Source organism: Pseudoalteromonas sp. P1-26 (assembly GCF_001401795.1).
GTDB lineage: Bacteria > Pseudomonadota > Gammaproteobacteria > Enterobacterales > Alteromonadaceae > Pseudoalteromonas.
On record NZ_LKDX01000035.1, the window covers coordinates 1 to 48,579 of the forward strand.

Here is a 48,579-nt window from a genome sequence, read left to right on the forward strand (position 1 = left end):
GCGAGTTGCGAGTTGCGAGTTGCGAGTTGCGAGTTGCGAGTTGCGAGTTGCGAGTTGCGAGTTGCGAGTTGCGAGTTGCGAGTTGCGAGATATTGAAGTGTTTGAAAGAGTAAAGCGAAAGCTTTACTCTTTTTTAGTTTCAATAACTATATAATTCACATTTTGAGTTAATTAAATTTATCAAAAAAACCTAAATTAATCTGAACATACGAGATTTTATACTCGATGTTAAATGCATTCTAGTGATGTTGTTGGCCATATAGGCTGATCGTTATCGCTATACAATACACCAAAATTAATGTTTGTGAGGTTATTAAAATGAAATTGAAGTTCTAGCCATTCTTTTTCAAACGTTACAGATATAAACGAGCCATAATCATCAACAGAAGGTTCAGAGCCTAGTTCAGTCTTAATAATTGATATAACTTCGGCCATTGGCTTACCTATAAGTTGATAACCAAACAAAGCTGCACTTTTATTGTAAACTTCGATCCAGCCAAGACGATTATCATTGTCAATTTCAAAAGTCAGCTCTATTAAAAGCTGGTTAAACTGCAATCGCTTATTTTCTGAATCGGTGAAAAATATTTTATCAGGTACACCTAACGCAGAAACAGCTTGCGTCTCTGTAAGACCAAATTGAATTGTGTCGATTCCATGCCCTAGTATGATTTCCATTAATTGAATCCTTTTAAGCGAAAACAGGGTTTTATATGCAATTAGATATTCGGCTCAACATATCTAAGCCTTGGTTTTGGTTCAAAAGAAACCAAGAAGTTATTATCGTCGTTCGCTAAATAGACTCTTAAAACCAACTCACCGCCCCACGCTTGAAAGGCAATTCTTGTAATTTCTTCTTTATAAATATGAAATACTAACTCCGTTCCGTAAAATAACTTTACACTCACTGAGTTATTCATAAATGGTGAATGAGTAAATATTAATTTTTCGTTGTTCTCATAGGTCTTAATGAATGAGAATAGCCCTTCATCATGATCATATTCGCAAGAATAGCCAAATCCTTTTTCAAAAAACTCTACTTCATCAGGAAACTCGTATGTCAATTTTACACCTTGCTACAACTGTAATTAATGTACAGTAAAGAGTTTTTGATTACGGGTAATTCTCTAGCTTTCATTAGCAAACAACCTAGCGTCTTCAAGTTGCCCTTCTGTACAAACCCACCGCCAATGAATGTCTTCAATCTTATTGCCTAGTATTGATAACTCTTTTTTTAAGCGGCTTCTATCTCTAGTAAGCCAAAACCAACCACTTAAATTATATCTCACAAAAATAGTTACTTTCGTTTCTTTAAAACTCTCATGATTTAACGAGTCGTTATATAAATCAACTATGTCTTTCTGAATATTTTTGTCCATAAGGAAGTCATTTGCTTCATCAATTTTATTCTCAAACAAATCTAAATACTTCCAATATTCGATGTAAGCTTTAACTAAAATAAGCTTAAGATCACTACCTGTCGGGGCATTCCTAGAAGCTTTTCTTGCAAACTCAAGCATTTCTTCGTTATCACCGCCCCACTTTTCAGATAAAGCAATGATCATGTGCATGTGTGCAGCCCAGTTATAAGGATCTCTAGCTATTGCTTCCTCATAATATTTAAATTTAAGTTCATCGCTATCTGAGTACCATGTAGCTACCATAATCAAGTATGCCCATGGTGTAGGATCCTCTGGTGTTTTATCTGCACATTCTAATAATACTTGCCTAGTTTTATCCAATCGTCTGAAAAACTCTTTCCATTGAGCTTCTGATATTTCAGCTCCACGACCATAGCCCCTTGCAGACCAAGACCATTGTAGTAAACGAGCACCATAACAAAGTAGAGCATCCCCGGAGTCTGGATGAGAATTTGTCCACTTTTCTAAAGCTTGAGGAAACATTATTCGAGACATACTTACAGAATAAAAATAACGCTCCTCATGGCTATCTAATGTTTCAAATAACTCTTTAAGGTCACTGTATTGGTCAGGTTTATCTAAAACGTTGTAAGCTTTTATACATCCGTAAGCACATTGTCTACGTTTATTATTCTTATGTTTTCTATGGAAATACATCAACATAGATAAAATAGATAAAGCACACAAAATCAAAAAAATCATTCAAAATCCAAATTTAATAAATAAAGTTTAATGTAGTTTGTAAGTATTCAATGCCTACCAACAAACGCTAAAATCCAATCATGTTCTTCATCAGTTGATGTTTCTTTATTAACGAACTCTGATATTTCAGCTTTCATTGCTTCAAATTCACTAATACCCTCTTTTATGTTTGATAAATGAGTTGTATGAAAGAAACATCCGTAAATCCCACTTGTTAGGGTGTATGGTGCAATATCACCACCTTTTTCTATAGTTAAGCGAGCACCTTTTGAGTGCTCCTCGTCTTTAATTATTTCACCACTTTCAGAACCTATCGTTCCTATAGTTTCTCCGTTATCAATTTCACTCCACATATCATACCTTGTAGTTTAGAAAATCAGCTTCGGGTAATAGCAATATCGCATTTATACCCACCCATTTCGCTTTCTAAATTATCACTATTATAAAAAGTGTATTTACCGGGAACTGTGAAAAGAATCTCATTAAAACCATTAGCTTCCCAGCGAAAACCCATGGTTTCGGGGGTTAAGCTGACTAAACTTGTAGCTTTAAGCTGAGAAGTAGACATTAAACTTTTCATTTCTTTTGGAGCACTATCAACAACCAAAAATAACCATGTGCTATCGGCTTCACGATAAATAGCTAACTCTTTAAATGAGTTCTCTCCAAACATAATAGAGACGCTACCGTTTACGCTAATTTCATTAGGGCTACAGTCAAAATGCTTTGGTGAATAAGCCCAAACAGTGTCAGGCGATTCATTTCCTTGTATAGCTAAACAAGTAAATGAAACTAATAAAAAATAGATATTTACTCAAAATAATCATTAGCAACAGATAATTAGCTTGGCCAGAAATAAAATAGAAAGCTCAAGGTAAAGCTGATGCTCTTCATCAATTACAACTTATTGTTCATAATCACTTAAAGGTACATAGCTTTTTATACCAAAAGAGTCATTAATAACAAACACATAATAATAAGTAATATCTCAATCAAACAAAGAGTTAATTCAAGTCCACCGCTAATCATTAGCTTCTTATACATATTGGAATTGATGGGCAACATACAAAATAACAGCTCCGGTTAGCCAGCACAATAAAGCCAGTCCTAGGTTTTTAAAAGCCTCTTTTTTATGTGAAATCGCAATTGAATTGAAGAAGTTATTAGTTAGAAATAAAAACGGGAAACAACTAACGAGCAATGGATGAGAACAATTTTCTAATGATTTTCTAAATTCAGAGACTGAATTGACAGAAAAAATTACAAACCCAATAAGCAGTGGGATTACTAAAATTGCGAGTACAAATTTTTCCATGTCCTAATATTTTCCTTACGAATAACCCTGAAGCAATTTTATAATTGAAGAAAACTTTACAGCTATAGACTAAAAATAATGTGGCACGAGACATAGCATACCGCATTCGTCCTTCTAATATTAACTTGCTAACTTGCTTTTAAATACCTCTAAAAAATACAGATTGTAAGAAGCTTAGAAGATCAGTTTGATTAGAATAATATTCAACAATCTCACCCCAAACTTCGAAGTTACTTAAATTGAACCCGTCTTCTATATCATTATAATAAAGACATCGCTTACCAATTATTGCGACAACCCAAAAGCCATTGCCCTCTTCACCAAATGGGTACTGAGTCCATTTTTCAAGCTTGTTTAATTTAATTTGGTTCCACAGGTTTCTTTCTACAAAAGACATGTTGAACTCAGCAATTTCTATAATGCCTTCTAAATGAGGTTTTGTGATAGGTTTCCAGTTACTCATAATGCTTCTATTTTTAGCGATTTAATTCATCTATGATAAATCACATAACCTTCTGATATTTAGTATTAACGAACTCAAGAAAGAGACCCTCAATATGTGTTTGCCGAAAATATTTTAACGGCTAACAGATATATCAAAGATAAACAGGTTTTTAAAATAACAAAATAAAAATTAGCTACTTTAAGCAGCAAAAAAAGAATCGTTATGCTTACTTGATCCAAGCATGTTGATATGTGTTAGGTGTCGATTATTACGAAACCTTCAGCCCAATTATCTTTACCAAGTGAGTAACACGATATATAGAAACCACTTTCGTCACAAGCAGTAGGATTAATATTTGGAAAATCTCTAAACCCAGGTTGCTCTTTTAGCCTTCCAACAGCAGCAATTGCCTCTTGCTCAGAAGCATAAATCCCGATTGTCTTTACACATTCATTGTTTTCAGAAATTATGTGCAAATGCTCTAGCAGGTATACTTTATCCATAGAAACCTAACATTTAAATGGTGCGTTCATCGCGCATACTTTGCAGACTTAACGCCAATTATCTGATTTCTACATTTTTAACAAATTCCCTAAATGATTACTACCACATAGTTTTTTAAGACATTAAAGTCAAATTAAAATGAGTAATCTGATCGCAACGTTCATTGCTGAAAAGAGCAGTTTAGCAATTGATTAAACATGATATTTAGCCAATCTTAATAAACACTTTTTGATCGCTAGAGTTCTAGGGAATTCACCTGATTAAGTATTGTGAGCTTGCCACAAAAACAAAAAGAGCATTGTATATAGCACGATATAAATCACGCTTACAATGCTCTTTAGAAACTATTTTAAAATAACGAGGTTATTTTAGTGAGTCGTTAATTTCTTTTAGTGTTGCAACTGGATCTGCCGATTGGGTGATTGGGCGGCCTACAACTAAAAAATCGCTGCCATCTTCAACGGCTTGTTTTGGTGTCATGATGCGCTTTTGGTCGCCTGCATCGCTGCCTGCAGGGCGAATACCTGGAGTAACCAGTTTAAAGTCTGCGCCAAGTTCTGCTTTAAGCTTTTTCGCTTCTTGTGCTGAGCACACTACCCCATCAAGGCCTGATTCTTTGGCAAGGTTTGCTAAGTAAATTACTTGCTCTTCTGGTGTTTTATCTACACCTAAACGAGTAAGCTCTGCGGCATCCATACTGGTTAGTACGGTTACCGCAATCAGTAATGGTGCGTCATCACCAAACTGCTCTAAAGCTTGTTTTGCTTTAGTCATCATTTCAACGCCACCAGAGGCATGTACGTTAACCATCCACACACCCATTTTTGCAGCCGCTGTTACAGCTTTAGCCACTGTATTTGGAATATCGTGAAATTTTAGGTCTAAGAATACATCAAAACCTAAGTCGATTAGTTCCTTAACAAAGCTAGGACCAAAATACGTGAACATTTCTTTGCCTACTTTAAGGCGACACGTATCAGGCGATAATTGCTTTACAAACGCAAGAGCTGTTTGTTGATCATCATAATCAAGGGCAATTAATACTTTTTTTGAATCTTCGACAGACATAACTTTCCTAAAAACTAATGGACTAATATGAATTAAAAACCGTCTATGCCACGGCTTGGAACAATTGTTTCCCAGTGCTTACAAGATGGACATACCCAATAAATGGTATGACTGGTAAAGCCACAGTGTTGGCACTGAAAATCAGGTTTGGTTGCGATATAAGACGTAACTAGCTTATCAATTTGATCGAGTACATCTTTAATATCGTTGTTTTGTTTAGCTAGTAGCTGTAATAAAAAGCTAAAGCCACGAATAGTTGGGTGACGCTTTAAACTATCCGTTAAAAATTTAATTGCTTGCTCTATGTGACCTTGCTCAAGTAACGCTTGGCAGTGTTTTATTTTTATTAATACGCCACCTTTATCGAGCAGTTCATTGAGTAATTCGTAAAACTGATGCGTTAAATTGAGCTTTTGATAACTGAGCGCTAATTCTTCAATAAATACCGGCGCAAAAAACGTGAATTGGCTAATCAGCTCGCGCCAGTAGTAAATTGCTTTCACATAATCTTCTTTGGTGAAAGCACTATGGCCAAGCTCATAGAGTGGGCGAATGGCTTTGTGGTTTAAGCTAATGGCTTTACGCATAATTTGCGTATCGTTATCTTGTAAGGCTGCTTCACAGTAAAAATTGGCAATCGCTTTTACATGCTGAGGTTTAGTGAACAACTCACTGTGGGCCTCGTACATGTTAATGCCCTTTTCCCATTCACGGGTTTGTGAATAAAGATTAATAATAGGCTCTAAGGCTTCTTTATAGCCTGCCTTAACAAGCCATACTAAATGCTCTTCTGCACCATCTAACAAGCCTGCCATAATGTAATCTTCAGCAAGTTCTAAGCGGCTGGTTGCAGCTTGTTGGTCATCAAGACTTGGATGTTTTAATAGCAGCTCATGAATTTTAATGGCGCGGTCAAGTTCGCCACGGCGGCGGAACATTGTTGCAAGCGTTGAATAGTGTTCAACTGAATCAGCGGCAACTTCGAGTAGGTTGATAAGGTGCTCTAAGCCTTGGTCTTCTTCTCTGTCTAAGAGAAATTTAAGGCCTTTAGAATATTCAGAGGTAATTTGGCGATTAAGCTGATGAGCTTGGTTTTTAGCGCTGTTTTTACCCATTATCCAACCGTAACCGGCTGCAACGGGTAAAAGTAAAAACAGAAGCTCAATCATGATTAGGTGTCTTTATTAGCAACAAGCTTTTTATTGTTTTTTTCAGGCGCTAATTTTTTCTTTAAGCGATAATTTTGCCACTTTAACTGAGAAAACAGTGTAAAGCTTATAAAACAACCAATTGCGACACCTAAAATAAAGCAGATACTTATTACAACAGCTAAGGGCAAAGTATTACTGGCGATTAAATAATTGATTTGCACCAATTGTGGATTCTGTGAACCAAGTACAAACGCAATAAATAAACACAGCGCAATTAATACAATTTTTAATACCCTAAACAAGTAACTACTCCTGTATAAAACTAGGCAATACTCGCATTTACGCGGTCACGTAATTCTTTACCTGGTTTAAAATGTGGTACGTGCTTACCGTCTAACTCAACTGTTTCGCCAGTCTTTGGATTACGACCTGTGCGAGGAGAACGATAATGCAATGAGAAACTTCCAAAGCCACGGATCTCGATGCGATCTGAGCTAGATAATGAGCCGGCCATTTGTTCAAGAATTTCTTTAACGGCATTTTCAACATCTTTCACAGGGATGTGTGCGTGTTGCTCGGCAAGTTGTTCTATCAATTCTGACTTAGTCATAGCGTTTCCTTAAAGAGTGGTAAAGGAAGGGCAAAACTGCCCTTCCAATTTTAAAAGACTAGATATTAGTCTTTTTGAGCATTTTTGAATGCTGCAGCCATAGCGTTTTCGAACGCTGGCTCTTCTTTCTTAAGCTTCTCTAGTACTTCTTTCTCTTCTGCTTCGAAAAGAGCTTTAACAGATAAGCTTAAAGTGCGGTTCTTACGATCAACACCAACGTATTTCGCTTCGATTTCGTCGCCTGCAGAAACTACAGTAGTAGCATCTTCAACACGCTCTTGAGCGATATCAGCTACACGGATGTAACCTTCAACGCCTTCGATTAGCTCAACAGTTGCGCCTTTCGCATCAACTTCAGTCACTTTACCTTTAACAATAGCACCTTTTTTGTTTGCGTCCAGGTAGTTATTGAATGGGTCAGCTTCGATTTGTTTAACGCCTAGAGAGATACGCTCACGCTCTGGGTCAACTTGTAATACGATAGCAGTGATTTCGTCGCCTTTCTTGAATTCACGAACAGCTTCTTCGCCTGGCGTGTTCCAAGAAATGTCTGAAAGGTGAACAAGACCGTCAATACCGCCTTCAAGACCGATGAAGATACCGAAGTCAGTGATTGATTTGATCTTACCAGTAACTTGGTCGCCTTTGTTTTGTAGACGAGCAAATTCTTGCCATGGGTTAGCAATACATTGCTTAAGACCAAGAGAAATACGACGACGCTCTTCGTCGATTTCAAGAACCATAACTTCAACAGTGTCACCTAGTGAAACAACTTTTGAAGGGTGGATGTTCTTGTTAGTCCAATCCATTTCAGAAACGTGTACTAGACCTTCTACGCCTTCTTCGATTTCAACGAAACAACCGTAGTCAGTAAGGTTAGTTACACGACCAGAAAGCTTAGAACCTTCTGGGTAACGACCAGCGATAGCTGCCCATGGATCTTCGCCAAGCTGTTTAAGGCCTAGAGATACACGAGTCTTTTCTTTGTCGAATTTAAGAACTTTAACTGCGATTTCGTCGCCAACATTAACGATTTCTGAAGGGTGCTTAACACGCTTCCACGCCATGTCTGTGATGTGTAGTAGACCGTCAACACCACCAAGGTCAACGAACGCACCGTAGTCTGTAAGGTTCTTAACGATACCTTTAACTTCTTGACCTTCAACAAGGTTAGCAAGAAGTTCTTCACGCTCTTGTGAGTTCTCTGATTCGATAACTGCACGGCGAGAAACAACAACGTTGTTACGTTTTTGGTCAAGCTTGATTACTTTGAACTCAAGCTCTTTACCTTCAAGGTGAGTTGTGTCACGTACTGGACGAACATCAACAAGTGAACCAGGTAGGAAGGCACGGATTGAATCAACTTCAACAGTGAAACCGCCTTTAACTTTACCGTTGATAACACCAGTAACAGTCTCTTGCTCTTCACATGCTTTTTCTAAGCGGATCCACGCTTCGTGACGCTTCGCTTTCTCACGAGAAAGGATAGTTTCACCGAAACCGTCTTCGATTGCGTCTAAAGCAACATCTACTTCGTCGCCAACAGCAACTTCTAGTTCACCAGCAGCATTTTTGAATTGCTCAGCAGGGATTGCACTTTCAGATTTAAGACCAGCATCAACAAGTACGATGTTGTTCTCGATTGAGATAACAGTACCTTTAACGATAGAGCCTTGCTCTGCTTCAAAACCCTTAAGGCTTTCTTCAAATAACTGCGCAAAATTTTCTGACATTATACGTCTCTAAATAATTAAATAACCAATTAGCAACCATGCTGCATGGGGTTGTTAAAATAGCACTAGCTTCCTGCCGGCACCTTAATAAATTACTTTTAAGCTTTTGGAAGCTTTCCTGCAAGTACTGCTTCGTCGAGTAAAGTTACAACTTTATCAAACACTTGCATTGCATTAAGCTCGCTAGTATCGAGCTCAATGGCGTCTTCTGCAGGAACAAGCGGCGCAACTTCACGCGTCATATCACGGTGATCGCGAGCTTTTATGTCCTCAAGTAGACCACCTAGTGTAACATCAAGACCGCGTTCGTTCAACTCAGCAAAGCGACGACGAGCGCGCTCTTCAGCTGATGCGGTTAAATAAATCTTCAATGGTGCATCAGGGAACACAACTGTGCCCATGTCACGACCATCGGCAATTAAGCCGCTCTCAGTACGAAACGCACGTTGACGACGTAATAATGCTTCTCTCACCCGTGGTAATGCAGCAATCTTTGATGCCGCAGCACCCACTTCTTCGTTACGAATTGTGGTTGTGACGTCTTCGCCTTCCAATACAATTTTAGAAGTATGCGTTTGGCTATCGACCAAAAACTGCACATCTAAGTTTGCAGCTAGCGGTACTAGCGCATCTTCATTATCTAGTTCAATTTGATGATGAAGCGCTGCAAGTGACAGCACACGGTAAATCGCTCCACTGTCTAATACATCCCAACCTAATTTCTCGGCTAACAAGCGACAAACAGTTCCTTTACCTGAACCACTTGGGCCATCGATGGTGATTACGGGCATTGATAACGCCTGCATTTATAACCTCCTGCAATGCACACCAAAATAAAACCGCGATATTATACGCCAGTTCTAGAAATAGATCCGCATTTAGAATGTAACTTTTTATATTTTCTTCTGTTTTATTGACTTGAGACAGACTCTAGTACTTTGAAAAACGTTGGAAAAGTTTTGTATGTACACTTAGGATCGTTAATGGTTATCGGCTTTCCGCCAACGGCAACCATTGCAAAACACATGGCAATACGGTGATCGTTATAGGTATCAATCGCTACATCGTTAAATGTTTCTGGTGGTGTAATTTCGATGAAATCTTCACCTTCAACCACTTCTGCACCAACTTTACGAAGCTCAGTCGCCATGGCATATAGGCGATCTGTTTCTTTTACACGCCAGTTATAGATATTACGAATAGCTGTTTTACCTTTAGCAAAAAGCGCAACAGTGGCTAGTGTCATTGCCGCATCTGGAATTGCATTGGCATCAATATCGACAGCGTTTAGCTCGCCTTTACGAACCACCAGCTTTTCATCATACCAATCGATTTTGGCGCCTACTTGCTCCATAACTTTGGCAAAACCAATATCACCTTGAACAGATGCCGCACCTACCCCGTTAATTTCAATTTCGCCACCTGCTATTGCAGCCGCCGCAACAAAATAAGAGGCGCTTGATGCATCACCTTCAACCATAATGCGCTCAAGTGCTTGATACTGCTGACAGCCTTTAACGTAAAATGTTTCGTAATTGTCATGGCTTACTGTAACGCCAAAACGCTTCATTACATCTAGGGTAATGTCAATGTAAGGCTTTGATACCAGTGTACCTTTAATGGTAATTTCTGTATCGCCATTAAATAATGGTGCTGCCATTAGTAACGCTGTTAAGAACTGGCTAGAAATGCTGCCATCAATTGCAACTTTGCCACCGTTGATTTTGCCGCCTTTAATGGCCAGTGGTGGATAATCTTTATGCTTAAGGTATTCAACATCACCACCCAGTGCTTGCAGTGCATCTACCAAATGGCCAATTGGGCGCTCTTCCATGCGAGGCTCGCCCACCAGCTGGTACTCGCCTTCTACAGCTGCTAAAACGGCTGTAAGTGGACGATAAGCAGTACCGGCATTACCTAAAAATAAAGGCTCGCTCGGAGTTTTAAATTTACCTGCAACACCCTCTACGGTGGCCACTGTTTTATCTTCATTAAGCGAAACATTTACGCCTAAAAGATTTAATGCACCTAGCATGTGACGAATATCATCACTATCTAATAGGTTTTCAACAACCGTTGTGCCCTCTGCAAGAGCAGCAAGCAGTAAGATACGGTTTGATAAGCTTTTTGAGCCTGGTAGTGTCACACTACCATTTACCTTTGTAATCGGTTCAAGACGAAGCTGTTCCATAATTAGCTGTTCTCCTTGGCGAATTTTTCCATAAAATTAACCAAGGCTTGAACACCTTCAAGTGGCATCGCATTATAAATGCTTGCGCGCATACCACCGACAATACGGTGACCTTCAAGGGCTAATAAGCCTGCTTCTTTTGACTCACTAATGAATTTATCATTCAGTGATTCGTCGTTTAACCAAAACGGTACGTTCATACGCGAACGGCAATGCTTAGCAACTTTGTTGCTATAAAAATCTGAGCTATCAATGTAGCTGTAAAGAAGTTCTGCTTTTGCGATGTTTTGTTCTTCCATCGCTTTAACGCCGCCGTTTGCTTCAAGCCACTCAAATACTTCAGCAGCTAAATACCACGCAAATGTAGGTGGTGTGTTATACATGCTGCCTTGTTTTGCTTCTAAGGCGTAATCAAGAATACCTGGCTTTGCAAGCCCTTCACGCTCTAATAGCGTTTTACGTACAATAACAATCGATAAACCAGATGGGCCAATATTCTTTTGTGCGCCAGCGTAAATAAGATCAAACTGATTTACGTCAAACTCACGCGATAAAATAGTCGATGACATATCAGCCACAATCGGTGCTGATGGGTGTGATGGTACGTCAAAAATTTCTATGCCATCTACGGTTTCATTCGGACAATAGTGAATGTATGACGCATCAGCTGGTAATTCCCAGCTGCTTGCTGGTTTTATAGAGAACTGGCCATTTTGCTGCTCATCATCACGTACATTGATGCTTTCAACTGCAGTGAATTTTGCCGCTTCTGAAGTAGCCCCTTTAGACCACACACCGTTTTCACAGTACACGGCTGGCTTATCATCAAGGTGAAGATTCAATGGTACAGCACTGAATTGACCACGGCCACCGCCGTGCATAAATAACACTTCAAACTCATCGCTAATATTCATTAAACGACGCAGGCTTGCTTCACATTTAGTGGTAAGCGCTAAAAAGTCGCTGCTGCGATGGCTAATTTCCATCACAGAGACACCTAAACCTTGCCAATCTATAAATTCTTTTTGTGCTTTTTGCATAACTGCCGGCGGTAGCATTGCCGGTCCTGCACAAAAATTATACTTAGTCATTACTTTGCCTCATTCCAGTAATTATAGTGCGGATAAAAAAAGCGGCCGAAGCCGCTTTTTAAATCAATGTTATTCTGAAGGTGGGTTATCACCCGTTTCTTCAGTATTGGTATCGACTACTTCAACGGCCTCGCCTTCGATGGCTTCAAGCTCATCAACTTCGATTTCTTCGATACGTTGTAAACCAACTACTTGCTCTTCGTCAATAGTTCGTATCAAAATAACGCCTTGAGTATTACGACCAACCGTAGAAACCTCGTTTACACGGGTACGTACTAAGGTACCGCGATTAGAGATAATCATGATTTCGTCGTTATCGTCAACTTGTACTGCACCAACCACAGCGCCATTACGCTCGCTTACTTTGATTGATACAACACCTTGTGTTGCACGGCTCTTCGATGGGTAATCTTCAAGTGCTGTACGCTTACCGTAACCGTTTTCTGTCACAGTTAGGATTGCACCATCTGACTTAGGTACGATTAACGACACAACGCGTTGGTCGTCAGCCATCTTAATACCACGAACACCTGTTGCTGTACGACCCATTGGACGTACACCTTTGAAGCGGATTTCTGGGTTACCGTTTTCGTCTAGAACTGGGTTACCGTTTTCATCAACAACTTCTGACTCTTCTGCTTCTTTAAAGCGAACAACTTTACCAGCATCAGTGAATAGCATGATTTCATTCGTGCCATCAGTGATATCAACACCAATTAGGCTATCGCCTTCATTTAGGTTAACAGCGATGATACCGCTCGCACGTTGACGGCTGTATGCTGTAAGTGGTGTTTTCTTAACTGTACCAAACGCAGTTGCCATGAAGATGAATTTATCTTCTTCGTACTCACGTACTGGTAAGATAGCTGTAATACGCTCATCAGCTTCAAGTGGTAATAAGTTAACAATTGGCTTACCACGCGCTGCACGGCTTGCTAATGGTAACTGATATACTTTCAACCAGTATAAGCGACCTGCTGTTGAGAAACATAAGATTGTATCGTGCGTGTTAGCAACTAATAGACGTTCTATGAAGTCTTCATCTTTCATCTTCGTTGCTGATTTACCTTTACCACCACGACGCTGTGCTTCGTAGTCAGATAATGGTTGATACTTAACGTAACCTTCGTGAGAAAGCGTTACGACAACGTCTTCTTCATTGATTAGGTCTTCAAGGCTAATATCGTGAGCAGCTGCACTGATTTCAGTACGACGTTCGTCACCATATTGTTCTTTAATTTCTACTAGCTCGTCGCGGATAACTTCCATTAGACGCTCTGGGCTTGAAAGAATGTGTAAAAGCTCAGCAATTAGATCAAGTAAGTTTTGGTACTCGTCTAAGATCTTCTCATGCTCAAGACCTGTTAGTTTGTGTAAACGTAGGTCTAGAATTGCCTGTGCTTGTTGCTCAGATAAATAGTACTGACCGTCACGAATACCTAGTTCAGCCGCTAACCAATCAGGACGTGCTACGTTATCTTCACCCGCTTTTTCAAGCATCGCTTTAACAGTGCCTAGTTCCCAAGGACGTGCTGTTAGTGCAGCTTTTGCTTCTGCTGGTGTTGGTGACTTACGAATAAGTTCGATAATTGGGTCGATATTCGCAAGGGCAATCGCTAGGCCTTCAAGCGTGTGTGCACGGTCACGGGCTTTACGTAAATCGAATACAGTTCGACGTGTAACAACTTCACGACGGTGCACGATAAACGCTTCAAGCATTTCTTTTAGGTTGAAACACTTAGGTTGGTTGTTATCAAGTGCAACCATGTTCATACCAAACACAGTTTGTAACTGAGTTTGTGCATATAGGTTGTTTAAGATTACTTCACCAACATCACCACGTTTGATTTCGATAACGATACGCATACCGTCTTTATCTGATTCGTCACGTAGTGCGCTAATACCTTCAATCTTCTTATCTTTAACAAGCTCTGCGATCTTCTCAATAAGGCGTGCTTTGTTAACTTGATAAGGGATTTCGTGAACGATGATTGTTTCACGACCGGTTTTTTCGTCAACTTCGATTTCAGCGCGAGCACGGATATATACTTTACCACGACCGGTTAAGTACGCTTGCTCAATGCCTTTTTTACCATTGATAATCGCCGCAGTCGGGAAATCTGGACCCGGGATATATTCAATAAGCTCAGCAATTGACATATCAGGGTTTTGAATAAGCGCTAAACAACCATTGATAACTTCTGTTAAGTTATGAGGTGGAATGTTAGTCGCCATACCAACCGCGATACCCGAAGAACCATTTACTAATAAGTTAGGTACTTTAGTAGGTAATACGTCAGGAATTTGCTCAGTACCGTCGTAGTTCGGTACGTAATCAACCGTTTCTTTTTCTAAATCAGCTAATAATTCATGTGACATTTTCGCCATACGGACTTCCGTATAACGCATTGCTGCCGCAGAGTCACCGTCAACAGAACCAAAGTTACCTTGGCCGTCAACAAGCATGTAGCGTAATGAGAAAGGCTGCGCCATACGAACGATGGTGTCATATACCGCGCTGTCGCCATGTGGGTGGTACTTACCGATTACATCACCAACAACACGTGCTGATTTCTTGTAAGGTTTATTCCAATCATTATTGAGTTCGTTCATTGCAAACAGAACGCGGCGGTGAACTGGCTTTAAGCCGTCACGTACGTCTGGCAATGCACGTCCTACGATTACACTCATCGCGTAATCAAGGTAGGAGTTTTTTAATTCATCTTCAATATTGACTGGCAGAATTTCATTGGCGAGATCAGTCATTTGATTTCACATTCCTTCAGTATTGACTCATTAAGAGGCAAACCGCCGTCTTAAGAGCTTTAGTTATTATTTCCAGACCATGCTATCACAATTTATTTAGATTTACAGGCGCTAAATCTTTGCGATTTATTAATTTCCCCCTATATAATGGCCTCAGATTAACGAGGAAGTTTTTTATGACCGAGCATCAAAATGTAGATAATGCAGAAATTGCAAAGTTTGAAGCCATCGCAGAACGTTGGTGGGACCGCGACGGAGAGTTCAAACCCCTTCATGAAATAAATCCTCTACGTTTGGATTTTGTCGCTGATAAAGTAGGCGGCTTATTTGATAAGGAAACCTTAGATGTTGGCTGTGGTGGCGGCATCTTAAGTGAAAGTATGGCGCGTATGGGCGCTAAAGTAACCGGCATCGATATGGGCCAAGAGCCACTTACCGTTGCTAAGTTACATAGTTTAGAAACAGGCGTACCTGTTGATTATATAAAGGTACCTGCAGAGCAATTTGCTGCTGAGCACCCTGCTCGCTTTGATGTTGTGACCTGTATGGAAATGCTTGAGCATGTTCCAGATCCTGCTTCTATTATTCGTGCTGTAGCAAAGCTTGCTAAACCGGGCGCCGATGTATTCTTTTCAACATTAAATAAAACACCAAAAGCTTATTTGTTTGCTATTGTCGGTGCTGAAAAGCTTTTAAAGATGGTCCCTGAAGGTACTCATGACCATAAAAAGTTCATCAAACCTGCACAGCTTATTGCATGGGCAGAAGAAGCGGGATTAAAAGTACGCGCCAGTACCGGCCTTAACTATAACCCGTTTTCTAAGCAGTACAGCTTAAATGATGATGTAAGTGTTAATTACATCCTGCACTTTGAGAAACTAGCCTGATGAGTGGTGTACAAACACCCTCTATCGATTTTGATGCTTTTATCTTTGATTTAGATGGCACACTACTCGATACCGCAGATGACTTAGGTGGCGCATTGAACCGCGTGTTAGCAGATGCCAATGTGGCGCCTGTTGCTGAGCATGTTTATCGCCCTGCTGCGTCTAACGGTGCAAATGCATTATTAGAAGTAGGGTTTGGGGATAAATGGCCCGAACTTGAACAACTCGCCTTGCGCCAGCAGCTTCTTGACTACTACGCCGAAGATATTGCTGTGCACAGTAAATGTTTCAATGGCATCGAACAGCTTTTAATTGCACTTGAGCAAAACAATATTAAGTGGGGCATTATGACTAATAAGCCCGGCTTTTTAACTGAGCCCTTAGTGCAAGCTATTCCCTCTTTGCGTGATGCAAAGGCAGTTGTGAGTGGCGATACATTAGCTGTGTCAAAACCATCACCGGATCCACTATTACACACTGCTGAGATCTTAGATGTTGATCCGAGCCGTTGTTTGTATATCGGTGATGCTGAACGTGATATTCAAGCTGCAAAAGCGGCCAATATGTACAGCGCAACAGCGTTATGGGGTTATATACCCAGTGTAGACGCTGCACTTGGCTGGCAAGCGGATTTCAATTGGCAAACGCCAATAGATGGTTTTAACCATATATAGTGTTATTTGATAACTGAAACACCATATATTGTGATTTGATTTACTTTTGAGCATTCATTGATGATAAAAAAATCAGTCAAAATTTATTTTTAAAAACGGTAAATTTTCTGGATCTTTTGTTGATTTCTACAAATTTCGTCGTCTATGAATGTTCAAAGGTTAATGGTCACTAACACAATGCGTTTATCCAATAGTTATCCACAAAGTGGGGCAATTCTATCCCTTGCAAAACAGCGCAGACCACACTATCTTGTGATCTGCAATTTAAACAACACCAGATATTGTGGCTAAATGTTATTCAATTAGATCACCCTGGCGTTTAATAATAATAATTACATAAAGAATACCTTTGTCTTTACAACTATAATTTCCCAAGGAATACAGGCAAAACTATGAACCAACAGCTATCTGTAAGCAAACGTGACGGCCGTAAAGAGTCACTTGATCTAGATAAGATCCATCGCGTGATCGCTTGGGCCGCAGAAGGTCTAGAGAATGTGTCTGTCTCACAAGTTGAATTAAAATCACATATTCAATTTTATGACGGCATTCGTACCGATGACATTCATGAAACAATCATCAAAGCTGCAGCTGATCAGATCTCTAAAGATACGCCTGATTACCAATACCTAGCTGCTCGCTTAGCTGTATTCCATTTACGTAAAAAAGCGTACGGTCAATTTGAGCCACCACGCTTATACGATCACATCACGAAATTAGTTGAAGACAAGCGTTATGATCAACACCTACTTGTTGATTATACCGAGCAAGAAATTGACGAGTTAGATGCTTACATCGATCACAACCGTGACTTAAACTTCAGCTACGCTGCTGTAAAGCAACTTGAAGGTAAGTATTTAGTTCAAAACCGTGTTACTGGTGAAATCTACGAAAGTGCACAGTTTTTATATATCTTAGTGGCTGCAAGCTTATTCTCTGATTATCCAAAAGAGACACGCCTTGATTACATCAAGCGTTTTTATGATGCAGTATCTACATTCAAAATTTCATTACCTACCCCTATCATGGCAGGTGTACGTACCCCTACACGTCAGTTCAGCTCATGTGTACTTATTGAATGTGGTGATAGCCTAGATTCTATCAATGCAACATCGTCTGCGATTGTTAAATACGTTTCGCAACGTGCGGGTATTGGTATTAATGCCGGTCGCATCCGTGCCCTTGGTAGCCCTATTCGTAACGGCGAAGCGTACCACACAGGTTGTATTCCGTTTTATAAGCACTTCCAAACAGCAGTTAAGAGCTGTTCACAAGGTGGTGTTCGTGGCGGCGCAGCAACGTTGTTCTACCCACTTTGGCACTTAGAAGTTGAAAACCTACTTGTTCTTAAGAACAACCGTGGTGTTGATGATAACCGTGTACGTCACCTTGACTACGGTGTGCAGTTCAATAAATTAATGTATAGCCGTTTAATCAAAGACGATTACATCACATTATTTAGCCCTTCAGATGTACCGGGTCTATACGATGCATTCTTTGAAGATCAAGCAAAGTTTGATGAGCTATACATCAAATACGAGCAAGACGAGTCAATTCGTAAAAAACGTATTAAGGCGATTGAGTTATTCTCAATGTTTGCACAAGAGCGTGCGAGCACAGGTCGTATCTACTTACAAAACGTTGACCACTGTAATACGCACAGCCCGTTCATCTCGACTGTGGCACCAATTCGTCAATCTAACTTATGTTTAGAAATTGCATTACCAACTAAGCCACTTAGCAATGTAATGGATGAAGAAGGTGAAATTGCACTTTGTACGCTGTCGGCGTTTAACTTAGGTGCAATTGAATCACTTGACGAATTAGAGGAACTTGCTGAACTTGCAGTACGTGCTCTTGATAACTTACTTGATTTCCAAGACTACCCTGTTCCTGCGGCGAAAAACGCAACTATGGGTCGTCGTACGCTAGGTATTGGTGTTATTAACTACGCGTACTACTTAGCGAAAAATGGTAAGCGTTACTCAGATGGCAGCGCAAATGCCCTAACTCACAAAACATTTGAAGCAATTCAATATTACCTAATGAAAGCATCAAATGAGTTAGCTAAAGAACGTGGTGCGTGTCCTAAATTTAACGAGACAACGTATTCTCAAGGCATTATGCCAACAGATACTTACAAGCGTGACCTAGATCAGTTCTGTGAAGAGCCGCTTCACTTAGATTGGGACTCATTACGCGAAAGCATTAAAGAGCACGGTATGCGTAACTCTACGCTATCTGCCCTAATGCCTTCAGAGACATCATCGCAAATCTCTAACGCAACAAATGGTATTGAACCACCACGTGGTCATATCAGCGTTAAAGCAAGTAAAGATGGTATCTTAAAGCAAGTAGTGCCAGATTATGAAAATCTGAAAGATAACTACGAGCTACTGTGGGATATTCCTTCAAACGATGGTTACCTACAACTTGTTGGTATTATGCAAAAATTCGTTGACCAAACGATCTCTGCAAACACTAACTATGATCCATCTAAGTACGAAGGCGGTAAAGTACCTATGAAGGTGCTATTAAAAGACCTACTGACTGCGTATAAACTTGGTGTTAAAACCCTGTACTATCACAACACACGTGATGGTGCATCAGACTCTCAAGATGAGTTAACACCAGAGGTAGAAGATGACGGTTGTGCAGGCGGCGCTTGTAAAATCTAATTAAATTAATAACATAACAAAAGCGGGCTCATTAGCCCGCTTTGTCCTGACTGTTTTTTGAGAAATCACTATGTCATATACAACTTTTAGCCGAAATCATAATAACCAATTACAAGAACCGATGTTTTTCGGCCAAACGGTAAACGTGTCACGTTACGACCAACAAAAGTACCCTATCTTCGAAAAGCTAATTGAAAAGCAACTTTCGTTCTTTTGGCGTCCTGAAGAAGTTGATGTAAGTAAAGACCGTCTTGACTTCCAAGCGTTACCAGAGCACGAAAAGCACATCTTTTTAAGCAACTTAAAATATCAAACGCTACTTGATAGTGTGCAAGGTCGTTCGCCTAACGTTGCGTTACTACCTATTGTGTCTATTCCTGAGCTAGAAACTTGGATTGAAACATGGGCGTTCAGTGAAACTATTCACAGCCGTTCATACACGCACATTATTCGTAACGTTACGCAATCTCCTGAACTTATTTTTGACGATATCGTAAGCAACGAGAAAATCAGTGAGCGTGCTGATGCGGTAACTAAGTACTACGATGATTTAATCAGCATGATTTCTGTTTACAACCTATACGGTGAAGGTAAACATGTGATCAACGGTGAAGAAGTTAAAGTCAGCTTATTTGACCTTAAAAAGCAACTTTACCTTGCAATGATGTCGGTTAACATCTTAGAAGCGATTCGTTTCTATGTAAGCTTTGCTTGTTCATTTGCTTTCGCTGAGCGTGAATTAATGGAAGGTAATGCAAAAATCATCAAGCTAATCGCCCGTGATGAAGCGTTACACTTATCTGGTACACAGCACATCTTGAACATTATGCAAGAAGGTAAAGACGACCCAGAAATGGCAATCGTTGCAGCACAATGTCGTGAAGAAGCAATTCAGATGTTTGTTGAAGCAGCAGAACAAGAAAAAGATTGGGCAGAATACCTGTTCAAAGATGGTTCTATGATTGGCCTTAACAAAGATATCTTATGCCAATACGTTGAATACATCACTAATGCGCGTATGACTGCGGTAGGCCTACCTGCACAGTTCGAAAGTAAGAGTAACCCTATTCCGTGGATCAACTCTTGGTTAGTATCAGACAACGTTCAAGTTGCTCCACAAGAAGCTGAAATCAGCTCTTACCTTGTTGGTCAAATTGACTCTCAAGTTGATGCATCTGACTTTGGTGACTTCGACCTGTAATGAGCTCAAACAACACTGCAGAGGTTATCCTTGCAGGAACAGACAGCCAGAATCTTGAATTTGATTCTGGCTGTTCATCTCTCCTTGAATGCCTAGAACAAAACAAAATAGATGTACCCTACCAATGCCGTGAAGGTTATTGTGGCGCTTGCCGTGCAAAATTAGTCGAAGGTGATGTGAGCTACAATCAAGAGCCGCTTGCGTTCGTTCGAACAGGCGAAGTGTTGCTGTGTTGTAGTAAACCCAATGGAAAGATAAAAATTGAGCTTTAATGCCAAATAAGCTCACTGGTTTGGTAGAAATTTTCTTTATCTGACACACTCACCATTTGCTGATCAATCGTAACATCCCACTGTAAGTTTTTAGTTAGATGACTCGCTAATTGCTCAATGAAATTGTCATCAAACGCAATTAAATGACCATTATTGATAAGTTCTAACTGGTGTTCATTTTCTTTAAGCCAATTGTTATTTAAGGTTGTCACGACCCATAGCTCATCAACCCGCTTTGCAATTTTGTTGAGCTGTAAAATATCCGGTTGGTCAACAGCAAGCCATGTTTGATAATGGTCATCAAGCGCTTTTATTGATACATCTGGTTCAGCATGACTGAACCTTGCATTCAATATGGCTGTTTCGTTGTGTGAAAATAAGCAATAACTTAAAAGCTTGAGTACAAAGTGTTGATAGCTTTCACGACGGTCACAAGCAGTGGTAAACACCTCTTTGTGATTACGATGCTCTCTTAAATCAGCAATGGTAAAATTTGCTTTGTATACCCTATTTTTATCAGACATAAGATTTGGCCATCTCAGTGTAACAGTCTAAGTATAGTGTATGGTGTTAAAATCGCGACTTAGGTAAAGTTATAGTATAACGTTATTGCAGTTAAAAAATTGCAGTGTTATATTATATCACCACACTCAACAACAAACTTAGAAGTAGTAATGATGAAACAAGTTTCAATTCTTTCTAGTGCTGTTGCCGCTGCGCTGTTTTCTCAATCAACAATGGCTGCTGTGATCACAGGTCAAGTATTAGATAAAAACCAACAACCTATCAGCAATGCTGAAATACATGTACACGGCAAATCACAAAGCGTTGTCACTGACAAACAAGGTCAGTTTAAAATTGATGTAGACAATAAAGGTCAGCTTCACATCAGTAAAAACAATTTCATCGATAAGCGTGTTGCTATTAATGGCGAAGACCAAAATGTTGTGGTTACGCTTACACCAACATCGGTTGAAACAGTTGTTGTTTATGCATCAGCACTTCATAAAAATAGTCTTGAAATGATTTCGCCTGTGAATGTTTTAGCCGGTGATGAGTTAAAAGACAAAGCAAAACCGACATTAGGGGAAACACTAAAAGGTTTACCGGGCGTTAATGCTAGCTACTTTGGCCCAGTTTCATCAAGCCCTATTATTCGTGGTTTAGATGGTCCGCGTGTGAAGATCACCCAAAATGGCCTTGATAGCAGTGATGCATCTCGTATCGGCCCTGACCACGCAACATCAAATGACAGCCTAGCAGCAGAGCAAATCGAAGTACTTCGCGGCCCTGCTACCCTACTTTATGGCTCTGGTGCTATCGGTGGTGTGGTGAACGTTGTTGATAACCGTATTCCTACCGATAACATTGACTCTTTAACCGGTGCTGCACAATACACACACGATACAGTATCAAATACAAACACTTATGCTGCAAAACTTGAAACCGGTAATGATGGTTTCAACTTTCATTTCGATGGTACAAAGCGCAAAGGTCACGATTATGACACACCAAACTTTGAGCTTCCTGAGGAACATGAGGAGCATGAAGGTGAAGAGCATGAAGAACACGAAACAGCTAACAGCGTAGAAAACACCTTTATCGATAGCCAAACAGTTAACTTTGGTACTAGTTACGTCGGCGATCACCTAACGCTAGGTGTGTCATTCGGTCGCATCGAAACAGATTATGGCATTCCTGCTCATGAGCATCATCATCATGAAGAAGAGGAAGATCATGATGAGCATGAAGGTGAAGAAGAGCACGAGGAATCAGTATTTGCACAGCTAGAGCAAGACCGCTGGCAAGGTTACATGAGCTATGCACTTCATGATAACTGGATTGAAAATATCTCACTACGCGTTGGCTACACAGACTACAAACACGCTGAAATTGAAGATGGTGCAGTGGGCACGGTGTTTACAAACAAAACAACCGAAGCACGTGCAACTGTTGAGCACAAGTTAGGCCTTTGGCACGGTATGGCTGGTTATCACTACACTGAGTCTGACTATGATGCAGATGGTGAAGAAGCCTTTACGCCAGCAAGTGTTACTAAAACAAACGCGTTATTCGTTCTTGAAGAACGCCAGTTTGGTGATGTGACCGTTGAGCTAGGTGCACGCCTTGAAGATTACCAAATCGACTCTGCTGTAAGCATGGCTGAGCATCATCACGATCATGAAGAGGAAGAAGAGCACCATGACGAAGAAGAAGCTGAAATCATTAACTACAGTGAAGATTTCACAAACTTAAGCTTATCTGCAGGTGCAATTTGGCAATATCAAGAAGGCCAAAGTGTTGCTTTAAGTGTATCTCGTTCAGAACGTGCGCCACTAAGTGCTGAATTACTATCAAACGGCATTCATATCGCAACAGGCACTTACGAGCTAGGTCTTGGTTATCATATTGAAGATGGCGAAATTCATTTTGAGCCAGAAGATATCGAGCAAGAAACTGCAACGAACTTTGATTTAAGTTTCCGCCGCTTTATTGGTGACTTTGGTTACACAGTTAACTTCTTCTATAACGACATTGAAAACTATTACTACCAGCTAAACACCGGTTTAGTTTTTGATGAAGAGCATGGCTTAGAATCAGCAGCTGATGCAGATGAAGATGCAATGGCGGTTTACCAATTTACAAGTAAAGATGCGAAATTATACGGTATTGAGTTTGACGTACATTATCAAGTGACGCCAAGTGCGCTAGTTAAAGTGTTTGGTGATTCAACAACGGCTAAGCTAAAAGATGATGAAGGTTACTTACCTCGTATCCCTGCTAATAAACTGGGTTCTGAATTACAGTACACAGTGTCTGATTGGAAGTTTAGCCTAACCGGTACTCATTATTTTGAGCAGTCTGACATTACTGCTTACGAGACAAAAACTGACGGTTATACCCTGTTTGATGCATCAGCTAACTACCAACTTGACTTAGGTCCTGTTGATACACAGCTTTACATCAATGTTGACAACTTAACCGATGAACTTGGTTTCGTACACAGCTCATTCATTAAAGAAAAAGCACCACTACCTGGTCGTAACTTCAGCTTGGGTATTCGCGGTTATTTCTAATCGCTTCTAATAGTTATAAAAAAACCCTTTCACTTTTAAAGTGAAAGGGTTTTTTATTAGCATAGAAACTAAGTAAAATTAGCTATTAGCCCTTTTGTTCAATCTTTGCCCATGAATCACGAAGACCCACAGTTTGATTGAATACTAAGGTTTCTGCTTTGCTATCACGACAGAAGTAACCTGTACGCTCAAACTGGAAGCCCTGCTCTGCTTGTGCATTTGCAAGTGATGGCTCAACTTTCGCATTTTCAAGAACCACAAGTGATTCAGGGTTTAGTGTTGCGTTAAAGTCTTCTGCTGCCGCTGGGTTTGGTACGTTAAATAAACGGTCGTATAAACGAACTTCAGCTGTGATAGATTCACTCGCTGATACCCAATGGATAACACCTTTAACTTTACGGCCATCACTTGGGTTTTTACCCAGAGTTTCAGGATCATAAGAGCAGAAGATAGTCGTAATTTCGCCGTTTTCGTCTTTTTCAACGCGCTCAGCTTTAATTACATAAGCACCACGTAAACGTACTTCTTTATCAAGAACTAAACGCTTAAACTTATTGTTTGCTTCTTCACGGAAGTCTTCACGCTCGATATAAAGTTCACGAGTGAAAGGTACGTCACGGCGACCCATCTCTTCTTTATTCGGGTGATTAGCTACAGATAACGTTTCTACTTTATCTGCGTCATAGTTTTCGATAACAATCTTCACAGGATCAAGAACAGCCATTGCACGAGGTGCATGCTCATTTAGGTCTTCACGGATACAGGCTTCTAGCATACCCATTTCAACCATGTTCTCTTGTTTAGTGATACCGATACGAGAACAGAACTCACGTACTGATGCAGGTGTATAACCACGACGACGTAAACCAGCAATCGTTGGCATACGTGGGTCGTCCCAGCCTTCAACATGACCATTTACCACTAAGTCGTTTAATTTACGCTTAGACATAATGGTGTACTCAAGATTTAATCGTGAGAACTCGATTTGTTGCGGATGACACTCAAGGCTGATGTTATCTAATACCCAATCGTATAAGCGACGGTTATCTTGGAACTCAAGCGTACATAATGAATGTGTAATACCTTCTAGCGCATCTGAAATACAGTGCGTGAAGTCGTACATTGGGTAAATGCACCACTTGTCACCTGTTTGGTGGTGATGAGCAAAACGTACACGGTAAATAATCGGATCACGCAGTACCATGAATGAGCTTGCCATATCAATTTTAGCACGCAGTACACACTCACCTTCTTTGAATTCGCCATTACGCATTTTTTCGAATAACGCTAGGTTTTCTTCAACTGGCGTATCACGGTATGGGCTGTTTTTACCTGGCTCTTTTAAAGTACCACGGTATTCACGGGCTTGATCTGGCGATAAGAAACACACATATGCTAGGCCTTTTTCGATAAGCTCAACAGCATAGCCATATAACGCATCGAAATAGTTAGATGAATATTTAATTTCACCATCCCACTGGAAACCTAACCATTGCACATCTTCTTTAATCGAGTTTACGTAGTTGATGTCTTCTTTTTCTGGATTCGTATCATCAAAACGTAAGTTACAAAGACCTTGATAATCTTGGGCGATACCAAAATTTAAACAAATAGACTTTGCATGACCAATGTGTAAAAAACCGTTTGGTTCTGGTGGAAAACGCGTGTGTGTAGTCGCATGCTTACCGCTTGCTAGATCTTCGTCGATACGCGTTCTAATAAAGTTACTTGGGCGATTCTCAATTTCCGCCATAGGAGCATAATCCTCTGAATATTGCATGGTGACAAAACTAATGCATTATTACAAAAACAAACCCTAACATACAGTGGTTGCATCATGTTTATTGAAGATATTACGTCGAATGTTGAATACATAGTTCACAGACTCGACAAAATCGGTAAAAAAATTGTTCTAACGCAATAAAATGATCATTGACTAGCGATATAGTGCCGTCAGTTTCACTACCAATAAGGAAAAAAGATGGCTTCGCTCAATCAACATCGAGTCTATATTCCAAGCTCAGCACGTGCAAACCAGTATGTGTTAGTTGAATTTAAACCTACTGATGAGTTTTTTGCCCGGTTCACCAATGTGAGCTGTGCTTATAAGCGTCTTGCAAGGGAGTTATTTGCACTATGTGATGAGTATGAATTACATAATGTACACCTAATCGCCAACGATAAACTGCCAGTGGTTCGTTACCATGATGAGGCATATAGCTTAGAAACCGCTAAGCAAATTTTGTTTTTCTATAACCCACAATACCATGAAGCACATAATGTATTTGCTGATGGTGAGCAAAAATGCAAAAAAATTCGTTTATTATTCTTAGCGACCGGTGAAGATATTCGCGCTCATGCGGCTAGTTTTCATCATAATGTGCAAAGAGTGATCAACTCACTACAAGAAAAACTACTAAGCGGCCAACCACCTCTTAAAATTCGTGACCACCAACATCTCACTTATGATTTATTTGCTAAAGCAAAAGGTCACAAAGAAAGCTATGGCTATAAATTACGTAGCTTATATCCACGTTACCAGTCTCGCCAATGTCATTTGCCAAATGAACACAGTGAAATTACATACGCTGGGTTTTCGATTCCAGTAACCCGAGCCATTAAAACGCAATTTCAGCATATGCTGAACGAAGAGAATTATACGCAGTTTTATCAATATATCTTTGATGCGTTCAAACGAGCATGTGATAAACGCGGATTAACACTCGGCGCTTTCATCGCTAACGGTACTCGCCCTATTGTTCGTAATAGCAATATTGATAACGCACAAAGTAACAGCGAACTGCAAAAACTAACCTTTGATTGCAGCTCTGAGCAGGTGCAATTACAACAGTATTGGGATGCAGATCAACTTGTAGATTCACTACATTTTGTGATTGCCGCAGCCGATAAAGACAAGCATGACATTGGTTATGGTAAGTTTATGAATCAAGTGCAAAGTGCGATAAATGAAGTTACTGACGAGCTGGCATTTAATCCAACTCGCCAAGATTTACGCGTGCGTTTTTATCAGCACATTAACTATCAATATTAAGAGTATAACCAAGCCCCCTCAAGATGCTGAAACTCGCACCGTGAGGATGTTTGGGTATATAAGAGGTGACGCATGCGTCACCTCTTATTTCCTAGCTTAGTTAAATCTAGACGCAATACTTTAGAGCGGCGTTCATGGTTATAAAGCGCTTTTTTCTTCGCAGGTAGTTCATCAACTGTCACTATTTCAAAACTTTGCTCTAAAAACCAGTGAATGCTGCGTGTGGTGAGAGCAAATAAATGCGAATAACCCGCACGTTTAGCCTTATTAATAATAAACCTCAGTAGATAACTGCCGCGATCAGCATCTCGGTACTGAGGGTGAACAGCCAAACTTGCAAACTCCCCCACTTGTTCGTCGGCAAACGGATACAAAGCAGCACAGGCTATAATAAGACCATCACGCTCAATAACCGTAAATTGTTCAATTTCAATTTCTAGCTGTTCACGAGAGCGGCGCACCAAATAGCCTTGCTGTTCAAGGGGTCTAATAAGGTTAATGATTCCGGTAATATCAGCAATACTAGCACTTCGTAATTGCTCAGAGCTTTGCGGAGCGATTTGTGTACCAATACCATCTAAAGAGAACAGCTCTTGTAATAGTGCACCATCTTCTTTGTAACTAACAAGATGGCAACGATGTACGCCACCTCGACATGCATCAATTGCAGCTTGTAAGAATACGGTTGCGCTTACACATGAATCTGGTTGCTTACGATAGTTTACTAGTAGCTGCTCAGCTTCATTTGGCATTAGCTCTGCAATCGCCTCACCATTTTCATCCAAAATACCGGCTTCTTTACAAAAGCCAAGCATTTTATCGGCGCGTAATTTGAGAGCTACTTGCGTAGCAATTTCTTCAGCAGTTAAGTTAAAACTTTCACCTGTAACAGAAGCCGCTATTGGCCCAAGCAGAACAATTCCGTTGTTATCTAACTGGTGGCGAATACCCGCAACATCGATACGTCTCACTCTACCTGAATGATGATAGTCCACACCTTCATCAACACCTAAAGGCTGAGCAATAACAAAATTACCACTCACCACATTTAAAAATGAGCCAGACATAGGTGTGCTACTTAAAGACGTAGATAAACGCGCGGTTATATCAAACTGCATTGCACCCGCAACTTTCTTAATTACATCAAATGTTGCGTTATCAGTTACCCGTATCTCATTATGAAACTGACTAGTTATGCCAACTTGCTCAAGCGCTGCGTTAAACTGTGGGCGAGCACCAAACACTAAAACAATCTTAATACCAAGACTAGTTAATAGCGCGACATCGTTGATGATGCTACGACAACCAGACTGATCGATCGCCTCTCCGCCAAGCATAACAACGAATGTTTTACCGCGGTGAGCATTAACGTATGGGGTTGACTGGCGAAATCCATCTACCAATTCTGTGGTACGCACGTAATATTTACCTTATTAAAGTCGAATGTTTTAATAAAAACAGATATACAAGCCACAAGTGTAGAGAATTTATATTCACAAATAAAGCATTATTATTCTTAATTTATGATTGGAATTTTCTTGCCGGGTAGAAGGATGTGATAGATACAAAAAAGGCCCGCATAAGCGAGCCTTTTTTAAGAAATTAGAACTGATTACCAGCCTGTTTTCTCTTTAAGTGCATTACCGATATCAGCTAATGAACGTACAGTTTTTACGCCAGCAGCTTCTAATGCAGCAAATTTCTCATCAGCAGTACCTTTACCGCCTGCGATGATTGCACCAGCGTGACCCATACGCTTACCTGGAGGTGCAGTAACACCCGCAATGTAAGAAACAACTGGTTTAGTCACGTTGTGCTTGATGTATTCTGCAGCTTCTTCTTCTGCAGTACCACCGATTTCACCGATCATAACGATAGCTTCAGTTTGCTCGTCTTTTTCGAACATTTCTAAAACGTCGATGAAGTTAGTGCCAGGGATTGGGTCACCACCGATACCAACACATGTTGATTGGCCGAAACCAGCGTCAGTAGTTTGCTTAACCGCTTCGTAAGTAAGAGTACCAGAACGTGATACGATACCTACTTTACCAGGCTTGTGGATGTGGCCAGGCATGATACCGATCTTAGTTTCACCCGGAGTGATAACACCTGGGCAGTTAGGACCGATCATACGAACACCAGTTTCATCAAGCTTAACTTTAACGTCAACCATGTCTAGTGTTGGGATACCTTCAGTGATACAAACGATTAGCTCGATGCCAGCATCGATAGCTTCTAAGATTGCATCTTTACAGAAAGGTGCTGGTACGTAGATAACTGATGCAGTTGCGCCAGTTGCTTCAACAGCGTCACGTACTGTGTTGAATACTGGAAGACCAAGGTGCGTCTGACCGCCTTTACCTGGGCTTACACCACCAACCATTTGTGTACCGTACTCAAGCGCTTGCTCAGAGTGGAAAGTACCTTGGCCACCTGTGAAACCTTGACAGATAACTTTTGTATCTTTATTGATTAATACAGACATTATTTGCCCTCCGCAGCAGCAACAACTTTTTCAGCTGCGTCTGTTAGTGATTCAGCAGCGATGATGTTAAGGTCAGAACTAGCTAGTACTTCACGACCAAGTTCAGCGTTAGTACCTTCTAAACGTACTACTACAGGAACGTTAACACCTACTTCTTTAACTGCGCCGATGATACCTTCTGCGATCATGTCACAACGTACGATACCACCAAAGATGTTAACTAAAACAGCTTTAACGTTGTCATCAGATAAGATGATCTTGAATGCTTCAGATACACGCTCTTTAGTTGCACCGCCACCAACATCTAGGAAGTTAGCTGGCTTGCCACCGTGTAGGTTTACGATGTCCATAGTACCCATTGCTAGGCCTGCACCGTTAACCATACAACCAACGTTACCGTCTAGTGCAACGTAGTTAAGCTCAAAGCTTGCAGCGTGAGCTTCACGCGCATCTTCTTGTGAAGGATCGTGCATTTCACGGATTTTAGGTTGACGGTAAAGCGCGTTACCATCTACACCAATTTTACCGTCTAGACAGTGAAGGTTACCTTCGTCTGTGATTACTAGCGGGTTGATTTCTAATAGAGCGAAATCGAAATCGTTGAACATGTTAGCAAGACCCATGAAGATCTTAACGAACTGTTTCATTTGAGTAGGGTTTAAACCTAGTTTGAAGCCTAACTCACGAGCTTGGTAAGCTTGAGGACCAACTAGTGGATCGATCTCAGCTTTGTGAATTAGTTCTGGAGTTTCTTCTGCAACTTGCTCGATTTCAACACCACCTTCAGTAGATGCCATGAAAACAACTTTACGAGAAGCACGATCTACTACAGCGCCAAGGTATAATTCGTTAGCGATGTCAGTGCAGCTTTCAACAAGAATTTTTGATACTGGCTGACCATTTTCATCTGTTTGGTAAGTAACTAAGTTTTTACCTAACCAGTTCGCAGCGAACTCTTTAACTTCGTCAGTTGTTTTAACTAGCTTAACACCGCCAGCTTTACCACGGCCACCTGCGTGAACCTGTGTTTTAACAACCCACATATCACCGCCGATTTTCTCAGCAGCTGCTGCAGCTTCTTCAGGTGTATCGCAAGCGAAACCTTGAGAAACTGGTAAACCATATTCGGCAAAAAGTTGTTTTGCCTGATACTCATGCAAATTCATGATGCTTTATCCAATTTTTTATACTAAAAGAGCTGAATATTTATGCAAAATAAACAGCTATCCCAAATTGCGCACTTAGTATAAATCCCAAGGCTCCACATGAAAACCCCAGTTAGACCAAAGGCGCAAAAAAAAAGCTGTGAACGAGGTTCACAGCTTAGTTTTCATACAACCAGATTAAACATCTAGTAGTAAACGAGTCGGATCTTCAAGTAACTCTTTAATTGTTACTAAGAAACCTACTGATTCTTTACCATCGATTTGGCGGTGATCATAAGATAACGCTAAGTACATCATAGGTAAGATTTCAACTTTACCATTTACAGCCATAGGACGCTCTTGGATTTTGTGCATACCTAAGATTGAAGACTGTGGTAAGTTGATGATTGGTGTAGATAGTAATGAACCGAATACACCACCGTTAGTGATAGTGAAGTTACCACCTGTCATATCATCAAGTGATAATTTACCGTCACGACCTTTAAGCGCTAGCTCACGGATACCTTTTTCGATTTCAGCAACTGATAGCTTGTCACAGTCTTTAAGAACTGGAGTAACAAGACCACGTGGTGTAGAAACCGCGATGCTGATGTCGAAGTAGTTGTGATAAACAATATCATCACCGTCGATAGACGCATTTACTTCAGGGAAACGCTTAAGTGCTTCAGTAACTGCTTTCACGTAGAAAGACATGAAGCCTAAACGGATACCGTGACGCTTTTCGAATACTTCTTGGTACTGCTTACGAAGGTCCATGATTGGCTTCATGTTAACTTCGTTGAAAGTCGTTAACATTGCAGTTGAGTTTTTCGCTTCAAGAAGACGATTAGCGATTGTTTTACGTAAACGAGTCATAGGAACACGTTTTTGTGTACGGTCACCCATTGGTGCTGCTGGCGCTGCTGCTTCTGCTTTAGGAGCTGCTGCCGGTGCTTTTAAGAATGTATCAACATCTTCTTTAGTTACACGGCCATTTTTGCCAGTACCTTTGATTTTTGATGCATCAAGGCCTTTCTCAGCGATTAAACGACGAACTGACGGCGTTAATACGTCAGAGCTGTCATTTGATTCGCTTGCTGGTGCTGCTTCAGCTTTAGGAGCTGCTGCTGCCGGTGCTGCACCCGCTTTAACTGTACCAATTACTTGCTCACCAAGTACTGTTTCGCCTTCAGCGTGAATGTGCTCACCCATGATACCGTCTTCTTGAGCAACAACTTCAAGAACAACTTTATCAGTTTCGATGTCAACAAGGTTTTGGTCGCGAGTTACCGCTTCACCTGGTTGAACGTGCCAAGTAGCAATTGTCGCGTCTGCGACTGATTCTGGAAGTACAGGTACTTTAATGTCCACTTCTTTACCTTCTGATGCTGGTGCTGATTGCGCCGCTGGCGCGTCTTCTGATTTAGCTGGTGCAGAGTCGTCACTTGCTGGTGCAGCATCTGCATCACCAAGTAATGCAATTACTTGTTCGCCAAGTACCGTTGCACCTTCTTCTTGTGAAATTTCAGTGATTACACCGTCATTTGGTGCAACAACTTCTAAAACAACTTTATCTGTTTCGATATCTACTAAGTTTTGGTCACGGCTTACTTTGTCGCCAACACTTACGTGCCAAGTTGCAACTGTAGCATCAGCAACCGACTCAGGAAGTACAGGAACTTTAATTTCTGTGCTCATTGCTTATCCTTTCTTTTCAATAGTAAGCGCATCTGCAATTAGCGCTTGTTGTTCTTTATTATGCACTGACATGTAACCACACGCTGGTGATGCTGATGCTTTACGACCTGCGTAAGTTAATTTAGCACCGGCTGGGATTGCGTCAACAAAGTGGTGTTGAGAACAATACCATGCACCTTGGTTTTGCGGCTCTTCTTGACACCAAACAAAATCTTTAACGTGTTGGTAACGCTGCATGATTGTATCCATCTCAGCGTGTGGGAATGGATATAATTGTTCTACACGAACAATAGCAATGTTATTTAATTCTTGCTTACGACGCTCTTGTAGTAGTTCGTAGTAAACTTTACCGCTACAGAATACAACGCGTTCTACTTTATCTGCTGCAATATCATCGATTTCATCGATCATATTGTGGAACACACCTTCAGATAACTCTTCAAGTGAAGATGTTGCCAACGGGTGACGAAGTAAAGACTTAGGCGTCATAACAATCAATGGACGACGAAGTGGACGTACAGATTGACGACGAAGCATTGCATAAACTTGCGCAGGTGTTGAAGGAACACATACTTGCATGTTGTGATCAGCACACAACTGTAAGAAACGCTCTAAACGTGCCGAGCTATGCTCAGGACCTTGACCTTCATAACCATGTGGAAGTAAACATGTAAGACCACATAAACGGCCCCACTTCTGCTCACCTGAACTTAAGAATTGATCAAATACAACTTGTGCACCGTTAGCGAAGTCACCAAATTGTGCTTCCCACATTACAAGTGACGTAGGTTCAGCTGTTGCGTAACCATATTCAAATGCAAGTACTGCTTCTTCAGAAAGAACTGAGTCATACACTTCAAATGCACCTTGCTTTTCGCTGATATTTTGCAGCGGCAAGTATGTTGATGCATCAGTTTGGTTATGAACAACAGCATGACGGTGGAAGAATGTACCACGGCCTGAATCTTGACCTGTTAAACGGATATCAGTACCCGCATCAACAAGCGTTGCATAGGCAAGTGTTTCAGCCATACCCCAATCAAGTGGTTTTTCACCTGTTGCCATTAGCTTACGGTCGTCGTAGATTTTCTTAACGCGCGACTGTGCTTTGTGGCTTTCTGGGAAGCTTGCTACTTTTTCGCCAAGCTCTTTTAACTTCTCAACCGATACTGTTGCATCGTACTCAACATCCCAATCATGACCAACAAACTTAGCCCAATCAGAAGAGTGCGATGTTTCTAGCTGAATTTCTTCAACAACACAGTTGCCTTTGTCTAAACCATTACGGTAATCATCAGCAAGTGCTTTTACTTCATTTTCTGAGAATGAACCTTCAGCAACTAATTGATCTGCGTAAATTAGACGAGGTACTGGATGCTTTTTGATTTTTTGGTACATAAGTGGTTGAGTCGCGTTCGGCTCATCCGCTTCGTTATGACCATGACGGCGATAACATACTAAATCAATCACTACATCACGTTTAAACTGGTTTCTGAAATCAAGTGCGATTTGAGTAACAAATGCAACCGCTTCAGGATCGTCAGAGTTAACGTGGAAAATTGGTGCCTGAACCATTTTCGCAATATCAGTACAGTATGGTGTAGAACGTACATCAGACTGTTTAGACGTTGTGAAACCAACTTGGTTATTAACAACGATACGGATACTACCACCACAACTAAATGCATTAGTTTGCGATAAGTTAAATGTTTCTTGTACAACACCTTGACCTGCGATTGCAGAGTCACCGTGAATAGTAATTGGTAATGCTTTAATACCTGACTTATCACCTAGACGGTCTAAACGAGCACGTACCGAACCCATAACCACCGGGTTAACGATTTCTAAGTGAGACGGGTTAAATGCAAGTGCCATGTGCACGTTGCCACCGTTAGTTGCAAAGTCAGATGAATAACCCATGTGATATTTAACATCACCTGAGCCTAATGTGTCTTTGTGTTTACCAGCGAACTCATCGAATAATTCTGATGGGTTTTTACCTAAAACGTTCACTAGTACGTTCAAGCGACCGCGGTGAGCCATACCAATAACAGCTTCTTTTTGTCCGCTTTCACCTGCACGATGAATTAGTTCTTTAAGCATTGGTACTAATGCGTCACCACCTTCAAGTGAGAAACGTTTTGCACCAGGGAACTTAGCCCCTAAATATTTTTCAAGGCCATCTGCAGCTGTTAATCCTTTAAGGATACGTAGCTTTTCTTCTTTAGAGAACGTTGGACGTGATTGCACTGATTCTAAACGTTGTTGTAACCAACGTTTTTCTTCAGTTGAAGTGATGTGCATATACTCAGCACCTACCGACCCACAATAAGTCGTTTTGAGTGCTTGATATAGCTCACCTAATGGCATGGTTTCGCGACCGACAGCAAACGAACCCACATTGAATTCACGGTCAAAATCAGCTTCAGATAAATCGTGGTACTCTAATTCTAGATCACGAACACGTTCGCGTTGCCAAATACCTAATGGATCTAAGTTGGCATTTTGGTGACCACGGAAACGGAAAGCATTAATAAGTTGTAGCACCTTGACCTGTTTAGGATCGCCAGAGCCACCCTCTGCTACCACTACTTCTCTATGCTTGTTTTTAGCAAGCTGTGCAAATTGTGAACGAACTTCTGAATGTTTAACGTCAACATCCACACCATCAACTTTTGGTAATTGTTCGAACACTTCTCGCCATTCTTCTGGCACAGAAGTCGCATCATCTAAGTACGCTTCATAAAGCTCTTCTACGTAAGCAACGTTACCGCCGTTTAAGTGAGAAGATTCTAGCCATGCCTTCATCACACCTTCGTGCATTTATAAGCCCTTTTCTTTAGCGCAGAAATTAATTGTTGTAAAAACAAGGTGGTTAATCACTTAACCACCTTACATATTCAAGCTTTAAACAGCGCGGTTTAAAAGCATTGATTTGATTTGTCCAATTGCTTTGGTCGGGTTAAGACCTTTTGGACACACGCTAACACAGTTCATGATACTGTGACAACGGAACACGCTGAACGCATCGTCAAGGTCAGCAAGACGCTCTTCAGTAGCTGTATCGCGGCTATCAGCCAAGAAACGATAAGCATGAAGAAGACCCGCAGGACCGATGAACTTGTCTGGATTCCACCAGAACGAAGGACACGATGTTGAACAACATGCACATAAGATACACTCATATAAGCCATCTAACTTATCACGTTCTTCGATTGACTGAAGACGCTCACCCGCCGCAGGCGTGTCGTTGATTAGGTAAGGCTTAACTTTTTCGTATTGAGTGTAGAACTGACTCATGTCAATAACAAGGTCACGTACCACTGGTAAACCTGGTAAAGGACGAATTACGATTTTACCTTTGCCACCTTTAAGTAGCGTTGATAAAGGAGTAATACACGCTAAACCGTTTTTACCATTCATGTTGATACCGTCTGAACCACACACACCTTCACGGCATGAACGACGGAATGATAATGTTGGATCTTGCTCTTTTAATTGCATAAGCGCATCCAATACCATCATATCTTGGCCTTCTTGCGTTTCTAGCGAGAAGTCCTGCATACGTGGTGCATTATCAACATCTGGATTGTAACGATAAACCGAAAATTGTACTTGTGCCATCGTCTCGCTCCTAGTATGTACGTGCTTTAGGTGGGAAAGCTTCACGCAGTTTCGGCGCGTAGTTTACTTCACGTTTTGTCATTTCATCTGTAACTGGGTTATAGATAGAGTGACATAGCCAGTTATCGTCATCACGATCTGGGAAGTCAAAACGAGAGTGTGCACCACGGCTTTCTGTACGGAAGTTTGCAGCTACTGCTGTTGAGTATGCTGTTTCCATCAAGTTATCAAGCTCTAGACATTCGATACGTGCAGTGTTGAACTCAGTCGACTTGTCGTCAAGACGAGCGTACTGAAGACGTTCACGAATTTCTTTAAGCTCTTTAAGACCTGTTGCCATTGCATCACCTTCACGGAATACCGAGAAGTTAAGTTGCATACACATTTGAAGGTCTTTCTTGATTTGTACTGGGTCTTCACCTTGGCCAGCTTTAGAGTTTTCCCAACGGTTAAAGCGTGCAAGTGATGCTTCAAGGTCTGAATCAGACGCATCTTTACCTGCTTCAACACCGTTAAGGTACTTACCTAAGAAGTTACCAGCTGCGCGGCCGAATACAACTAAGTCAAGTAGTGAGTTACCACCTAGGCGGTTAGCACCGTGTACAGATACACATGCAATCTCACCAACAGCGAATAAACCTTCAACTACTTTCTCTTGGCCGTTTGCATCAATTTGTAATGCTTGACCATTTACGTTAGTTGGAACACCACCCATCATGTAGTGACATGTTGGGATAACTGGAATTGGTTCTTTAGCTGGATCAACGTGTGCGAATGTTTTCGCAAGGTCACATACACCTGGAAGACGTAAGTTAAGTGTTTCTTCACCTAAGTGGTCAAGCTTAAGCTTGATGTGTGGACCGTAAGGACCATCACAACCACGACCTTCACGGATCTCAGTCATCATTGAACGAGCAACAACGTCACGAGACGCTAAGTCTTTAGCATTTGGTGCGTAACGTTCCATGAAGCGTTCGCCGTCTTTATTTAGAAGGTAACCACCTTCACCACGACAACCTTCAGTTACAAGTACACCGGCACCGGCGATACCTGTTGGGTGGAACTGCCACATTTCCATATCTTGCATTGCAACACCAGCACGTGTAGCCATACCAACACCGTCACCAGTATTGATGTGTGCATTCGTTGTCGATGCGTAGATACGGCCTGCACCACCTGTTGCTAAAACAACAGCTTTTGATTTGAAGTACACAACTTCGCCAGACTCGATGTCGATTGCTGTACAACCAACAACGTGACCGTCGCTGTTTTTAACTAAATCTAGTGCGTACCACTCAGAGAATACGTTAGTTTTGTTTTTAACGTTCTGTTGGTATAAACAGTGTAATAGCGCGTGACCAGTACGGTCAGCTGCTGCTGCAGTACGTGCAGCCTGTTCACCACCAAAGTTTTTCGACTGACCGCCGAAAGGACGTTGGTAAACACGGCCATTTTCAAAACGAGAAAATGGTAAACCCATGTTTTCTAATTCAGTAATAGCTTCTGGGCCTGTTTTACACATATATTCGATAGCGTCTTGGTCACCGATGAAATCGGAACCTTTAACCGTATCGTACATGTGCCATTCCCAGTTATCTTCATGTGAGTTACCCAGAGCAACCGTAATACCACCCTGTGCAGACACAGTGTGAGAACGTGTAGGGAAAACTTTTGAGATAAGTGCACAGGTTTTGCCTGATTCAGTGATAGCTAGTGCTGCGCGCATACCCGCACCACCGGCACCAATCACTACTGCGTCAAATTCACGAACAGAATAATTCACTTAAACACCCCATAAAACGATTAGACCAATTGCTACGTAAGCAACAGCCATAAGGTTTAATACAAAGCCTAAAACAGCACGTAATTTAGCGCATTTAACATAGTCAGTAAGAACTTGCCAAAGGCCGATACGGGTGTGAACCATGATGCAAACTAGGGTGATTAAGGTAAACCCTTTCATTGCTAGGTTAGAGAATAGGCCTTGCCAGGCTTCGAAAGTGACTTCTGGCGTACATAAAAAATAGCCGATAATAAAAATCGCGTAAGCGCTGATTATTAATGCTGTTGCACGTAGTGATACGAAATCTTGTACACCATCACGTTTAAGAGTTGCTTGATTTAAAACCATATCCACACTCCTGCTAGAATTGCAGCTACAACACCTAAAGCTAATGCAACTTTAGCGCTGAAGTTACCTGATTCAAGTTCTTCCCAGTGACCCATGTCCATAATGATATGACGGATACCACCGATTAAGTGATACGCCAATACAGAAATGGTGCCCCATGCTATGAATTTGGCAATGAATCCGCTGAACAGACCCTTGACGAATTCAAAACCTTCTGCAGAAGAAAGAGACTCAGACCAAGCCCAAATGACAAACGTTAAAGCAAAAAATAATGCTACACCGGTGACGCGGTGAAAAATTGATGCTTTAGCCGTTGCCGGCATAGATATAGTTGTTAGATCTAGATTTACAGGTCTTTGCTTTTTCACAGTTACTTGCCCATCTTGCCCACTAAGGAGCTCATCTACTTGTTTTTCTAAAACCCATCAAAATGAATTTCGATGGAACTATCTAAGTAAACCGTGTTGATACACAAAAAGTTCACACTTATGCAAAACTCAAATGTAAAAATAAAGTTTACCTACAGACAATACGGTATAAAACCTTGGATAGTATATATAGCCAAAGGTCTTTTTACAATTCTTGTTTAGTAAGAGACGTTTGCGAATTAGCCAATAGTATAATATTTAATCCTGGCAGAATATTTATTATCCATTTGTGCATAATGTTTATAAAAATTGACTTTATACCCCTCTTTCACGTTAAAATGAAAAGAATGTGCTTAAACAGATTCAGAACATAACAATCAGAGTTGTTATCTTAATAGGAGATAAATAGATGGCGGATAAGAAAGCCACGGTCCATATTGATGGTCTTGATCCAATCGAACTTCCAATTTACCAAGGCACTGCTGGCCAAGATGTAATCGACGTACGTACGTTAGGTTCACACGGTCACTTCACTTACGACCCAGGTTTCATGTCGACCGGTTCTTGTGAATCTTCAATCACTTACATCGATGGCGGCAAAGGTGTTTTATTACACCGTGGTTACCCAATCGAGCAATTAGCTGATGAATCAAACTACATCGAGCTTTGCTACTTACTATTAAACGGCGAATTACCGACTAAAGAACAATACGAAGCGTTTGCTCAAGAAATCACGCACAACACAATGCTTGATACTAAAATCGCAAACTTCTTCCAAGGTTTCCGCTTTGACGCTCACCCAATGGCAATGCTGTGTGGTGTTGTAGGTGCTCTTTCTTCTTTCTACCACGAAGATTTAGACATCACTGACGCAACACAACGTAAAACAAGCGCAATCAAGCTAGTTGCTAAATTACCAACTATCGCTGCGATGGCTTACAAATACAATGTAGGTCAACCGTTTGTTTACCCGCGTAACGACTTAAGCTTCGCTGAAAACTTCTTACACATGATGTTCTCAGTACCAGCTGAAGAATACAAAGTAAGCCCTGTTCTTGCTAAAGCAATGGACAAAATTTTCATGCTTCACGCTGACCACGAGCAAAACGCATCAACGTCAACTGTTCGTCTAGCTGGTTCTTCAGGTGCTAACCCTTACGCGTGTATCGCGGCTGGTATCGCATCTCTATGGGGCCCTGCGCACGGTGGTGCTAACGAAGCTTGTCTTAACATGTTAGAAGAAATCGGCTCTGTTGACCGTATCGACGAGTACGTTGCTAAAGCGAAAGATAAGTCTGATCCTTTCCGTCTTATGGGCTTTGGCCACCGTGTATACAAAAACTTCGACCCACGTGCGACAGTAATGCGTCAAACATGTCACGAAGTACTTGCTGAGCTAAACATTCAAGATCCACTTCTTGATATCGCTATGAAGCTTGAGCAAATTGCACTTGAAGACCCATACTTTGTTGAGAAGAAACTTTACCCTAACGTAGATTTCTACTCAGGTATCATCTTAAAAGCAATCGGTATTCCAACAAGCATGTTCACTGTAATCTTTGCAATGTCACGTACTGTTGGTTGGATCTCTCACTGGGATGAGATGCTTTCTCAACCTGGTCACAAGATCAGCCGTCCTCGTCAGTTATACACTGGTGAAACTTCACGCGATTACGTACCAACAGACAAGCGTTAATACGAATTTGCGTTTAAAAAAGGCCGCTATGCGGCCTTTTTTGTTGCCCTGCACTTGTCTATTTGTGCAAAGTAATTAAAATCGTCGCATTCTTGTAGCTTAAGGCCTTTCATGTTCGATATCACAAAAATACGTGCTGACTTTCCAATACTGAATGAAACAGTCAATGAGCAGCCTTTGGTGTATTTAGACTCTGCGGCTACCTCGCAAAAACCACAGGCAGTTATTAATGCTCTTAGCCGTTTTTACAGGCACGAGAACGCCAATGTGCACCGCGGCCGCCATACACTCAGTGAAAACGCGACACGCCAATATGAGCATACACGAACGCTACTTGCAGATTATTTTTCTGTAAAAAATAATGAGATAGTGTGGACCAAAGGGGCAACCGAATCGATTAATTTAATCGCAAATGGTCTGGCTTCGAGGCTTAATCCTGGCGATAAAATTGCCCTATCTGCTATTGAACATCACGCTAACATCGTCCCTTGGCAACAGCTAGCTCAGCGTACCGGTGCAGAAGTCATTATTTTGCCGATAGAAAATGATTTAACTATTAATAGCGTGCACTGTAGTGAATTTATCAAGCAACAAAAGCCTAAAATAGTCGCTATTACCCATGCATCAAATACCCTTGGTAACATCACTGATTTAGCGCCAATCATTAGCGCATGTAAAGCCATTAATGCTATTTCTGTTGTTGATGGTGCGCAGGCAGCGATGCATTTACGCCCTAATTTACAAGAGATTTCCTGTGATTTTTACGTATTTTCTGCCCATAAAATGCTCGGGCCGACAGGTTTAGGAGGCCTTTATGGCCGATTTGAGCTGTTAAATTCGCTGGATGTATATCAAACCGGTGGCGAAATGATCGAAACAGTGAACCTAACACACAGCACTTTTCGTGATGCACCGGGTAAATTTGAAGCAGGAACACCCAATATTGCAGGTGTCATTGCCTTTAGTGAGGCAATAAATTATTTAATATCGTTAGATTTTCAGCAAATGCGTCAACATGAGCATACAGTTTTTGACTATGCGATAAAACAATTATCAGCTATTGATGGTATTAATATCTATTCAAACCAAATAGATAACATCGGTAACATTAGTTTTAATTATCGCGATGAACATCCGTTTGATTTAGCCACCCTACTTGATGGATTTGGCATTGCCGTGCGAAGTGGTCATCATTGTACGCAACCTATAATGAGCCATTTAGGTATACCAGGAACTGTACGAGCAAGTTTTGCGTTATATAACAATAAAGCTGATGTCGATTCCTTTATCAGTGCTGTTAAAAGTAGTATCGAGTTATTAGATTAATTTTGGATAAGTTATGAATTCAGCGTTTGAATCCGTTAGTAAAAACATTGAAACAGCTGCTGGCTGGCAGCAAAAATATCGCCAAATAATGCTCTTAGGTAAGCAATTACCTGTTATGCCTGAAGTGCTCAAAGTAGATGATGCCCTAGTTAAAGGCTGTGAAAGTAAAGTGTGGCTGTATATTGACTTTGATCACTCGGAAAACAGCCTAGTATTAGCGGGCGATTCAGATACTCGCATCGTTAAAGGACTATTGGCTTTAATTTTAGCCTTATACAATGGTCTAACACCGGAGCAAGCAGCGCAAATTAATGCCTATGATGAATTTGAACGACTCGGTCTAATTAGCCATTTGAGCCCTTCTCGTGGTAATGGTATTAAAGCCATGGTTGATAAAATTCAAACCATGGCTAAACAAAAACAATAAGTTTTATAAACTACGCTGTTTTTTATCGAGGTATTTTCTAATCGCTTTGGCTGCAACAAAAAAGCCAAAGCTGCCTGTCACCATAGTTGCAGAGCCAAAACCATTATTACAGTCCATATTCATTGAACCATCTGCACCTTGTTTTGCTTGGCAAACCTCACCTTCAGAGGTTGGATATACAAGCTGCTCTGTTGAATAAACACAATCAACGTTAAATTTTCGCTTTGGATTGCTACTAAAGTTGTACTGTTTTCGCAAAATATAACGTACTTTTGCAAGCAATGGATCATGGGTTGTCTTTGCAACGTCACCAAAACTGATTTGACTAGGGTCGGTTTGCCCGCCTGCGCCTCCGGTTGTAATAACCGGTAGTTTTATGCGTTTACAGTGAGCAATAAGCGCAGCTTTTTCTTTTACAGCATCAATACAATCAATCACATAGTCAAAACCTTGAATATGCTCACGAATGTTATCTAGCGTAATGAAATCGTCAATAACATTAATTTTGATATCTGGATTTATAAGCTCACAACGTGTTTTCATCGCTTCTACTTTTGCTTCGCCTACGGTGCCAGTTAAAGCATGAATTTGACGATTAACATTGGTTGCACAAATATCATCTAAATCAATGAGGGTTAGTTGTCCTACACCCGTTCGAGCCAATGCTTCAGCAGCCCAACTACCTACGCCACCAATTCCAATGACACAAAAATGTGCTTGTTGTAACCAATCAAATTGTTGATGACCATATAAACGTTTAATGCCACCAAAACGAATGTCTTGTGTTGTTTCTTTCATTTACCAATCCAACGTCCAAGGAGCTGTCCACTCTTTGAATTCGTCTGAGTTAAAAACTTCATTAAGATGAGTACCTAAAGTGTAATCACATCGATACTCTTTAAGCTGCTCTTTATAGCTAAATTGTAGTGCATAGGCATGCAAGTTTGTGCGTTCGTCTTTACTACCAGCATACGTACTATCACCTAGAATTGGAGCGCCTAAGCTTTTCATCGCGACTCTAAGCTGATGTGTCTTACCAGAGAATGGCTTTAACAAGTATGCACGAAGCCCTGGTCGAATACTTTTTGAGTAAAAGCGTGTGATAGCAGGATTCGTTTGGCTCTTTAACAGCTTAAATGCACCACGACGACTTTTCTGCATATCCCCTTTTATCCAACCTTGCTTTTTCTTAGGCTTAGCATCACTTACGGCTAGGTAAAACTTATTTATTTTTTGATCAGAAAATAGCGAAGTGAATTCGGCTGCTGCTTCTTTGTTACGGGCTAATATAATTAAACCTGATGTTACTTTATCTAGCCTATGAACCGGATAGAGCTTCTCATTAACAAGCTCTTCAGCAAGTACGACAAAACCAGCACATTGTTCACTATGAAAGCTCACACCTGCTGGTTTATAAAAAACAAAGAAGTCATTTTCACTGGCATGAAGATGAACATTGTTTACATCATGCATTTTTAGTTGCCAAGCACTGCAATAACGCGCGCTAAATCTTCAGGGGTATCTACGCCTGCTTGCGGTGCACACAGAGCTTTTGCGATTTTAATTTTGTGACCATGATAAAGTACGCGAAGCTGCTCTAATGACTCTAAAAGCTCTAATCGAGATTCTGGTAATTCGATGTAGTCCTTAATAAAGCCAGCACGATAAGCATAAATACCAATATGGCGCGCAAAATCAGCAAGATTTAGCTTATCTCGGTCATCATTCATCATCGCATCACGATGATAAGGGATTGGCGAACGCGAAAAATACAGTGCGTTGTTGTCTGCATCGTTAATGACTTTCACGCAATTGGGATTAAATATATCATCAATCTCATCAATGCTGGTGCTCAAAGTCGCCATTGGCGCATCAGAATCAGCAAGTAGCATGGCAACTTGAGATACATTTTCGCTTGCCAATAAAGGCTCATCACCTTGCACGTTGACAACAATAGTGTCACTTTCAAGTTTTAACTGTTCAACAACTTCAGCTAAACGTTCTGTGCCTGATTGGTGATCTTCTCGTGTCATCAATACATTATCAGTAAACTTCTTTACTGCATCAAACACTGTTTGATGATCAGTCGCTACATAAACTTGTGAAGCACCTGAAGCAACCGCTTTTTCATAAACATGTTGGATCATTGGTTTACCACAAATATCAGCAAGTGGTTTACCTGGTAAACGCGTCGATGCGTAGCGAGCTGGGATAACGACTACGAATTCCACTTATCAACCTCTTCTTGGCTTAATTCACGGGCTTCATTTTCTAAAAGCACCGGGATATCGTCTTTGATTGGGTACGCTAGTTTCGCAGCAGTACTGATAAGCTCTTGATTTTCTTTATCAAGACGTAGTTTACCTTTACACACTGGGCAAGCGATAATTTCAAGTAATTTTGTATCAAAGGCCATTGAGGATCCCTTTTTGTTTTAATAATAAATTAAGTTTTTCGATAACTGCTGCTGTTGGCTTTGCATCAACAGGTAAATAATACCAATTTGGTTTAGCAAAACTAAAGCATTTAACTGCATCTTTTTCTGTCATAAATACAGCGTCATCTGCAAAATCGATAAAGTCATTAGCTTGGTAGGCATAATGATCACGAAAATGATGAGTCGATAGCAAGTTAATCCCTTGCTGCTCAAGACTTATTTCAAAGCGTTTGGGGTTACCAATAGCACTGACCGCATGGCCTTTATCTTGAACTGAATTGGCAAGTTCTGAATTACTTACGGTTCGAAATGGGCTTGATGTTAAATCATAGCGGCTTTGAGCGTTGCCACCATTTTCTATGACTAAATCAACCGATTTTAAGCGCGCTTTGGTTTCACGAAGTGGACCTGCAGGCATTAATAAACCGTTACCAAATTGGCGTTCACTATCAACGATACAACATTCGATATCACGCGCCATTTTATAATGCTGCATGCCATCATCAGAAATAATGACATCGATATCATGTTGCTCTAATTTTTTTATACTCGCTTGTCGGTCAGGGCCAACCATTACAACACAACCTAGGCGGCGTTTAATAAGTACAGGTTCGTCACCAGCTTGCGCTGTACTCGTATGTTCCGTCACTAACAAAGGATACGAATCAGACTGACCACCATAGCCACGACTGATCACCGCCACTTTTAAACCTTGCTGCTGTAAGTACTCAGCGAGCCAAATAACAAATGGTGTTTTGCCGTTTCCACCCACACTAATGTTACCAACAACAATGACAGGAAGATGCGCTTTAAATGCTTTTAGAATATTAAGCTTATAAAACAAAGCTCGAAGTGTTGAGATAAGCCAAAAAAGCACACTGAAAGGAAACAGTAAAACACTGATTAAACCTGGCTTTTTATACCAGCTTTTTTCAATAACACTCACTATTGCTCACCAAACTGCATTTTACATAACGCACTATAGGTACCGTCTTTTTCAAGCAGCTCGCTATGCGTGCCCTTTTCGATAACTTGACCATGGTCGATGACATAAATGCAATCACTGTTTTCTATTGTTGATAAACGGTGTGCTATCACAATCGATGTTTTTTCTTTCATTAAGCTATCAAGTGCTTGCTGGATTAGTTTTTCAGATTCAGTATCAAGTGCAGATGTCGCCTCATCTAGAATCAAAATAGGGGCATCTTTTAATATTGCACGTGCAATGGCTATTCGCTGACGCTGGCCGCCTGACAACATAACGCCGTTTTCACCCACCATGGTATCTAAACCTTCTGGTAAGTCTTTAACAAACTCCCAAACATGGGCTTGCTTGGCAACGGCCATTAACTCCTCGTTTGTTAATTCGCGGTCGAGGCCATAGCAAATGTTATTCGTTATGGTGTCATTAAATAAAACCACTTGCTGTGAAACGAGTGCAAATTGCTTACGTAAGTCTGTCAGTTTGTAATCAGCGATGTTGACGCCATCAAGCAAAATTTCACTGTCACCTTCAAGCTCATAATAACGCGGTAATAAATTTGAGATGGTCGATTTACCTGAGCCAGAACGGCCAACCAATGCGATGCTTTCGCCGGCATTAATCGAAAGTGATAAATTCTTTAATACAGGCTCATCTTTCGTTGGGTATTTAAAGGTCACATTGTTCACTTCAATTTTACCAGTTACTTTGTCAACGCTGTAAGTGCCAGTGTCTTTTTCTACTTCTTCATCAAGTACTAAAAAGATACTTTGCGCTGCCGAAATACCACGTTGTAAATCGCTATTAACGTTAGAAAGTTGCTTCAGTGGGCGTAATAACATCATCATTGATGAAATAAGTAATACGAAGTCACCTGAACTGATGGTATCAATCATCGACGGCATAGACACAACCCATAAAATCACGGCCATCGCGCTTGCTGCCAAAATTTGGATAACAGAAACGCTTAACGCTTTAGTTGCATCCATTTTAATGCGCTGCTGACGATTATGATTATTAATAGCCGAGAATTGCGATATCTCTTGCTGTTGACCACCAAAACCATGAATCACCTTGTGACCAGATAGCATTTGCTCTGAGCTGCGAGTTACTTGGCCCATAGCAGATTGGATTTTTTTCGAAATCATACGAAAACGTTTCGATACAAAGGCAACGATCACGGCCACCAGCGGAATAATGACTAAAAATATCAGTGATAGCTTCCAACTGGTATAAAACATATTAAATAGTAAGAAAACAACAAAGGCCCCTTCTCTAACAACAATTAATAGGGCTTTAGTAATGGCTTGTTGAACCTGCTCAGTATCAAAGGTGATTTTAGAGATTAAATCGCCATTTGAGTTTTTATCATGAAAAGACACCGGCAGATGTAAAATATGTTCGAATAATTGTTGGCGCAACGTTCTTACAACTTGCGAGCCAACATAACTTAAACAGTACGAAGACATATAGTTAAACATGCCACGACCTAATACCAATGCAATCACAACAAATGGTGCATAAGTTAAAACATCAGTGTTACGATCATTTAAACCTTCATCAATGAACGGCTTCATTAAATTTATAAACAATGCATCCATGGCTGAATAGCCAATCATGCCTACAATGGCGAAAAATGCGATTAACTTATAATCACCCACATAACTGATTAATCGCTTATAGATTTGGGATGTAGTTTGATCCATAACACTCTCTTATTCATAGACTTCGACTATTGTAGCCTTTAGGGGGTAAAAACAAAACGTCAATCTTGTTCGAACCAATAACTTTCCTGCTCTCGCGCAAATTCTAAGCGATATTTATCTTCGTAAAATTTTATGCGTATATGGCCATATTCTGCTGTCGATAACTGCTGTATATGGTGTTGGTTATAACGATTTACAACCTCAGGATGAGGAAAGCGCCATTGCCCTTGATAAGCAGATGAATGGATAACCACTTCAGGGTTTACTGCATCTATAAATTTACAACTGGAAGAGGTATTACTACCATGATGGGGGCTTATTAAAATAGTCGCTCGTAAATCCTTCCCCGCTTCAACAAGCTTAGTTTCTGCCGCTGCGGATATATCCCCAGTCAGTAACACTGAGTAATTAAAACCCGTTACTTTTAATAAACACGACTGATCATTACGGCTAGCGTTTTCTATCTTTGCTGTAAAACTTCTGATATTAAGCTCATCAAGCTTGAGCGTTGTTGTTTTGCACTTATTTCCAAGCCCCTGAGGATGAAAAGTAGCTAAGGTGTGTTGATAGCCTGCCATTTGCCAACTTGTTAAACCGCCAGAATGGTCGTTATCTAAGTGGCTTATTATTGTTGCAATAATAGATAACTGTTGTTTATTGATGTTGTTGAGTAATACACGGCGTACATAATCATAACGGCCAAAGTACTGTGGCCCTAAATCATAAATTATCGCTTTGTTTTTGTGGCTTACCATCACCATTAATCCATGCCCTACATCAAACACATCTAACTGAAAATTAGCTTCTGGCTGTAATTCACTATCAACGGCATATACACAAACAGGAATTAAGCACACATATTTATTTGGGCTAAAGTACAACAGCAGAAGTGTTATGTAACTTATGATCAATAATGAAAAGCTAAACTCATTGAGCGAGAACCAACGCCAGTCATTAGGGATAGAAAGTAGTAATTGATAGCCATAATACAGCGCACTGTCGACGAGTGATAACAAACCAGAAATATCGAGTAGGCTAGAAACCAAACAATAAAGAATTAAGAAAGGCAGTAACAGCACACCAACCAAGGGCACAGCAATAAGGTTAATCAATAAACCTATGACACTAGTGCCTGAGAAGTAATATAAGGATAGAGGCAGTAAACCGACAAATAAAGCGCACTGAACTTGCAGTAGCTGTGCAAATCGCTTTAAAAAACCAAGTGACAAATTAACTGTGTTTTTAGTCAGTAGAAAGATGATCGTAACGGCCAAAAAACTGAAATAGAGCCCGGGATTCAAAAGTGCAAATGGGTCTATAAACAACACAACACTCAAGGCGTACAAAATTGAACGCCAACGCACTGGGTTTTTCCCTAGGTTATAAATAACAAGGTAACAGCCTAACATCAGCAGCGCTCGGCTTGCGGAAACTATAAAATCACTTAAGTAGACATAGACGAACGAGCAACTGAACCCTACAAAAACAAATAACTTATTTAATTGAATTGATTGGCTTACGCGTATATGACTCATTCTTAACAGCCACTTACTACTATAAAAGCCGACTGCAAAGATAAGTCCGATATGAAGACCTGAAATAGCTAGTAGATGAGACAAACCTAATTCGGTAGTGTTTAGAAATCTGTGTCATTTCAGTAATATTAAGAAAACAGGAGTGACACATGACTCAATCTTTCGACTTCAACAAAGCATT

At 40.7% G+C, this 48,579-nt stretch carries 45 protein-coding genes; 10 read left to right on the forward strand and 35 right to left on the reverse strand.

The genetic code is table 11. From position 1 onward, the window contains the following. Positions 1-228: 228 nt before the first annotated feature. The 17 genes from AN394_RS15580 to gyrA form a co-directional block, all read right to left on the reverse strand. A complete protein-coding gene (locus AN394_RS15580; RefSeq protein ID WP_054561546.1) occupies positions 229-678 on the reverse strand; it encodes a hypothetical protein in 450 nt (149 codons plus the stop codon). A gap of 41 nt (positions 679-719) precedes the next feature. Beyond that, positions 720-1,064: a hypothetical protein gene (locus tag AN394_RS15585; RefSeq protein ID WP_054561547.1), complete on the reverse strand. Its 345-nt coding sequence runs from the start codon at positions 1,062-1,064 to the stop codon at positions 720-722. Between the two features lie 63 nt (positions 1,065-1,127). After that, positions 1,128-2,123 carry a hypothetical protein gene (locus AN394_RS15590; protein ID WP_055021946.1) on the reverse strand — a complete coding sequence of 332 codons (996 nt, stop codon included), beginning with the start codon at positions 2,121-2,123 and terminating at the stop codon, positions 1,128-1,130. A gap of 47 nt (positions 2,124-2,170) precedes the next feature. Continuing rightward, on the reverse strand, positions 2,171-2,476 hold the full coding sequence (locus tag AN394_RS15595; protein ID WP_055021947.1) for a hypothetical protein: 306 nt from the start codon (positions 2,474-2,476) through the stop codon (positions 2,171-2,173). Between the two features lie 23 nt (positions 2,477-2,499). Continuing rightward, a complete protein-coding gene (locus tag AN394_RS15600; protein ID WP_055021948.1) occupies positions 2,500-2,796 on the reverse strand; it encodes a hypothetical protein in 297 nt (98 codons plus the stop codon). Between the two features lie 363 nt (positions 2,797-3,159). Continuing rightward, positions 3,160-3,438, reverse strand: coding sequence for a hypothetical protein (locus tag AN394_RS15605; RefSeq protein WP_055021949.1), 279 nt, complete (start codon positions 3,436-3,438; stop codon positions 3,160-3,162). 139 nt (positions 3,439-3,577) lie between these two features. Then, the gene (locus tag AN394_RS15610; RefSeq protein WP_200910018.1) at positions 3,578-3,901 is read right to left on the reverse strand and encodes a hypothetical protein; all 324 of its coding nucleotides are present in this window, start codon (positions 3,899-3,901) and stop codon (positions 3,578-3,580) included. A 236-nt stretch (positions 3,902-4,137) separates the two neighbouring features. Further along, positions 4,138-4,386, reverse strand: a complete 249-nt coding sequence (locus AN394_RS15615; RefSeq protein ID WP_055021950.1) for a hypothetical protein — start codon at positions 4,384-4,386, stop codon at positions 4,138-4,140. A 364-nt stretch (positions 4,387-4,750) separates the two neighbouring features. Beyond that, positions 4,751-5,455: an orotidine-5'-phosphate decarboxylase gene (gene pyrF / locus AN394_RS15620; RefSeq protein ID WP_054561549.1), complete on the reverse strand. Its 705-nt coding sequence runs from the start codon at positions 5,453-5,455 to the stop codon at positions 4,751-4,753. Positions 5,456-5,487: 32 nt separating this feature from the next. Continuing rightward, complete coding sequence (gene lapB / locus AN394_RS15625; RefSeq protein WP_054561550.1) at positions 5,488-6,624, reverse strand: lipopolysaccharide assembly protein LapB; 1,137 nt, start codon at positions 6,622-6,624, stop codon at positions 5,488-5,490. 2 nt (positions 6,625-6,626) lie between these two features. Then, positions 6,627-6,908 carry a lipopolysaccharide assembly protein LapA domain-containing protein gene (locus AN394_RS15630; protein WP_054551349.1) on the reverse strand — a complete coding sequence of 94 codons (282 nt, stop codon included), beginning with the start codon at positions 6,906-6,908 and terminating at the stop codon, positions 6,627-6,629. A gap of 20 nt (positions 6,909-6,928) precedes the next feature. Continuing rightward, complete coding sequence (ihfB, locus tag AN394_RS15635) at positions 6,929-7,216, reverse strand: integration host factor subunit beta (RefSeq protein ID WP_036968575.1); 288 nt, start codon at positions 7,214-7,216, stop codon at positions 6,929-6,931. 65 nt (positions 7,217-7,281) lie between these two features. After that, positions 7,282-8,949 (reverse strand): 30S ribosomal protein S1, encoded by a 1,668-nt coding sequence (rpsA, locus tag AN394_RS15640; RefSeq protein WP_054551350.1) that lies wholly within the window; start codon positions 8,947-8,949, stop codon positions 7,282-7,284. Between the two features lie 98 nt (positions 8,950-9,047). Continuing rightward, positions 9,048-9,755 carry a (d)CMP kinase gene (gene cmk, locus AN394_RS15645; protein WP_054561551.1) on the reverse strand — a complete coding sequence of 236 codons (708 nt, stop codon included), beginning with the start codon at positions 9,753-9,755 and terminating at the stop codon, positions 9,048-9,050. A gap of 104 nt (positions 9,756-9,859) precedes the next feature. Further along, complete coding sequence (aroA, locus tag AN394_RS15650; protein WP_054561552.1) at positions 9,860-11,140, reverse strand: 3-phosphoshikimate 1-carboxyvinyltransferase; 1,281 nt, start codon at positions 11,138-11,140, stop codon at positions 9,860-9,862. A gap of 2 nt (positions 11,141-11,142) precedes the next feature. Then, a complete protein-coding gene (serC, locus tag AN394_RS15655; RefSeq protein WP_054561553.1) occupies positions 11,143-12,231 on the reverse strand; it encodes a 3-phosphoserine/phosphohydroxythreonine transaminase in 1,089 nt (362 codons plus the stop codon). 69 nt (positions 12,232-12,300) lie between these two features. Further along, positions 12,301-14,997, reverse strand: coding sequence for a DNA topoisomerase (ATP-hydrolyzing) subunit A (gene gyrA / locus AN394_RS15660; protein ID WP_054561554.1), 2,697 nt, complete (start codon positions 14,995-14,997; stop codon positions 12,301-12,303). Positions 14,998-15,173: 176 nt separating this feature from the next. On the opposite strand from gyrA, the gene ubiG reads away from it, so the two are divergent. The 5 genes from ubiG to yfaE all read left to right on the forward strand — a co-directional run bounded on the left by ubiG (position 15,174) and on the right by yfaE (position 20,709). Next, entirely contained in the window at positions 15,174-15,884 is a 711-nt protein-coding gene (ubiG, locus tag AN394_RS15665) for a bifunctional 2-polyprenyl-6-hydroxyphenol methylase/3-demethylubiquinol 3-O-methyltransferase UbiG (protein WP_054561555.1), read from the forward strand. Next, positions 15,884-16,558 carry an HAD family hydrolase gene (locus tag AN394_RS15670; RefSeq protein ID WP_054561556.1) on the forward strand — a complete coding sequence of 225 codons (675 nt, stop codon included), beginning with the start codon at positions 15,884-15,886 and terminating at the stop codon, positions 16,556-16,558. The genes ubiG and AN394_RS15670 overlap by 1 nt, the downstream gene beginning before the upstream one ends. A gap of 392 nt (positions 16,559-16,950) precedes the next feature. Further along, a complete protein-coding gene (gene nrdA / locus AN394_RS15675) occupies positions 16,951-19,236 on the forward strand; it encodes a class 1a ribonucleoside-diphosphate reductase subunit alpha (protein WP_054561557.1) in 2,286 nt (761 codons plus the stop codon). Between the two features lie 70 nt (positions 19,237-19,306). Next, positions 19,307-20,437, forward strand: coding sequence for a class Ia ribonucleoside-diphosphate reductase subunit beta (gene nrdB / locus AN394_RS15680; protein WP_055021951.1), 1,131 nt, complete (start codon positions 19,307-19,309; stop codon positions 20,435-20,437). Next, complete coding sequence (gene yfaE / locus AN394_RS15685; protein WP_055021952.1) at positions 20,437-20,709, forward strand: class I ribonucleotide reductase maintenance protein YfaE; 273 nt, start codon at positions 20,437-20,439, stop codon at positions 20,707-20,709. Before nrdB ends, yfaE begins: the two co-directional genes overlap by 1 nt. Here yfaE and AN394_RS15690 read toward each other — a convergent pair. Further along, the gene (locus AN394_RS15690; protein WP_055021953.1) at positions 20,706-21,233 is read right to left on the reverse strand and encodes a YaeQ family protein; all 528 of its coding nucleotides are present in this window, start codon (positions 21,231-21,233) and stop codon (positions 20,706-20,708) included. The genes yfaE and AN394_RS15690 overlap by 4 nt on opposite strands. Before the next feature lie 153 nt (positions 21,234-21,386). On the opposite strand from AN394_RS15690, the gene AN394_RS15695 reads away from it, so the two are divergent. Beyond that, entirely contained in the window at positions 21,387-23,786 is a 2,400-nt protein-coding gene (locus AN394_RS15695) for a TonB-dependent receptor domain-containing protein (RefSeq protein ID WP_055021964.1), read from the forward strand. 85 nt (positions 23,787-23,871) lie between these two features. On the opposite strand, the gene glnS is transcribed toward AN394_RS15695, so the two are convergent. Next, a complete protein-coding gene (gene glnS, locus AN394_RS15700; RefSeq protein WP_054561562.1) occupies positions 23,872-25,539 on the reverse strand; it encodes a glutamine--tRNA ligase in 1,668 nt (555 codons plus the stop codon). Between the two features lie 228 nt (positions 25,540-25,767). Between glnS and AN394_RS15705 the strand changes: the two genes are divergently transcribed. Continuing rightward, the gene (locus AN394_RS15705; RefSeq protein WP_055021954.1) at positions 25,768-26,838 is read left to right on the forward strand and encodes a DUF3083 family protein; all 1,071 of its coding nucleotides are present in this window, start codon (positions 25,768-25,770) and stop codon (positions 26,836-26,838) included. A 77-nt stretch (positions 26,839-26,915) separates the two neighbouring features. Here AN394_RS15705 and argA read toward each other — a convergent pair whose 3' ends face one another. The 9 genes from argA to sdhC form a co-directional block, all read right to left on the reverse strand. Further along, positions 26,916-28,256 (reverse strand): amino-acid N-acetyltransferase, encoded by a 1,341-nt coding sequence (gene argA, locus AN394_RS15710; RefSeq protein WP_054561564.1) that lies wholly within the window; start codon positions 28,254-28,256, stop codon positions 26,916-26,918. 194 nt (positions 28,257-28,450) lie between these two features. After that, entirely contained in the window at positions 28,451-29,323 is an 873-nt protein-coding gene (gene sucD, locus AN394_RS15715; protein WP_054561565.1) for a succinate--CoA ligase subunit alpha, read from the reverse strand. Beyond that, positions 29,323-30,489 carry an ADP-forming succinate--CoA ligase subunit beta gene (gene sucC / locus AN394_RS15720; protein WP_054561566.1) on the reverse strand — a complete coding sequence of 389 codons (1,167 nt, stop codon included), beginning with the start codon at positions 30,487-30,489 and terminating at the stop codon, positions 29,323-29,325. Before sucC ends, sucD begins: the two co-directional genes overlap by 1 nt. Positions 30,490-30,666: 177 nt before the next feature. Continuing rightward, complete coding sequence (gene odhB, locus AN394_RS15725; protein ID WP_055021955.1) at positions 30,667-32,166, reverse strand: 2-oxoglutarate dehydrogenase complex dihydrolipoyllysine-residue succinyltransferase; 1,500 nt, start codon at positions 32,164-32,166, stop codon at positions 30,667-30,669. Between the two features lie 3 nt (positions 32,167-32,169). Next, a complete protein-coding gene (locus tag AN394_RS15730) occupies positions 32,170-34,989 on the reverse strand; it encodes a 2-oxoglutarate dehydrogenase E1 component (protein WP_055021956.1) in 2,820 nt (939 codons plus the stop codon). A gap of 84 nt (positions 34,990-35,073) precedes the next feature. Then, the gene (locus tag AN394_RS15735) at positions 35,074-35,790 is read right to left on the reverse strand and encodes a succinate dehydrogenase iron-sulfur subunit (protein WP_054551369.1); all 717 of its coding nucleotides are present in this window, start codon (positions 35,788-35,790) and stop codon (positions 35,074-35,076) included. A 10-nt stretch (positions 35,791-35,800) separates the two neighbouring features. After that, positions 35,801-37,573 carry a succinate dehydrogenase flavoprotein subunit gene (gene sdhA / locus AN394_RS15740; protein ID WP_054561569.1) on the reverse strand — a complete coding sequence of 591 codons (1,773 nt, stop codon included), beginning with the start codon at positions 37,571-37,573 and terminating at the stop codon, positions 35,801-35,803. Next, on the reverse strand, positions 37,574-37,921 hold the full coding sequence (sdhD, locus tag AN394_RS15745; RefSeq protein ID WP_054551371.1) for a succinate dehydrogenase, hydrophobic membrane anchor protein: 348 nt from the start codon (positions 37,919-37,921) through the stop codon (positions 37,574-37,576). It abuts the gene before it with no gap. Beyond that, complete coding sequence (sdhC, locus tag AN394_RS15750; protein WP_082401567.1) at positions 37,912-38,289, reverse strand: succinate dehydrogenase, cytochrome b556 subunit; 378 nt, start codon at positions 38,287-38,289, stop codon at positions 37,912-37,914. Before sdhC ends, sdhD begins: the two co-directional genes overlap by 10 nt. 409 nt (positions 38,290-38,698) lie before the next feature. Here sdhC and AN394_RS15755 point away from each other — a divergent pair, with 409 nt between their 5' ends. From AN394_RS15755 to AN394_RS15765, 3 genes are all read left to right on the forward strand, one after another. Then, a complete protein-coding gene (locus AN394_RS15755; RefSeq protein ID WP_054551373.1) occupies positions 38,699-39,985 on the forward strand; it encodes a citrate synthase in 1,287 nt (428 codons plus the stop codon). 111 nt (positions 39,986-40,096) lie between these two features. Beyond that, positions 40,097-41,311 carry an aminotransferase class V-fold PLP-dependent enzyme gene (locus AN394_RS15760; RefSeq protein ID WP_055021957.1) on the forward strand — a complete coding sequence of 405 codons (1,215 nt, stop codon included), beginning with the start codon at positions 40,097-40,099 and terminating at the stop codon, positions 41,309-41,311. Between the two features lie 13 nt (positions 41,312-41,324). Further along, positions 41,325-41,738, forward strand: a complete 414-nt coding sequence (locus AN394_RS15765; protein WP_055021958.1) for a SufE family protein — start codon at positions 41,325-41,327, stop codon at positions 41,736-41,738. Positions 41,739-41,741: 3 nt separating this feature from the next. Here AN394_RS15765 and tcdA read toward each other — a convergent pair whose 3' ends face one another. From tcdA to AN394_RS15800, 7 genes are read right to left on the reverse strand one after another with little or no spacing between them, the layout of a single operon-like run. Continuing rightward, complete coding sequence (tcdA, locus tag AN394_RS15770) at positions 41,742-42,536, reverse strand: tRNA cyclic N6-threonylcarbamoyladenosine(37) synthase TcdA (RefSeq protein ID WP_054561573.1); 795 nt, start codon at positions 42,534-42,536, stop codon at positions 41,742-41,744. Beyond that, positions 42,537-43,211, reverse strand: coding sequence for a TIGR01621 family pseudouridine synthase (locus AN394_RS15775; RefSeq protein ID WP_055021959.1), 675 nt, complete (start codon positions 43,209-43,211; stop codon positions 42,537-42,539). Positions 43,212-43,213: 2 nt separating this feature from the next. Next, positions 43,214-43,969: a 3-deoxy-manno-octulosonate cytidylyltransferase gene (gene kdsB / locus AN394_RS15780; protein WP_055021960.1), complete on the reverse strand. Its 756-nt coding sequence runs from the start codon at positions 43,967-43,969 to the stop codon at positions 43,214-43,216. After that, a complete protein-coding gene (locus tag AN394_RS15785) occupies positions 43,957-44,154 on the reverse strand; it encodes a Trm112 family protein (protein ID WP_036968654.1) in 198 nt (65 codons plus the stop codon). The genes kdsB and AN394_RS15785 overlap by 13 nt, the downstream gene beginning before the upstream one ends. Further along, positions 44,144-45,121, reverse strand: coding sequence for a tetraacyldisaccharide 4'-kinase (lpxK, locus tag AN394_RS15790; RefSeq protein WP_055021961.1), 978 nt, complete (start codon positions 45,119-45,121; stop codon positions 44,144-44,146). The genes AN394_RS15785 and lpxK overlap by 11 nt, the downstream gene beginning before the upstream one ends. Beyond that, on the reverse strand, positions 45,121-46,863 hold the full coding sequence (gene msbA, locus AN394_RS15795; protein WP_054561577.1) for a lipid A export permease/ATP-binding protein MsbA: 1,743 nt from the start codon (positions 46,861-46,863) through the stop codon (positions 45,121-45,123). Before msbA ends, lpxK begins: the two co-directional genes overlap by 1 nt. Before the next feature lie 59 nt (positions 46,864-46,922). Next, the gene (locus AN394_RS15800) at positions 46,923-48,482 is read right to left on the reverse strand and encodes a DNA internalization-related competence protein ComEC/Rec2 (protein ID WP_082423006.1); all 1,560 of its coding nucleotides are present in this window, start codon (positions 48,480-48,482) and stop codon (positions 46,923-46,925) included. Positions 48,483-48,579 lie beyond the last annotated feature (97 nt).

Bases quoted from the DNA above. Each gene is read 5' to 3' on its own strand.
- AN394_RS15580 (WP_054561546.1), bottom strand. From the start codon at position 678: ATGGAAATCATACTAGGGCATGGAATCGACACAATTCAATTTGGTCTT.
- AN394_RS15590 (WP_055021946.1), bottom strand. From the start codon at position 2,123: ATGATTTTTTTGATTTTGTGTGCTTTATCTATTTTATCTATGTTGATG.
- AN394_RS15595 (WP_055021947.1), bottom strand. From the start codon at position 2,476: ATGTGGAGTGAAATTGATAACGGAGAAACTATAGGAACGATAGGTTCT.
- AN394_RS15600 (WP_055021948.1), bottom strand. From the start codon at position 2,796: ATGTTTGGAGAGAACTCATTTAAAGAGTTAGCTATTTATCGTGAAGCC.
- AN394_RS15605 (WP_055021949.1), bottom strand. From the start codon at position 3,438: ATGGAAAAATTTGTACTCGCAATTTTAGTAATCCCACTGCTTATTGGG.
- AN394_RS15610 (WP_200910018.1), bottom strand. From the start codon at position 3,901: ATGAGTAACTGGAAACCTATCACAAAACCTCATTTAGAAGGCATTATA.
- AN394_RS15615 (WP_055021950.1), bottom strand. From the start codon at position 4,386: ATGGATAAAGTATACCTGCTAGAGCATTTGCACATAATTTCTGAAAAC.
- pyrF (WP_054561549.1), bottom strand. From the start codon at position 5,455: ATGTCTGTCGAAGATTCAAAAAAAGTATTAATTGCCCTTGATTATGAT.
- lapB (WP_054561550.1), bottom strand. From the start codon at position 6,624: ATGATTGAGCTTCTGTTTTTACTTTTACCCGTTGCAGCCGGTTACGGT.
- ihfB (WP_036968575.1), bottom strand. From the start codon at position 7,216: ATGACTAAGTCAGAATTGATAGAACAACTTGCCGAGCAACACGCACAC.
- rpsA (WP_054551350.1), bottom strand. From the start codon at position 8,949: ATGTCAGAAAATTTTGCGCAGTTATTTGAAGAAAGCCTTAAGGGTTTT.
- cmk (WP_054561551.1), bottom strand. From the start codon at position 9,755: ATGCAGGCGTTATCAATGCCCGTAATCACCATCGATGGCCCAAGTGGT.
- aroA (WP_054561552.1), bottom strand. From the start codon at position 11,140: ATGGAACAGCTTCGTCTTGAACCGATTACAAAGGTAAATGGTAGTGTG.
- serC (WP_054561553.1), bottom strand. From the start codon at position 12,231: ATGACTAAGTATAATTTTTGTGCAGGACCGGCAATGCTACCGCCGGCA.
- gyrA (WP_054561554.1), bottom strand. From the start codon at position 14,997: ATGACTGATCTCGCCAATGAAATTCTGCCAGTCAATATTGAAGATGAA.
- ubiG (WP_054561555.1), top strand. From the start codon at position 15,174: ATGACCGAGCATCAAAATGTAGATAATGCAGAAATTGCAAAGTTTGAA.
- AN394_RS15670 (WP_054561556.1), top strand. From the start codon at position 15,884: ATGAGTGGTGTACAAACACCCTCTATCGATTTTGATGCTTTTATCTTT.
- nrdA (WP_054561557.1), top strand. From the start codon at position 16,951: ATGAACCAACAGCTATCTGTAAGCAAACGTGACGGCCGTAAAGAGTCA.
- nrdB (WP_055021951.1), top strand. From the start codon at position 19,307: ATGTCATATACAACTTTTAGCCGAAATCATAATAACCAATTACAAGAA.
- yfaE (WP_055021952.1), top strand. From the start codon at position 20,437: ATGAGCTCAAACAACACTGCAGAGGTTATCCTTGCAGGAACAGACAGC.
- AN394_RS15690 (WP_055021953.1), bottom strand. From the start codon at position 21,233: ATGTCTGATAAAAATAGGGTATACAAAGCAAATTTTACCATTGCTGAT.
- AN394_RS15695 (WP_055021964.1), top strand. From the start codon at position 21,387: ATGAAACAAGTTTCAATTCTTTCTAGTGCTGTTGCCGCTGCGCTGTTT.
- glnS (WP_054561562.1), bottom strand. From the start codon at position 25,539: ATGGCGGAAATTGAGAATCGCCCAAGTAACTTTATTAGAACGCGTATC.
- AN394_RS15705 (WP_055021954.1), top strand. From the start codon at position 25,768: ATGGCTTCGCTCAATCAACATCGAGTCTATATTCCAAGCTCAGCACGT.
- sucD (WP_054561565.1), bottom strand. From the start codon at position 29,323: ATGTCTGTATTAATCAATAAAGATACAAAAGTTATCTGTCAAGGTTTC.
- sucC (WP_054561566.1), bottom strand. From the start codon at position 30,489: ATGAATTTGCATGAGTATCAGGCAAAACAACTTTTTGCCGAATATGGT.
- odhB (WP_055021955.1), bottom strand. From the start codon at position 32,166: ATGAGCACAGAAATTAAAGTTCCTGTACTTCCTGAGTCGGTTGCTGAT.
- AN394_RS15730 (WP_055021956.1), bottom strand. From the start codon at position 34,989: ATGCACGAAGGTGTGATGAAGGCATGGCTAGAATCTTCTCACTTAAAC.
- AN394_RS15735 (WP_054551369.1), bottom strand. From the start codon at position 35,790: ATGGCACAAGTACAATTTTCGGTTTATCGTTACAATCCAGATGTTGAT.
- sdhD (WP_054551371.1), bottom strand. From the start codon at position 37,921: ATGGTTTTAAATCAAGCAACTCTTAAACGTGATGGTGTACAAGATTTC.
- AN394_RS15755 (WP_054551373.1), top strand. From the start codon at position 38,699: ATGGCGGATAAGAAAGCCACGGTCCATATTGATGGTCTTGATCCAATC.
- AN394_RS15760 (WP_055021957.1), top strand. From the start codon at position 40,097: ATGTTCGATATCACAAAAATACGTGCTGACTTTCCAATACTGAATGAA.
- AN394_RS15765 (WP_055021958.1), top strand. From the start codon at position 41,325: ATGAATTCAGCGTTTGAATCCGTTAGTAAAAACATTGAAACAGCTGCT.
- tcdA (WP_054561573.1), bottom strand. From the start codon at position 42,536: ATGAAAGAAACAACACAAGACATTCGTTTTGGTGGCATTAAACGTTTA.
- AN394_RS15775 (WP_055021959.1), bottom strand. From the start codon at position 43,211: ATGCATGATGTAAACAATGTTCATCTTCATGCCAGTGAAAATGACTTC.
- AN394_RS15785 (WP_036968654.1), bottom strand. From the start codon at position 44,154: ATGGCCTTTGATACAAAATTACTTGAAATTATCGCTTGCCCAGTGTGT.
- msbA (WP_054561577.1), bottom strand. From the start codon at position 46,863: ATGGATCAAACTACATCCCAAATCTATAAGCGATTAATCAGTTATGTG.